Here is a 51,233-nt window from a genome sequence, read left to right as displayed (position 1 = left end):
ATCAAGTCGTTACAGTATTTAAAAAGACATCGAAAAGCGATTACCTTATCTTTTACTCAGCCGTACTCCAACGGAAAATTAGAAGGGAAAAACAATTTAATTAAAGTGATTCAACGGATTGCCTTTGGATTTCGAACGTTTAAACATCTCCGAAAACGCATCCTTATCCAACAAGGCGTACTGGATATTCAATAAAAGGCAAGCTGACAAATTTAACTACTTTAAAAAGCCAAAATTAAATAACAAAAAAAGAAGAACCTGAGTCCTTCTTAATTATACGGATATTGCTAAACAACACTATTTGACAAAGAGCCAAAAACAACCACGAACGGTTCGTTTTGTGCCCTTTTCTTTCAGCTACCCTGCCACCGAAATTTCTTTCCATGTTTCAAGGAGTTCGGTTAGTAATTTTTGGACTTCTTGTAAAACTTTAATGTCTTGGTCGATATTCCCAATCACTAGTTGGCTATACATGAAATCATAAAGTTGGATCAATTGTTGCGGGATTTCACTGTCAATTTCAGTATTGATTGAGTAACGTAGCTCTGAAACAATGTCTTGTGCTTTTAATAAGTACTCGCTTGCTTTGACCAATTGCTCTTTTTCTAGGGCTAAAATACCTAAGCGGATATTTTTGATGCCACCTTCTAATAGCATTTCAATTAACTTGTTGGGCGATGCACTCATTACTTGGTTTTTCAAATAGAGATTTGGATTTTTTTGATACATTTTATTCCTCACTTATTTAATAGTAAAATTCATAACCAGACGATTGATTGTATTGGACGTAGTCACGGACTTTTAAATTCATTTTATTTAGTTTACTTGTTTCACGCTGAACTTTCAACTTTTCTTGTTGTAAAAAAGTAACTAATTTTCGATACTCAACAATCAAGGCTTGTAAGGCAGCTTGATCATTGGGTGTAATCGACGTTTTTTGCAACTCTTGAAATAATGGTTGGCTTTGTTCTAATAAATTTTCAGCCCCCTCAAGGTCACCTTGCCAGTTAGCAAATAAAGCTTGCAGTCGTGTTATAATGTTCATTATTGTCCACCGTTAAAAGAATTCACCTGATTAATTAACCAAGACATTTGTTCTTCGGCTTGCATCATCGCTTGATCTAAGCGCGTAAACATATTAACATATCGAGTTTTTTTTCTATCGATTAAGTCATCAAAACGTTCAATTTGTTTATTTAAATCTTTAATCGTTAAGTCAAAACTAGAAAACTTTGAAGCAATTACGCCTTTATCTCCTGTTTTATCGACCAAATATTTATCGGTTAATTCTTTTAGCGCTACCGTATAACCAGTTATCTTTGGGTCACTACCAGCTGATATTTTTTCAGATTTATAAAAGAAATCTTTGATACTTTCTGGATCCTTTTTTAATACTTCATCAAACTTACTCTCATCAAAAGATAGTGTCCCATATCTATCCGATATACTAATTCCCAATTCAGCAGCTTTTAATGTGGTGCCTTCAACTGCTCGAGGGGCAATCAAGTTTCTTAACTCATTTTGTAAACGACTTAATGTACTGTCACCAGATAAAGCACCTGTTTTATTATCTTCTGCACTAGGGTCTCCTACACTAATTGAATCAGATATAAAACTCATTAAACTATTATATTGGTCGACAAATTCTTTAATTGTTTCTTTTGTTTTCGCTGTATCGTTTTCTAAAGTTAAGTCAATACTCTTTTCACTAGTGTTTTTCAATTCAAGTGTAACACCGTCAATAACATCTGAAATAACATTACTACTTCTAGTCATATCAATTCCGTTTAAATTAAATTTGGCATCAACACCCACTGTTTTTGTCGAACCAGTACCTATCCCTAAATCTTCAGCAATTGTTCCAGTGATCTCTAAGTCTCTGCTTCCTGCCTTACTATCAGTTAACACTAAACGATTATCCATAATAATCGCAGAAACACCAGAATTTTTTGATTCAATATTGATTTTCTTCATTACATCTTTTAAGCTATCATCCGATGATACATTTATCTTAAATTCTTTTCGATTGCCATCTTCGTCTAAGTCTGCTGTTTTTATTGTAAGTTCACCATCTGAACCTAACGATGAATTACTATCGGCTATCTTTTCTCCAATGACGCTTGTTTGAGTAGCTAGTCGTTCAACAGTTAATTGATATTTACCTTCCAAAGCTTCCGCATCACCAGAAATAGTTGCGACTTTCTCATCAGAAGTCGTTACTTTCTTACTTTGAAATGTCTCTGGTTTTTGTAAATTTTCAATTTTATTTAATAGGTTGTTTAATCGCGTTTTAACGTCACTCCAAGCAGTTTTTTGCTTGTTAATGAGTTCTATTCGATTTTGAGCTCTAATTTTAGGTACTTTATCGGCCGCTAGTAATTGTTCAATTTGATCGGAGCCAATGCCTGAATATTGTCCTAACATACTACTAATTCCTGATGAACTTGTTATATTTGCCATTTTAATTTTCCTTTCAAGTTTAATTCATTTCTTTTCAACTGTATTTTATACTCACTTATCTTTATCGGCTAATTTTTATTAAACTTAATGTTAATTATAAATAAAAGACCAACTAGTTTTTTCTAGTTGGTCTAACTTAATGTTTCTCTAAATTTTATTATAATTAACCTTGTAATAAACTTAAAACAGATTGTGGCATCGCATTGGCTTGAGCCAACATTGAAGTTGATGCTTGAGATAAGATATTTGACTTCGTAAAGCTCATCATTTCTTCCGCCATATCAACGTCACGGATACGTGAATTTGCTTCAGATAAATTCTCTTGCGTAGTTGTTAAGTTATTAACGGTATGTTCCAAACGGTTTTGAACTGCCCCTAGGTCAGAACGTTGGCTTGAAACTGACTTGATAGCTGCATCTATGCCTGTAATTGCCGCAGCCGCTTTTGTAGCATCTGTTAAATTTCCTAATCCGTTATCTGCTACTTTAGGATCTGCATCAGCTACTTTTGCATGTCCTAGAGCTACAGCATCCATTTTATTAATTGTCACGGTAATTTTTTGTCCAGCATTGGCTCCTACTTGAAAATCAAATACACCACCATTTGTACCACCATTTAAAAGAGTCATCGTGTTAAATTCCGTATCTCCAGAAATACGATCAATTTCCTCAGTTAGAGATTGAAATTCCTTGTTCAATTCAATTCTATCAGACTCTGTCAAAGTTCCGTTAGTTGATTGCACTGCTAAATCACGCATACGTCCTAAAATTGAGTGTGTTTCATTCAACGCGCCTTCTGCAGTTTGAATTAATGAAATCCCATCTTGCGCATTACGCGTCGCTTGTTTTAAACCACCAATTTGAGCTTTCATTTTTTCTGAAATTGCAAGACCAGCTGCATCGTCACCAGCTTTGTTAATGCGTAAGCCTGAAGATAATTTTGCTAAAGAGCCTGATTTTGATGCATTGGCTTGAGTTAAACGCCCATAAGTGTTCATTGCTGATACGTTTGTATTGATTCTCATGTTGTGTTGCCTCCTAATTGTTTTAAATACTATTTTTTATCTATCCACTAATTGATATCGGCTGTTTTTATATTTATTTTAGTTAATTTTAAAAAAAAGCAGAGATAACTCGCTATCTCTGCTTTAAAAAATTAACCTTGTAACAAGCTTAAAACAGATTGTGGCATCGCATTCGCTTGAGCCAACATTGAAGTTGATGCTTGAGATAAGATATTTGATTTCGTAAAGCTCATCATTTCTTCCGCCATATCAACATCACGGATACGTGAATTTGCTTCTGATAAATTCTCTTGGGTAGTCGTTAAGTTATTAACGGTATGTTCCAAACGATTTTGAACTGCCCCTAGGTCAGAACGTTGGCTTGAAACTGATTTGATAGCTTCATCAACAGAAACAATTGCCGTTCCTGCTTTAGCTGCTGTAAGTAAATCTTGACCACCTAGATAAGCATCGGTCCCTGACCCTGTACCAGCAGCGTTCACTCCACCAAGTGTCGTCTTGTCCATTTTATTAATTGTTACTGAAATAGTTTGGTTTGCATTTGCTCCTACTTGGAAATCAAACTTACCAGTACCACCGTTACTACCATCTAATAGTTTCATTGTGTTAAATTCAGTATTTTGAGAAATCCGATCAATTTCCGAAGTCAAAGCAGTAAATTCTTTATTTAACTCTGTACGGTCATCATTTGTTAATGTTCCATTTGTCGACTGCACTGCCAAATCACGCATACGGCCTAAAATTGAGTGTGTTTCATTCAACGCGCCTTCTGCAGTTTGAATTAATGAAATCCCATCTTGCGCATTACGTGTCGCTTGTTTTAAACCACCAATTTGAGCTTTCATTTTTTCTGAAATTGCAAGACCAGCTGCATCGTCACCAGCTTTGTTAATGCGTAGTCCTGAAGATAATTTTGCTAAAGAGCCTGATTTTGATGCATTGGCTTGAGTTAATCGGCCATAAGTGTTCATTGCTGATACGTTTGTATTGATTCTCATGTTGTGTTGCCTCCTAATTGTTTTAAATACTATTTTTTATCTATCCACTAATTGATATCGGCTGTTTTTATATTTATTTTAGTTAATTTTTTAAAAAAAGCAGAGATAACTCGCTATCGCTGCTTTTAAATAATTAGCCTTGTAATAAACTTAAAACAGATTGTGGCATCGCATTCGCTTGAGCCAACATTGAAGTTGATGCTTGAGATAAGATATTTGATTTCGTAAAGCTCATCATTTCTTCCGCCATATCAACGTCACGGATGCGTGAATTTGCTTCTGATAAGTTTTCTTGAGTGGTTGTTAAGTTATTCACGGTATGTTCCAAACGGTTTTGAACTGCCCCTAAGTCAGAACGTTGGCTTGAGACTGTTTTAATAGCTGCGTCAACTAAACCAATTGCCGTTCCTGCACCTGCTGCAGTACTCAAGTCGCCAGTATCCACAGTCAATGCTCCTGCGTCCATATTACCAATCGTTACTGAAATGGTTTGAGATGCGTTAGCTCCAACTTGGAAAGCAAACACTCCCCCATTTGTACCACCATCTAATAAACTCATTGTATTGAATTCTGTGTCACCTGCAATACGATCAATCTCATCTGACAAAGCAGAAAACTCTTTATTTAACTCTGTACGGTCATCATTTGTTAATGTTCCATTTGTCGACTGCACTGCCAGATCACGCATACGACCTAAAATTGAGTGTGTTTCATTCAACGCGCCTTCTGCAGTTTGAATTAATGAAATCCCATCTTGCGCATTACGTGTCGCTTGTTTTAAACCACCAATTTGAGCTTTCATTTTTTCTGAAATTGCAAGACCAGCTGCGTCATCGCCGGCTTTGTTAATGCGTAGTCCTGAAGATAATTTTGCTAAAGAACCTGATTTTGATGCATTGGCTTGAGTTAAACGCCCATAAGTGTTCATTGCTGATACGTTTGTATTGATTCTCATGTTGTGTTGCCTCCTGTAAAGAATAATTGTTATTAAGGTTGTCCTTATACTTTTATTATCGGTATAAATAACACTAGTTTAATAGCTTTACTCTTATTTTTTTTCATTCAATAAATCTTCGACGACTTGGGCATCGGCGTTGGCTTGGCTTAGTAAGATGGCGTTTTGTTCAAAATCAAATTCTTTTTTGGTTTTCTTAAAAAAGTTCTTGGCTTGTTCATTGTGCTTTTGTTCAAAGATTTGTTTTAGTGTATTTAAAGTCGCGGTCACTTGCTGACGGTAGTCGGTTGCTAGTTGTTGGGCTTTGATTTGTTCGTTTTGGATTTCTTGTTGTTGTTGCATTAATTGGGTCCGAACTTCCTCATAACAGCTTTGTAACTGGGCTTGATGGGTTTGGACAAACTCATTGGTGGCTTTTGTTTCGGTTTGGATCGTTCGTTCAATCGTTTCGTATGTTTCTTCGCTCGTTTTTAACTGGGTTTGAAGGGTTTGGGTACTTTCTAGTAACTCGGCGTATTCTGCTTGGGCGGTTTGCGCGTTTAACAGGGCTTGGGCTTCTTCTTCGTGAATGGCTTGTAATTCTTGTTCGATGATTTTATTTCTTAATAAATACGCTTGGTATTCCGATTGTTTCCGTTTTAAAGGATGGATAAATTCCATTTGTCGGATTTTTTCTTGAATGTTTTTTTGTTCGGTTGTTTTCAGTAATAAATTTTTACGCCAGTAGTACCATGTTTTTTGCTTGATGGTTTGCTTTTTCTCAGCCGCCGTTGTCTTTTTCGTTTGGGTTTTTAATAAAGCGGTGGTGTCTTTAAGCTGTTTATTTTCTGCTTGGAGTAAAGCTTGGGTTGTTTTTAACCGTGCCAAATTTTGCGTGAGTTGCTCGTCTAAAGTGGCAGTGTCTGGAAAGCTCACGTTGTTTAGTTGTTCAAGTAATTTGGTTAGTGTTTTTTGTGATGGATACATTTGTTCCGCAGCTTTGACTTGCCAAAAATCAAGGGACTGTTCGAGTAAATGTGGCCCAATTTTATGTAAGAAAGCGAGTTGGTGTTCAATCGGTTCGATTTGAATTGCGGCTTGTTGCAGCAAATGATGGTAAAGACCAGGTAAAGCTTGGCGTGTGGCAATTTCTTCGATGGCTTTTTGGTCTAACTGTGGTAAAAAAGTAGCGACACTTTGTTCCAGTGATTGTAGTCCTTGGCTAAGGAGATGACTAAATAAAAAAACGGTTTGTAAGTCTCTGAGGGCGATAAATTCACTGCGTTGTTTTAACGCTTCCCATTGTTGTTCGGTTATTTCGACGTGGTCTTTTTTGACTTTTTTGAATTCTTGATACAGGACGCTTTCTTGTTTCGTTAGAGCGACTTTGGCTTCTAACGGGGTTTGGGGTGTCTGGGTAATATTGGTTGCAATCGTTGTTATTGGTAATTGAATTGGCGGAATTCTAAAATTATCATTCATCGGATCACCTCATTTTTAAGTAAAAGAAAAAGGCGAAAGGAAAAAGGGCGTTGATTCCTTTTCCTTTCGCCTCGTGTGTTTAGCGAACGTAATCTAATATCGTCGTTTGCATAATTTTTGTGCCCATCGCCATGGTTGTTTGATAAGCTAACATTTGATTTTGGTATTCCATGTATTTTTCAGCAATGTCAACGTCTTGGCGCTCAGAAAGTGATTGCGTCAGTGATAACTTTTCAGATTCGTTGCGCGCTTCGGCTGATTTAAGGCGGTTCGTTACCGCGCCAATATTGGCACGCGTATCGACAATATTGCTACTAAATTTATCAATTTTTTCCATTAAGGCACCAGATAAGGCGTCTTTATCGCCATCATCACCGGTGTTTAACGCGGTCATGACCTCATTTAAGAAGCCACTTAAGCTTTCACCATCGGCTTGAAGGAGTTGGCTGCCATCGGTGACAAGCTCAATCGAGACACCGTCTGAGATTTCTCGTGGCAATTGGTGGGTCGTCCCGTTGTACTGAATCCCGGTTACTTCCCCATTTGTTTCGATGACTTCAAAAGGCGGTTGGTCGGTTGCTTGACCGGCAAAGACGTAACGGCCGTCGAAGTTCGTATTTAACGCATCGACAATTGAACGGATTTCCTGTTGAATTTCACTTTTATTGGCTTGGACTTCTTCTTTCCCAGCCGTTGCGGTTCCTGAAGCTTGGATTAAGTTACGGATGCGGTTCATTGACTCGCCGACACTGCCAAGCGCGCTATCTTGCGTATTACTCCAAGAAACACTATCTTTAATTTCTTGGGCGTAAGTTTTGTTCTTATCTAAAGAAACGTTTAAGTTAATAATTTTTGAAACAAGTAACGGGTTGTCAGAAGATTGGCTGACTTCTTTTAAGCTAGACAATTGATTCATGGTTTTTTGAATTTTCGAAGCGTTCATGCCTAGGTTTTTAATAAAATCATTGTAAGTTACATTACTGGATACGCGCATGAGACTACACTCCTGTTCGGTTAATTAAAGTATCGAGCATTTCTGAAATGGTTTGAATGACACGGGCATTGGCTTGGAAAGCTTGCGAAAAACGCATTACATCTGAGACTTCTTCGTTAATGTTTACGCCCGAGATCGACTCGTTTTTATATTCTAATTGGTTTAAGACGGTTAATTGTGCATTGGCAGTATTGTCGGCTTGTTGCTTTGAGATACCGTTTTTCGTCACAATACTGTTGTAGCGATCGGCAAAGGTCATGTTGTCGGCATCTTTTTTGCCAAACAATTGGCCAATGTCGTGTGCAAGTGAGCCATCGCCTGGTTGGACGACGCCGGTTGCATCTTTTTTACCGGCAACCAGGGTACTTGGGTTGTCGCGTAAGCTTTGGTTGACGGCCATTTTCCCGTTGGCGTCAAAGGTAAAGAAGTCTGCGCCTGATTCGGCTTTGTACGCCGTGTTAATCGTATCGGCCACCACTTGTGCGAATTTGGTAATTTCTTTTAAGCTCGCGTCAATTTCTTTGGCAGCTTCTTTATACCCACCGATTTGACCTTGGTTGACGGTCACGTTTTGGTAGCCGGCTGGGTTGGTGCTCGTGTCGGCAATGACAATCGTCCCTAGTGGTAAAGCGCCTCCGATTGTTACTTTCTCTTGGGCTTTACCACCAAGTGAGATGGTGTTACTTGGGTCTGTTCCACCAGTAACGACACTGATTTCTTTCCGGCTGTCTAAAGTTAAGACTTCCGTTCCTGTTTTGTCGCCAATTTTAAGGGAAGAAACACGACCGTACATGTCAAATTCCGCCGTCACTTCGGCTAAGCCTGAGAGGTCTTTTAATAGGCTGTCTCTCGTATCTAACAAGTCGTTTGGCACGGTGTTTTGACTCGCTAAATCGTAAATTTGGTTGTTTAAGATTTCTAATTCTTTTAATTTTTCGTTAAAATCAAGCGCACTTTTTTCGATGTTATCAATGACTTCATTTTTCAATTGATTGATTTGCGTCGTTGTTTGGTTAATCATATCTGTAAAGCTATTGCTATTTTCAACGACTAACGTTTTTGAAGTGGCTAGTTCTGGGTTACTTGATAATTTTGCCCAAGAGTCGTTCATCACAGATAACGAGTTAATGATGCCTGTTTTTGACGGCTCGTTCATAAATTGTTCTAATTGTCCGAGAGCTTCGGCTTTTTGATTAAAGAATTGGTATTTTGAGTAGGCATCCCGCGTCTGTGTCCGGATGAAATTGTCAACAATGCGGTCCACGCCGGCTGTTTTTACCCCCATCCCGATCATTCCAACGCCGGTCATTTTGTAGGGTTGCTCGGTCTGCATGTGTACTCGTTGGCGTGAATAGCCGTCTGTATTAATGTTTGCGATATTGTGTCCGCTTGTTTGTAATGCATTTTGATTGGCATTCATCCCACGAGTGGCGGTGCCTAATGTTCCAAATAATCCAGTCATAGCGCTCTCCTAAATTTGTGTATTAATCATCGTTGTGGGTGCTTGCTTGGCGGTGCCATACGTCTTGGCATAAGTCGTTTGTGTCGACGTCTTCATTGTGTCTTTCACCGCGTCCATCAACATGCTTTGGTAGCTGATTGCTTGTTTGGTTAACAGCAGATTTTCTTCTTGTTGGCGCTGAATGGCCACAATCAAATCTTTCATTTTATCAGAAATTGAACCTTGATAGTCATCAAACACCGAAACAAACGTCGCTTTTTGGTCCACGAGTTCTTCAAGTTTTTCGGGTTGATTATTTACCAAGGCTTTTCTTTCTTTTCTTAGTATTTGTAAAAATCGGTTAAGTTGGCTTTCAAATTTTGCTTCGTTCATTTTATTTTTCCTTCATTGCTTGCCACATGCTGTCAGTAATTGCCTTCGCTGAAACTTCATACGTGCCTTCTTGAACTGCCTTTTTAATGGCTGCCACTTTTTGTGCATTGGTCGGTTCATCGGCTTTGCTTTGTTGAATTTTTTGCGCAGCTTCAGATAATTTAATCGGACTATTCTCTTTTAAAGCTTGCCCTTCTTTGGCCGTTACGTGGTCCGTGGTTTTTGGTGTTTGGTATTGGTCTTTATTATATTCGCCGTATGTTCTTCCTATTTTCATAACGTTCCCTCCCTTATTCTTTGCTCTACACTCTTAATATCGGTAGAAAAAGCAGATTGTTAAACCCTTTAATCAGACTTTTTTTAATATTAAGGCTAGTATAGCATTTTACCACTCCTAAGTAACCTGTAAATCACTGAAATTAGACCAAAAAAACTCAGCCAAGATAGGTTCTTCGCCGAGTTTTTGCGTTTTAATGTAGATGATGCAAGCGTTGTTTTTGTGACAAGATATTGGTGATGCGTACACCGAAGTTTTCGTTAATGACGACCACTTCACCCGTCGCAATTAATTTACCGTTCACTAAAATTTCTAGTGGTTCTTCGGTTAACTTGTCTAGTTCGACTACGGAACCGGTATTTAGGGCTAAAATTTCTTTAATTGATTTGCGACTTTTTCCTAAAACAACACTTAAATCAAGTGGCACGTCTAAAATTAAGTCGAGGTTATCGCCGTCGGTTGCCCCAGAAGACGTTAGCGGTTGGAAAGCGGCATGGCTAACGCTGACGCTTGGTTTTGGTGATTCGGGCATTTGAGTCGCAATCGGTGTTGGTTGCGGCGTCGCAAAGGTTGGTTGCACAACCACTGGCTCTGGTTGCACGGGTGGCGTCGGTGCGCTTGGTGCCACAGGGGCTGCTTGTGGCGGACGAATGTTTTCAGCGGTATCGCCTAACATCGCACCGGCAATATCGGCAACGACTTCTTCGGTAAAGATTTGCATGATTTCACTTTCAATTACGCCTTCGACACTTAAATTAAATGAGATGGCATAAATATCGTCGCTTTCTTGCAAACCACCGTAGTCCATCTCAACGCCTTGTTCCCATAGACTAACGGATGGCGGTAAGATATCGACCATGCGACTAAACATCGTCGCCATGGCCGTTGACGCCGAACCAATCATTTGGTTCATCGCTTCGGCTACCGCACTTAATTCAAGTTCGGTAAATTGTTGTGTTGCTGATTGTCCGTCGCCACCCATCATTAAGTCGGCGATAATCGTGGCGTCACTTACTTCTAATAACATTAAGTTCGTACCGACTAAACCGGCTTTGTAGCTAACGGTTGCGGCTACTTTTGGTGCGGATAAACCGGCTAAAATAGCACCAAAACGCACCTTGTTCACGCGTGGTGTCGTGATGCTTACACGACGATTTAAGATCGCTGATAACGTCGTTGCCGCTTGGGACATCGAAATGTTACCTACTTCTCCAATGATATCAAATTTGGTTTGTTCGTCTAAGCCATTACTTGTTGAAGGAGCGGCTTGGTCTCCTGTTCCTTTTAACATTGCATCAATTTCTGCTTGCGATAAACTTCCACTCATTCGCCTTCGTCTCCTTCTAATTTATCGATTAACTCAATGGCTAAATATGAATCTTTACGGCCTGGTCGGACCCGGAAGAACGGTTTGCCTTCAATATAGGTTTCCAGTGGTTCCGTAATTTTACGATCAAGTTTCACCACATCGCCTGGCGCTAAATGAAGGAAATCTGCTAGACTCATTTGCGCGTTACCTAATAATACTTCTAACTCTAGCTGAACACTATTAATGCCTTTATGTAATTCTTCGGTGTCTTCGCTGCTAACAGATTTGGTTGTGTCAAACCAGTTTCTAAAGCTGAGTTTGTCAATAATCCCTTCAAAGAAAACATACGGAATACATAAGTTAATAAAAGTGGTCATCTCTAAAATACTAACCGTGAAGGTCGCTAAAATAACGGGTTCGTTGGGAGACATATTTTGCATCAACTGAGGATTGGTATCAAGTCCGTCCACGACCGTATTTAATTCGGTGATTTCTTTCCAAACATGTTGGTACACTTCGGTTAACTTTTGGACAACGACTTCTAACACTGCGAGTTCAACATCGGTAAATGATTTTTTATCCGAGATATCTTCTTCGACTTTTCGAGCTTGTCGGATATCTAAGCCCCCACACAACAGCTCCACTAATAGCATGCACAATTGGGGATTCATCTCGATCATTTGCAGGCCATTTAAAGGTTGCGAATGAAAGAGGCCTAAAAGAGTAAATTTAGGAATCGAGTGGATGAATTCATCGTAACTAATTTGTTCAATGGCTGCTAGTTGCATTTGCACATTGGTTCTTAGTTGGGTCGATAAAACCCCACTTCCCATTTTAGAGAAATCCTCAAAAATCATGTGTAAGGTGTTGATGTATTCTTTTGATAGCTTGGTTGGGCGGCGGAAATCATAATTTTTTACTTTTGCAACTTCGCTTTCCTCAACAGCGACCTCTTCATCTAACTCACCACTGGTCATGGCGTTTAATAAGCGGTCGATTTCTTGTTGCGATAATACTTGATCCACAACTTTACCTCCATTTATTCAAAAATCAGGTGGTTCACATCAATTACATTGGCCACTTTATCTGGGAAGGACACAATGCCAGAGTAATAATCGGCTTCGGTGTCTTCTTTTAGTTGTAAATCTTCTGGTTGAATATTTAAGACTTCAATTACTTCTTCAATCAGTAGCCCTTTTTTTTCTTCTTCTTGTTTCATAATCAAAATATTCCGGTGAAACGCCGGTCTTGGAATTTGGATTAATTCCGCTAAGTTAATAACGGTCATAACTGTTCCTCGTAAGTTAATTAATCCTTCGACCCATCTTGGCGCAAGTGGAACTGGCGTCATATGGATGGTATCAATCACTTCTTCAACCATGTCTGCGGAAATTAAGTAGCATTGTTGATTCATTTTAAATAGAATCATCTGCATTTTAACACGCCCTCTCTAATTAGGCTAATACTTTATCGACCGCTTTGATTACTCGGTCAGTATCAAATGGTTTTACAATAAAGTCTAAAGCGCCGGCACGAATCGCGTCCATGACCATTCCTTGTTGGCCCATCGCACTACACATCACGACTTTGGCATTGGCATCATAGTTTTTAATCATTTTTAAAGCTTCTAAACCATCGACTTCTGGCATGGTAATATCCATGGTCACTAAGTCTGGCATGGTCGCTTGGTATTTTTCGAACGCTTCTTGGCCATTTTGCGCTTCATCAACGACAGTATAACCATTTTTTTCTAAAATATCCTTTAATTTCATTCGCATAAAAACGGCATCATCAACGATTAATATTTTTTTTGACATGTGTGAGTTCCCCCTCTAAATTCCTAAAGCTGTTAGTATTTGTTCAATCACTCCCGGTGCGGGAATGAAAAAGAGTGATGCATCAATGCGTTCTTCATCATAAAAGAATTCATTGCGAATAACGAGTACTTGGTCGTCGTATTGATTGAGCGCCATGTAAATGCTGCTAATAATGGCCCCAAAATAATCAAATTGCATCATTGGTAAAGAAGAAATTAATTGTTTGTCTAATAGTTTGCCAATCGCATTTAAAAATGAATTGGACACAATATTGGTCATTTCTGTTACCGCAGACGTGACGACCTCGGTGCTTGAATTGGCTTGCCCAACCATAAAGTCGGTCATGCGTTGCGCGGTTGCTTGTTCTAAGACAAAAACGAACACGCCGCTGATTTCGCCAATAATATTGCTGACGACCGCATAAACTTCTTGGTCGTCTTCCATGATTTGAGCGTACATTTCTTCGTAAGTTAAGATAGCCACTTCTGGAACGCGCATATCAATGCGGCGATTCACCATCATTGAAATACTCGTCGCTGCATTTCCGCCACCAATATTAATGACTTCTTTTAAACCGTCTCGCTCTAAAGCCGTAAATTCCATTATTTGCTCCTTTGATCGCTACAAATGGCATTGACGTCTAAGATTAAGGCAATGGACCCATCGCCTAAAATTGTAGCTCCTTGATATTTTCTTGTTTGTTGCAAGATACTATCAATTTTTTTAATCACAATTTCTTGTTGACCGATTAAGCTGTCGGTTAAGATATTGTAGTATTTCGAATCAATATTGACCACGATACCGTAATATTTGTCCATGGCGTCGTCGTTGATGGCTAAGATTTTGTTCATCCGAATCACCGGAATCATCGAACCTTGGAATTCGTAAACTTCTTGGTTTAACGTTTGAACGATTTCATCTTCTTTGATGCGAACCACTCGCTCAACCACATCTAGTGGCACGGCAAAAGTATCTTCGCTAACTTTTACCATCAAAGCGTCAATGATGGATAAGGTTAGTGGCAAGCGAATAATAAAGGTCGTGCCGACGTTGACTTCACTGCGCAACTCAATCGTACCGCCTAAAGATGAAATTTTAGCTTGCACTGCGTCCATCCCTACCCCACGTCCAGAAATGTTGGTCACTTCTTTAGCGGTTGAAAAACCTGGGTGGAAGATTAAATGTTGCAAGTCTTCATCGCTCATGTTCGTTGTATCAATGCCTTTTCTTTCCGCACTTTCTTTTAGAAGTTGCGGATTTAACCCTTTGCCATCGTCTTCAATCGTAATAATGACTTGGTTGCCTTCTTGAAAAGCCGTCAAACGAATCGTGCCTTTCGTGTCTTTACCTAAAGCTTTGCGGACATCTGGTTGTTCAATGCCGTGATCGACCGAGTTCCGTAAAATATGAACCAGTGGGTCACTTAATTCTGAAACAACCGTCTTATCTAGTTCGGTTTCTTCGCCGGTAATGACAAGATCAATTTCTTTTTCCAATTCGTTTGATAAATCTCGGACCATCCGTGGGAAACGACTAAAGACAACGTTGACTTGTTGCATCCGAATTTTTAGAACGAGGTCTTGTAGCTCGGAAGTTAAACGAGACACTTGTTCTAACGAATCTTTAATTTCGTTGATATTTTCACGGTTGCTGACGTCTTCTAATTGGTTACGGTAAACAACTAACTCCGACACCAAATTTAAGAACAAATCTAAGCGGGACAAATCGACCCGGATCGATTGGTTGTTTTGGTGAGCGACGTGTTGGGTTGTCCGCGTTGTTGTTTCAGTTTTTTCTTCGGTTGCATCACTGGTTACGTCCGTTGTGGCTTCCACTGTCACTAAATGCGTTTCTTTGTCGAATGGTTCAACGAGGACTGCATCAATTTCGCTATTGCTTTCAATGTTAGCCAAAACTTCTGGCAATTCATTTTTTGATAAATAAACTAAATGGAAATCTGTTTCAAAATTGCCTTCTTCTAATAACTCGGTGGGTGGCTCGGCGTGTAAAATATCGCCGGCTTGTTCTAGTTTCTCCATAATTAAAAAGACGCGTGGGCCTTTTAATAAGGATTCTTTATCTAAACGCACCGACACACTATACGCTTGGTGGTCTTCTTCACGGGCTTGTTCAATGACAAATAAGTCCGCCTCTTCTAGTTGTGTAAATTGAATTTTCAGTTGGCCTTCATCGGTTGCGTCGCTTGTTGCAACGGTCGAACTGGTCTGATGGCCTAATTGATTTTCTACTTTGGCTAACTCCGCTAATACATCCTCGATTTGTTCGTGACGTAATTCTTTGTCTTCTCTTAAGTCTTCAACTAACACGGAAAGTCGATCGAGACAGCTAAAAATTAATGAGATGTAGTCACTACTTACTTGTAAGTTGCCGCTTTTAAATTCTTCAAAAATATTTTCCATCTTATGGGTTAACTCAGTCATCACGTCATAGCCCATCGTTGCCGCCATCCCTTTTAAGGTATGTGCGGAACGGAAAATTTCATTGAGGAGATTTAAGTCACTTGGGTTACTTTCAAGTTCAAGCACGTTATCGTTTAGCTGTTGTAAATGATCGTCGGCTTCTTCAAAAAAGAGGGTACGATAAATTTGATTATCATCCATTCTTTGGAACTCCTTTCACTTTCTACATTTTTTGGTAAATAAATGAATCAATTTTTTTCAAACCGAATTTTTCAGAAAAGTTAATGGTTTCGGTTGCCCCAGTGAATAAAATCCCGCCTGGTTCAAGCACATCGCTAAATTTTTGGTAGACTTCATCGCGGGCTTCGTTTTTAAAATAAATCGTTACGTTCCGACAAACAATCACATGGCACTTGTCTTCATAGCGATCTTTTAGTAAGTCATGTCTTTTAAAGACGATTGGCGTTTTTAAATGCTCTTTGACTTGGTACTCTTTGTTGTCGGTCGTGGTAAAGTGTTGGCTCAAGTCTTTACTTGAGATGTTTTTTATTTCGCTTTCTTTATAAACGCCGGCTTTGGCTCTTTTTAGGCAATGGGTGTCAATATCAGTTGCAACAATCTTGGCTTGTTTCAGTTGATTGTTTTTTAGAATCATTGACAAAGTATACGGCTCTGCACCGATTGAACACGCCGCACTCCAAATCTTTAAGCGTGGATTGGTTTCGTTTAACTTGAGGACTTGTTTTTCAAACGTTTCAAAAAGGTCTTTGTTACGGTAAAATTCCGTCACATTAATCGTAATGTGCGATAAGAATTCTTGGCGCGCCACGCTGTCTTTTTCTAATAATTTGGCATAACCTTCGAGGGTTTTCTCACCGGCTGTGTCCATGATATTGGCAATGCGGCGTTGCATTTGTCGTTCTTTGTAGGCGTTTAGTTCGATACCTAATTTTTGTTCGACCCATTGATTAAAAAACTCAAAATTTAAGGACATTTCATTCACCTCACCATCTGTTTTAATTTCATTTCAATTGCTTCTAAACTTAAAATTTCTTCGACAACACCGGCTTCAATGGCGTGTTTGGGCATCCCAAACACGATACAACTTTCTTTATCTTGGGCAATGTTGTACCCGCCATGGAGTTGGATTTGTTTCATACCGGCTGCCCCGTCTTTGCCCATGCCCGTCATTAAAATTCCAACGAGTTCTTTGCCGTACGCTTTTGCTGCTGATTTGAATAGATAATCAACTGCTGGACGAGTGCCGTGGATTTTTTCTTCTTGGTTGAGCCAAATGCGGCCGTCTTTAACCGTCATATGATAATCCCCTGGGCAAAGATAGACTTGATTGGTTAGTAATTCGCCATCTTCGGCTTCTTTGACAGTTGCTTTTGATTCTTCGTTTAAGCGTTGGGCAAAAGAGGCGGTAAACCCTTTTGGCATATGTTGCACAATTAAGATTGGCATTTTGAGGGTGCTTGGTAAGTCTTGAATCACTTTTAAGAGTGATTTCGGGCCACCGGTTGAAGCACCGATCACGACAGCTTTAATTTTACTTGGAAATTGAATATTTTTTGGTGCAATCGGCATCAGCGGTGTTTCTTTTTTGGTTGCGGCTGTTTGTCTTTTTGGTAGACTTTTAATTTTCCAGTAAAATTCGCGTATCCAATCGTCTTGAATCTCTTTAATGTTCGTTGGTTTTTCGACAAAATCGGCTGCACCTAAGTTTAACGCTTCGATGGTCACTTCTTTGTTCGTTAACGCACTTAACATAATGACGGGAATGTCGTATTTTTCTTTAATGACTTTTAGTGTGTCTAAACCATTTAAAATCGGCATTTCGACATCGAGTAAGACGATATCTGGTTGGTATTCTTCTAATAAGGCGAGAGCTTGCTTGCCATTTCTTGCCACTTTTGAAACTTGTACATTGGGCATTTTTTCTAATAAATCAATGACGATTTTTCGCATAAATGCCGAATCATCGACGACTAAAATGTCCACAACTTTCCCTCCATCCAACAAATTTAAATATAAACGACTTCTTTGTTCACGATTCGAACCATGGTTGAAAAATCATTTAGATCGACGACCATGGTTCGCCCTGAATTGCCACCAACGTGTTTTGAGACGATGGCAATATTTAATTCGTCTAAAATTTTTTCGACCGCTTCGATGTTGCGTTGGCCAATCCCTGGTCCACTGGCTTGATTGCCAAATTCAAACATGCTCGCTCCTCCCACGATTTTCGCTTTTAAGCGCGGGCGAATGACTTGTTTGCGGATTTCTTTTACCATTTCAGGAATCGCTAAGTCGGCAAATTTCGCGACTTTCACTTCTTGGCGGTTTGCAAAAAATTGGCTATCTGGCAACATAATATGGCTAAGCCCACCAATTTTTGACTGTTCATCATAAATAATGGTGCCAATACAAGAGCCAAGTCCGACGGTAATTAATTTGTTCGGCGCCTTGGTCGTCTTGTAATCTGAAATGCCGACACGGACTTCTTCTTGCTTTAAACTCATGTTACGCTTCCTCAGCCAAAGACAGGTCTTCCAATGCAACCATTGCTGGTGTTTCTTGTTGACTATTGAATAGAAAATCCATTGACAGGCGCATCACGATTTTTTCTTCTAGTTTTAAGAATTTTTCAATGTAGCCTTGTTTTAAAGCGGCACGAACAAGTCCTTCTTCATATTGTGTTTCTTCCATAAAGGAAATCCCGTCAATATCTTCGACGTAAAGACCTAATAATTGCTCTTCCCATTGGCACAAGATGACTTTACTTTCTTCGGTTTTTTGCGTGTATTGTTTAAAGAGCTTTTGTCTGACGTCTACGATTGGAATCATTTTTTCTTGGTATTCATAAACACCTAAAATAAAATCAGAGACCTCAGGCAAAAGAATAAATTGATTGGCTTCGATAATTCGATCCACGTTTTGGACTAAGACCGCAAAATACTGTCCATGGCTTTTAAATACAACATATTGTTCCATTATTTCTCCTCTTTCTTCAACTGGTTTTATAACTTAAAGCTATCTACTTGGAATTTCAAAATCATTGCGATTGTTTCCATTTCTTGCGTAGATTTTTCAAATGCGTCAATTAATAAAGTAAAATCTTCTAAATTGGCATTTACCTCTTGGGTACCACCTGAAGTTTCGGCAATGGCTTGTGAAATATTATTGACTGACTGTTGAACTTGTTCTTTTTTAGCGGCAATTTGCGCAATATACGTCTCGATTGATTGCATACTATTGACAAACATTTCAACAACATCAGAAACTTGGTTCGAAGACTCGATGGCTTCATTTAGTGTTTTCGTACGGGCTTGACCGGCGTCAAATGATTTTACGATTTCTTTTGACATGTTTTCAAACTTAAAGCGGATCGAATCAATCATTGCACGAATATTATTGGCGGATTGATTGCTTTGTTCAGCTAAGCTACGGACTTCTTCTGCTACAATGGCAAAACCTTTCCCGGCTTCTCCAGCTCGAGCCGCTTCAATTGAGGCATTGAGCGCTAAAAGATTGGTTTGTTCGGCGATATCATTGATGAGTTGCACGATTTTCCCAATGTCTTGAATGTTATCGTTCATTTGATGTACTTCTTCGACTAGTTGGGCTTGATTGTTGCGTTCTTGCTCCCAGCTTTCATACACTTGAAACATCAATTCAGAATTGCGAATATTGCTTGCTTGTGATTTCTCAGCAAAACCATTCATTTGGATGATTTCTTTATGCAAGCTTTCGATGTTACTTGCTAATTCATTGGTCTCGTGCGCCGTTGTTTCGGCATCTTGGGCTTCCGCAATACTTGCATAAGTGATGGTCTCCATCGAACCTTGGATGTTATTCATCGCATTTTTTGCTTGATGAGAAGTACTCGTTAGTTGAGTAACCATCTCACCCATCCGACCACTTTCTTCTTTCATCCCCACTAAAACGGCTTTAAATGTGTTCATCACCGCATCTAAATCTTCGCCTAGTTGGGCGGCCATTTTATTTGAACTTTGCTTGTCATGATTAAATTTCGTTGTAAAATCACCACTGCGGACTTTATCTAAGTCACTTAAAATTTCTTGCATACCTGGGTTATTTGCCCCAGTTGTTCGAAAACCTAGAACAATCGATAACGCAAGATGCAGCACCACAAATATGGCTGAAAAAAGATAGAAGCGTTGCGTTAACGTCGCATCATTCATTGGTAAAATAACAAAAAAGTATCCTCCGAGTAATCCAACAAAGGTCAAAATCAACGGTAGTAAAGAAGGAAATTTAAAACTTGGTGGCACTTTTTCTTGATTTTCTTGATTTTTCATAAGCAAATCCTTTCTATTTTCCATTTGGACTGTCTAAATAAAAACAGCCTTACTTCCTATATCGGATATGCTTTGTTTTTTTTAATGTTTTTACCAAACATAAACGTCTTTCGGATCAAAAAAGCTCGAATAGCCGCCCAAATGATCATCGCGGATTAAATTGCCTTCTTTTAATTCAATCACTCGTTTTCGAATCGAGTTCACCATCGTACTATCATGCGTTGCTAGTAAAATCGTAGTGCCTTTTTGGTGGATTTTTAAAAAGAGTTTCATAATATCAACGGAAGACTTGTTGTCTAAGTTTGCGGTTGGCTCGTCTGCTAAAATAATCGACGGTTGATTCACTAGTGCTCGTGCAATCGTGATCTTCTTCCGTTGCCCAATCGATAATTCGGCCGGATAGTGCTTTTGATAAGCTAACATGCCGACTTGTTCCAAGGCCGCTCGCGCTCTTTCTTTGATTTCTTTTTGATTGATGCCAAGTGCTCTTAGCGAAAACGCCACATTCTCAAAACAAGTCGTCTGTTCCAATAACAAATCGTCTTGTCCGACAATCCCGATTTCACGCCTTAATTGATAGAGTTTTCTAGCAGGAATTTTCTCAACGCGAAATTGATTCAATTCAACGCTCCCAAAAGAAAACTCAATCTCACGCGATAAAGCTTTAAAAAGCGTACTTTTCCCTGAACCACTTGGGCCGACACAATAGACAAATTCACCTGGTTGAATTTCAAAGGACACATTGGTCAAGGCTTGGTAACCATTTTGATACGTTTTACTTAAATTTTTAACTTTAATCATTTTATTTCCTCAAATTAATCGGTCAAACGATTAATGGTGCTAAACATCTCATCAGTTGACTGCAAGGCTCTCGTGTTTAATGAATACGCGCGTTGAGTGACCATCATCTCAGTCATCGTTTGCGCAACATCGGTAGTTGATTGCTCTAAAACACCTTGATGAATCGTTGCGTTAATCGGGTTTTGAATCAGTTGCCCGGTAGGATTTAATTGGTAAGTGTTGTTGCCGACTGCTTGTAAATCATTTTCGTTTGTCGCTTGATACGTCTGCAAACGTCCGACTTGCAAGTAGTTTGCGCCTTGTTTAATCGTAATATTGCCTGACGGGTCAACGTGTGTTTCGCCTTTTGGCCATTGATTTGTCGGAATGATGGCTACCACTTCAACGGTTTGGCCTGATTGGTTAACCAGCGCGCCGGTTTCATTTTGGTGAAAAGCGCCATCTTTCGTTAACAGCAGTTGCCCATTTTGATCACGAACCCCAAAGAAGCTTTCTTTTGAAATTGCAAAGTCCCAAGTATTGCCAGTTTCACTTAAACTGCCTGATTGAAACAAGTTTTGTTCTTCTTCGGCTTTCGTTCCTCGGTTAATCGCAGCGGGTAAGGCGTTTTGATTCGCCGGTGCTTGCGCATTGATTGGATTATTTAGTAGTTCTTTAAATTGAAGGGTTTTATGTTTGTAGCCTACCGTATTGACATTGGCTAAGTTTTGCGCGGTTACATCTAATTTTTTTTGTAGGCCGTTGATTCCAGAACGACTAATATTTAAAAGATGGTTCATGTTTTCTCTCCTTACGCTCGGCCAATTTCATTCGTGGCTTTTTGTAGTGTCTGATTGATGGTACTTAATGCTTTTTGGTTGGCTTCAAACTCTCTTGCCGTTTGAATTAAGTCAACCATTTCATCGGCTACAATCACATTTGATGTTTCTAAGTAGCCTTTTCGGACAGAGGCATTAGCAACCACGGTACCCGCTGCATCACTTGTATAGTAGCCATTGCCTAAGTTGTTCATGTCTTGCGCTTGTTCAAAGCTCGTTAACTGAAACATTGGATTGTTTTGTGTCGCATCGATGCCTTGATTATTAGCGCCCAGTACTAAATAACCTTCTTGGGTGACCAATTGGTTTTGCGCATTGACCCCAAAATGACCATTTCTTGTGTACGCGTTTTGGCCATCAGGTAAACGCACGGTAAAATAACTATCGGCGGTTGCTGCAAAATCAGTGGCCCGATTCGTCTCTTCAAGTGCCCCTCTTTGCGTATTTAGGCTCGTACCGGCTAGTTCATTGCCAAAGGTGAAATTCCCAATCTCATTGCGACGGTTCACTTCTGGTCCTGCTTGGTAATTGTGAAGGGCTACTTCGTCTAACGTTTTTTGGAATAAACGTTGACTTTTATAACCGGTTGTTTGGCTATTGGCAAGGTTACTACTGGTATTTTCTTGACGTTTTTGTAACAATTGGAAATTTTTAGTGAATGTGTCCATTGAACGAATCATGCCAATTCCTCCTCAATTTTACCTTTTAATTTTCCAATGACTTTTCCGTGGATTTGTGAGACACGGGCAATTGAAACGCCTAAAACTTCGGCAATTTCTTTTAAAGTCAGTTCTTCTTTATAATACAAACTTAAAATAAGTTGTTCACGTTCTGAAAGTTGTTCGACGCTTTTTTGGAGGGCTTGTTTTCTTTCATCTTCGACTAAATTGTCTTCGGCTAAAATCAAAGTGTGGTCTTGTAAAGTATCTTCTAAAACCAGGCCTTCTTCGTCTTGTTTGTAAAGAGTCGCTTCTAGTGAGACACTCGCTAAATAATGGAGACTATCGTAGACGTCATTTAACTGCGCTTGCGTAATTTCTAACACTTTACAAATTTCCGCATCGGTTGCTTCGCGTTTATTTTTTTGTTCAAATGCATCTTTTGCTTCATAATATTGGTTTAATTGATTCATCTTGTAACGTGAAATCTTGCCGTTTTTACGCACTTCATCATAAACCGCCCCACGAATTCGAATCGTGGCATAGCTTTCGAAGGGGACTTTTTTACTTGGATCAAATTTTTTCAACGCGTCCATTAAGCCAATCACACCGATATTAAAAAGATCGCTGCGTTCATATTCAGTTGTTTTGATTTTAATTCGGCTAACAACACGTTCAACTAGTGGCAAATGTTTGACAATTTCATCTTCTATTGATAATTCATACATCGTATTTGTTCCTTTCTCGGCATGTTAGATTTCCACGCTACCAACGGATTCAATCATAATTTCATTTGGGACTTCGTTTAATGACAAGACAGCAATATCAGGGAAATTAAAGGAAATTAGCTTGCGAAAGGCCAAACGGATTTTCGGTGAAGCTAACACAACATGTGGAACACCTTGACTAACTAATTCTTGGTGTACCTGGCCTAAAGCATCTAACAAGCGATTGACGGTATCTGGTTTTAACACCGGATACGAACCGGTCGCTGTTTTTTGGATACTTTGTGTAATCATATCTTCTAGTTTTGGATGAATGACGACAACTTTTAATTGTTGCTGTTCATCCATGTATTTGGTTGCAATCGTACGTTTCAAGGCTTGACGGACATATTCGGTTAACATCTCCGTATCTTTCGTAACTAAGCCGTAGTCGGCAAGTGTTTCTAAGATAGTCGCTAAATCATTGATTGGGATTTGTTCATCAAGTAAGTTTTGTAAGACTTTTTGCACTTCACCTAAACGCATCACTTCGGGAATTAATTCATCAATCACGACATTGTATTGGTCTTTAATTCCTTCAAGGAGTTTTTGCACTTCTTGACGGCCCAGTAACTCCGCTGCGTGTTCGTAAATAATTTCTTTTAAGTGTGTCGCAATCACCGTTAACGGTTCAATCACGGTGAACCCTTGTAAATCAGCCATGTCACGATCTTTTTCATCAATCCACATCGCTTCTAAGTTAAACGCGGGTTCTTTCGTTAAAATCCCTTCAAAAGGAAACGGTTCTTCGTTTGGTGAGATGATCATAAACTTGTTCGGATAAATATCGCCTTTCCCGACTTCATTTCCTCGAATTTTAATCGAATAATCGTTTGGTTCTAAATAGAGATTGTCGCGAATTCGGACTGGGTTTACGAGAATCCCTAGTTCATGGGCACTTTGTTTACGAATCGCGATAATTCGATTCATTAAACTATTGTCCGTTGTGCTATCAATCATTTGAATTAAGCCATAACCGATTTCAATTGAGATTGGTTCCACTTGAAACGAAGCCACCGAATCGTCTTCTTCTTGCTGTTCTTTTTTTCTTTGCAATGCCAGACGTTGTTCTTCTTTGACCCGTTCTTTTTGTGCTTGCTCTTCTTTTTGCGTAATGGCAAAACTCGCTGCAAATAAACCTATCCCCATTAAAGCAAACGGTAAAAATGGAAAACCAGGAACTAAAGCTAGTACAATTAAAATGACACCTAAAATACGAAAGAGTTGCGGATTACGCATAACGTCGGCTGAGATATCTTTCCCAAACGAACTATTATTGTCGGAACGAGTTACCATAATCCCTGAAGCAACAGAAATAAGTAGCGATGGGATTGAACTAACTAGACCATCCCCAATCGATAACTTACCAAACGTCATAAACGCTTCGCCCATGGTCATTTGACCACCCATGGAGAAGATAATGGCGCCTCCGAGTAAGTTAATTAAGGTGATCAGGATGCCGGCAATGGCGTCCCCTTTAACGAACTTACTCGCCCCATCCATTGACCCAAAAAAGTCGGCTTCACGTTGCAAGTCTTTTCGACGTTTACGGGCTTCTTCTTCAGTAATTAAGCCAGAGTTTAAATCCGAATCAATCGCCATTTGTTTGCCAGGCATCGCGTCCAAGGTAAAACGAGCAGAAACTTCTGATACCCGACCGGCACCGTTTGTGACCACGACTAATTGAACAATCGTGATAATTACAAACAAGATAATACCAACAATATAATTACTGCCTGCCACGACATTGGCAAAGGCGTCAATCACCTTTCCCCCATTTCCTTGGGTTAAAATCAAACGGGTGGAAGATAAATTTAAGCCTAAACGAAACATCGTTGTTAGTAGTAAGACCGTTGGGAAAGTAGAAAATTCTAAAACATTTTTAGTAAATAACGTAATTAGTAAGATATTCATCCCAATGGTTAAATTGACAATGATTAATAGGTCTAATAAGGTGGCTGGCAACGGGATTAAAATCAAACCGATGATCCCCACAACTAAGAAAGAAACAATAATATCGGCAAGCCCGACCCCTTTACTTTGTTTCTTGGCAATATTTTCACTCATTGGGAAGCTCCTTTTCTACTTTACAAACGCAATTCTTGTTAAATTTGGTGTTTTTTCTTTTCTTCTAATTGGTACACAAGCGCAATAATTTCAGCAATCGATTCATACATTTCCACCGGGATAAAATCGCCGGCTTCCACTAAAGGATACAACGCACGCGCAACGGGCCGGTTTTCAATCATTGGAACCGCTAAACGACGAGCTTCTTCTTTCATTTTTTGCGCAATCTCATCTTGCCCTTTTGCCAAGACTTTTGGCACTTGATCTTCTGAAGCGTCGTAGCGAATGGCAATGGCGTAGTGCGTCGGGTTGGTAATAACGACGGTTGCCTCTTTGACGTTTGCAACGGCATTGCGCATCATTTGTTGGTGACGTGCTTTTCGTTGCGATTTAACTTGTGGGTCACCTTCCATTTGTTTATGCTCTTCTTTGATTTCTTGTTTGGTCATTCTTAATTTTTTACGATGGCTAAAACGTTGGTACATGTAGTCCACAATCGCAATCACAAATAAGAAAATCGCAATTTGCATCATTAAACCTTTGGCAAAATCTAGAATAAAATGAAAGACTTTGATCGTTGATAATTGATTTAATTTAGCTAAATCAGGTAGGACTTCAAGAAATTTTTGATAACATAAATAAAAAACCAATAAAAACTTGGCAATCGTTTTGCCACTATTAACCAAAGACTGCATCCCAAACAAGTTTTTAAAACCAGATAGGGGGTTTAATTTCCCAAAGTTCGGTTTAATGACTTTCGTTGAAAATAGTAAGCCAACTTGCACCAAGTTCCCAAACATGCCCACAAAAAGACTAACTGCTAAAAATGGGAAAGTTAATAAAAAGAAAAGAACAATGAGTTGCATTCCAAGTTTGGGTAAATCATTAAAAATTTGTTCGTAAGAATCGAGGCGTTGAAAAAAACTTTTCATAAATGGAAGCAGTTGTTTAATTAAATATTCCCATAATGGCAGTAAGACAAGGGAAAAAGCGAGTAGTGATAAGGCAGCGACTAAATCCGGACTTTTGGGGATATCCCCTTTTTCACGTGCGTCCTTGAGTCGCTTGGCCGTGGGTTGTTCTGTTTTTCCATCCTTATCTGACATGCCCTCACCTCACTTATGGGATTGCTTTTATAAATTCATTCATGTATTGAATCGACTTTGGAATTATTTTCGTTAAAAATTCAAGCGTGTTTGGTAAGATGAGTAAAAACATAATAAAACTAATTGACGTTTTCATAGGCATCCCCATCATCAACACGTTAATTTGTGGAATCGAACGCGACAACATCCCCAGTAGTAGATCGATAATAATCGCCGACACGACTAATGGGGCCGACAAGTGCAGCGCCATTTCAAAAACTAAGGCAAACAATTTAATGACTCCTTCAATCGTTGTCCCTGATAACGTAACCGCACCAATTGGGACGATCCGAAAAGAGTCCACTAATCCTTGAATGAGTAAGTGATGCAAATTAGTAATGAAGACGAGCATTAACGTTAACCAGTAATACAGCTTGCCGTATTGCGAAGACATGATTTGAAAAGTTGGATCATAGGCTTGGGCCATTGAAAAACCAACTTGAAAGTCAATCATTTGTCCAGCAATTTCAACACCGGTAAAAACTAATTGGCTCAAAAAGCCCATTGCTAAGCCAAACAGAACTTCTTTCCAAGCCACTAAGGCAAATAAAAATAAGTTATCCAGTGGTGTCATTGTGCCTGCCATCGGGAGCGTAATCACCATTAAGCTTGCTGCCATAACTATTTTGGCAATGTTCGGGACACCTTTTTGCCCAAAAACTGGACAAATAATCATAAAAGCGGTGATCCGTAAAAAGATAAATAAACCGAATTGTACTTCTAGCATTGTGGACGCCTCACATCGTTGCAATCATTTTAAAAATTGATTTTGTAAAATTAATGAGTAAGTTCAACATGAAATTTCCCGTAAGCATTAACGTTAAAAATATAGCAAGCAGTTTCGGTACAAAACTTAAGGTTTGTTCTTGAATTTGCGTCGTTGCTTGAAACACACTAATGACCAAACCAACTGTTAGCGCAACTAGCACCGATGGACCCGCAATTAATAAAATTCGGATAAAGGCGTCACGCATCACTTGGGCAACAAGTTCTATCGACATATTTTTCCCTGCTTTCTTTTAATGGAAACTACGAACGAGTGATTCAACAACGAGGTACCAACCATCGACTAAGACAAATAGTAATAATTTAAAGGGCAATGAAATCATCACCGGTGACAACATAAACATCCCCATCGACATTAAGACACTGGCGACGACCATATCAATAATTAAGAAGGGTAAGAATAACAAAAAGCCGATACTAAAGGCCGTTCTTAATTCACTAATAATAAAAGCCGGAGTAATAATGGTCATTGGCACTTCTTTATAAGAAGGGTACTTGCCTTTTTCGTCGGCTATTTCTAAAAATAGTTCTAAATCCTTTTTACGCGTTTGTTTATACATGAATTCCTTCATCCGGACTTCTGAACGTTCAAAAACTTCTGCTTGCGTAATTTCTTGCGCTTGGTAAGGTTCAATCGCTTGTTCATAAATATCGGTATAAACAGGGCGCATCACAAAGAAAGTTAAAAATAACGCCAAACCAATCAAAACTTGGTTGGGAGGATTTTGTTGGGTGCCAATTGAGTTTCGAACAAAGGACAGCACCATCACTGTCCGAGTAAAAGACGTGGTCATGACTAACAATATAGGAACTAAAGACAAGATCGTAATTAAGATAAAATTATTAACGACGGCATTATTCTCATCCCCATTTGTTAATAAATTCGTAATGGTATTAGCCATTTGATCGGTAGAGGTCGCTTCGACGGACATTGGATGCATGAGTAACACTAGTCCTGCTAACAACATTAAACCAACCCAAAACAACTTATTTTTTGATTTTGTGATTTTCATGTTTGGCTTCCTCTTTCTTTTTTGACAATTGTTTCATGCTTTTGTTCACTAAATCTGAAAATTGATTCGGTACTGGTTTGGTCGTTTGAGCAACGTTTTTCGCTTGATAAGCCGCTACTTCTTCGGGCGTTAAAATCTTAATAATCTGATTTTGTTGTTCTGACAGACTCATCAAGTAATACTGATCCAACATTTTGACTAAAGCGAGCGATGAGGCTTTGCTTACTGATAGGCGTTGCAACACTTGAAAAGCATCCGACGGTTGATTGGTATACCGGTTCAAATATTTAAGTGACCAATTAATGGCATAAATAATCACGACAAGAAAGACAATCATTTTAATCACTGAAAAAAATAGTTCCATGGGTTGTTTTTATCCTCTCATTACTGAATGACGAAATCGGTTATAAAAACCTCGCCGACAATTGTTTTACCATACGATTGATTCAACGTATCACGTAATTCACTTTTTAAATTAGCGACACCTTCTGCACTACCTAAGATGTCTTCACTTTTTTTCTGACGAAGCGTGTTGACAATGCTGTCACGGATGACCGCTACATTTTTAGTAATTTCTGCACTGTCTTTTTCACCGCCGACAAGTAGCGATAAGGTCACGCGGATGTATTGGTCTTTCCCTTTTTCACCTTGTGCTAAGTTCACTAGAAACTCTTCCATCGGTACAATGATTTGATCTTCGGTAATTCTTCCAGAACCGGTATTTTGAGCGGTGTCTGCTCCGACAACAACCGGTGGTAAAATAAACTTGTTCGTTAAAATCGTGCCACCAATACTACCGATAACTGCTAAGATTAAAATTAAAGGTAATATGACGCCCAAGCTCATTTGCTTGTTTTCCACAATCACTTCTTCTCCTTCAAGAGGTGCTTGCTTTTTCTCTTTTTTCTCTTTTTTTGCCAAGGTTAACTCTCCTCTTTGGTTTGTCTTATGACGGCATCCACCATCACTTGATAAATTTCTTTTCGATAAGTAATAATTTTTTCAGCTACTGTTTTTGATGAATCGCGGACAATTAAGACTTTCCCATCCACTAAAGTAATGGTCGTATCCGGTAATTCATCCATGCGATAAATTAAATCCGGGTTTAAATAAAAGTTTTTCCCATTTAATGCCGTAACTTCAATCATTTCACTCACCCTTTTTTAAGCTTTTAGTTTCATTTATTGATTAACGTTTTAAGTTGATTAACTCTTGTAACATCTCATCTGAAGTGGTGATCGTTCGTGAGTTGGCTTGGTAAGCACGGTTAGCGATAATCATTTCCGTAAATTCAGTTGATAAGTCCACATTTGACATTTCTAGCGTACCTGAACGTAATAACCCTGAACCATTTTCACCACTTGCACCGACGATTGGGTCGCCTGTATTCGCAGAAGTTTGGTAGTTATTGCTTCCTGCTTTTTCTAGACCTTCTGGGTTCGTGAAAGTTGCAATCCCTACACGACCAACCACGTAAGTTTTATCACCATAACGAGATAAAACTAAACCGTTTGAGTCAATCGACATTGATTTGTACTCGGCAACATCGCCATTGGCTAACGTGATTTCTTTTGGAACAGCTAACGTGTCTAATTGTGCGCCATCAACAGGAATCGCATTTAAATCAAAACCATCAACGTATTCCATTGGCGGATTAGCAACGGTTCCCATGACTTTCATCCCACCACTATTGGTGATATTTCCTTCTGCATCGCGTACAAATGCGCCATCACGAGTGTAAAAGTTGGTCGCATTGGCATCATTCCCTGGACCACGTAAAATAAAGTAACCTGCACCACTAATGTAAAAGTCTAGTTCACGACCAGTTGTTTGTGGGGCCCCCACTGAATGAACCGTGTCGATTGAGCCGACTTGCACCCCTAAACCAACTTGTTTTGAGTTGGTGCCACCTAAGCCATTCCCAGCTGAACTGCCGCTCGTCGTTGTTTGACTCATAATATCTTGGAATAATACCCGGCTTGATTTAAAACCAACCGTATTTACGTTGGCGATATTATTTGATACAACGTCCATTTTTGTTTGCAAGTTTTTCATTCCACTTACACCTGAATAAAGTGATCTTAACATTTGTCTTTCTTCCTCCTATTATTCGCGCTTTCTTCGGTCATTCCAAAAGCGTCATGGCCTCTTTTTCAAGTCCAGCCTGTTTTATTTAATAAATTTTGCACTATCAATATTCGTAATCGTATGTAATTCTTCCATATCCATTGCGGTAATAATCGTCCGGTTTTGAATATTGGCAATTAAACCAATCTCTTTATAAACAAGCAAAGATTCTTTACTCCCTTTGTCTTTTAGCTCATCAATCGCTTGGTTTAATTGTTGATAATCTTCTTGTTGTAGATGTAAATCTCTTGAAATTAACCGTTTTTGTGCATGATTGGAAACTTTTAATTCTTGTGTTTTCGTAGCCAACGAGTCTTTAAATTCATTCGGCTGGCTTTTTTTTACAAAGTTGGGGCTTGGTTGATTATTTAGTCTATTCGGTTGAATACGCAAATTCATTATTCACGTTCACCGACTTCTTGAATGGCACTCATGTAATACTCTTTACCACTCACAACGATGGTGGCATACCCATTAACGAATTTTACTTTTTCAACTTTACCACTGGCTTGACCTTCTTGATCTTCAACCGTTACGGTGCGACCAATCATATCAAATGCTTGTTGTTGTTGGTTCATTTGTAAAGACGTACTCATTGCATCCCCAATTTCTTTCATTTGTTGCAATGAAGTAAATTGAATGAACTGACCAATATAATCCGTTCCAGCATTGCCACCGCTGCCGCCAGAGTCCCCACCCATTACGGTTGGATTACTCATTGATGCCGATAAAATTTTCAAAAAATCATCCATTGAGATATCTGACGGATCGCTTTTTTGACGTTGAACATCCGCAATTGTTCTTGCGTTATTTAGTGCATTGATTTCACTTGGCATTGTTTTTTTCCTTTCTTTTTAAACTAACAGATCCACTTGGCCATCGCCGACTTCTTTGGTTTCTTCAAGCGGCACGACTTCAAATGTTTTGCCTTTTTGTAATTTTGAAAGCGCTTGGTGCGCGGACTGTTCTCTTTGATTGCCTTGACCAAATGCCGACTGATTAAAGAAAGATAAGTCGTTTGGCGCATCGCCTAAAGCGACGGCTTGTGGGGTACTTGGTTGGGCAATTTTGGGTTGATCAACTTTAAACGCTTCTTGTTGATTCAGCACTTGCTCTAATTTCTGTGTAATACTTTCTAGGGCTTGTTTAGCCTGTGGGTTTTGAACTACGAATTCTAATTTCACTTGATTTTCTGTTACTTTAATTGAAACTTCCATTTTACCTAGACGCTCCGGAAGTAATTCAACGATAATCTTTTGCATTTCAGGACGACTCATCGTTTCAACCTTTTCGATGATTGGTTGACTTAACTTTTCTGTTATTTGTTGCGTATTTAATAGTTCTCCTGTTTCAGAAAAAGTCAGTGGCAGACTTGCAACCGGTGGTAACATGGCTTGTGCTAGTGCCCCTTCTTGTTGGACCGTCATTTCGACGGTTTGGGCGACTGGTGCAGTTAATTCAACGGCCGGACTGGTAGTTTTGGTTGTCGGTTCTTCTAATTGCTCGTTTGGTTTTACTTGAAGGTTGGTTGACTCATTTGCCGTAACGGTCACCCCTTCTGATTGGAAACTGGTCGGAGCGACGGGTTGTTGGTCTTTATTTATCTTCTCAACGACGGTCGGTTCACTAAAAGAAATTGCTTCTTGTGGGAAGATTGCTTGTTGCAAAACTTCTTGGTAAGGATGCGTGACCGCTAGATTCAAGAACGGATCCGTCGCTTGAGGCGTTGCTTGTTCTTTGGTTGGTTCAACTTCATTTTCTTTTTGCGCTGTTGTTTTGTTCTCATTTGAAGGTTCGACAAGTGGTTGCGCTTGAGACGTGTTCGCTTCTTCACTTTCTTCTGTTAGGTTAGCAGTAGCGAGTGGTGGCAACTCCTCGGTTTGAATCATTGCGAAATCTGAGTGGTCTTTTGCGAACATCCCTTGTGCACCTTGAAGAAACTGTTCAAAATCAAGCCCTTTTAATAACGGGTTGGCGCTTTTTGTTGCAGAACCTTGCCCAACGAAAGACGCGATTTGGTTAATTGAATTCATCGGTTCCTCCTTAAAAACGCTTTTTATGAATGAAAGGCTAGTTTTCTTGTACTCATTTCATCGAGCATCTTTTGTTCGATTTGCTTTTCTTTCATGTCGTATTCTTCTTTTTGGCGCTCTTCTAACTTTTCTAAAACTTTTCTTTCTTTTTGTGCCGTGATGTATTCTCCTAGTGCTTGTTCGACGGCTTGTTTAGAATGAAACAACTGCTCTTCTACCAAGCTCGTTTGGCGATCAAGTTCCATTAAATACCAGTGTTGCACTTGCATTCGGTTGATACTTCTTTCAGGCACTTCAAGTAAAGATCTCTTTTCTTGTCTAAGTAAGTACAACATTTCCTCTTGCTCAGACAAGACTTGTTGCGCTGCCGCATAATGGCGCTTTGCCTCTTCTTCAGCGGTCCAACGTACATCTAAGACTTTATCTAAACTAAATTGAAATCGAGTCATTGATTGTCCGCTCCTTTTTATCCATTTCGATTGGTCGATACTTCGCTAAATAACTGGGCCAAATGATCGACGGTTTGAGAAAACTCTGAAAATTCATCGACTCTTTGCTTTAAAAAGTCCGCAATGGGATGATGCAACGTAATGGCATAATCGACTAAAGCATTACTGCCTTGCTTATAAGCACCGATGTCGATTAAGTCTTTCGCATCGGCATAAGTGGCTAAGTTTTCTTTTAAACCACCCGCGTTTTTATGTTGTTCTGGCGTCACTAAGGCTTTCATTAAACGGCTCAAACTATTTTGAATGTCGATGGCTGGGTAATGATTTTGAGCGGCGATTTTTCGTGATAAAATAATATGGCCATCTAAAATCCCTCGTACCGCATCGGCAATCGGTTCGTTCATATCGTCCCCTTCAACTAAAACGGTATAAAAGGCGGTAATTGAACCTTTGTTTGACATACCGCTTCGTTCGAGCAACTTAGGTAAAGAAGTAAATACCGATGGCGTATACCCTTTAGTGGTTGGCGGCTCACCAATTGATAGTCCGATTTCTCTTTGCGCCATTGCAAAACGTGTCACCGAGTCCATCATTAAGACTACTTTTTTCCCTTTGTCGCGATAATATTCGGCAATCGCGGTGGCAACGTGCGCGCCTTTTAAGCGAACAAGCGGTGGGGCATCCGAAGTCGCACAAACGACAATTGATTTGCGATACCCTTCTGGCCCAAGTTCATTTTCGATAAATTCTTTTACTTCACGGCCTCGTTCGCCAATTAAACCAATCACAATAATTTCCGCGTCACAGTATTTCGCTAACATTCCTAGTAATGTTGATTTCCCAACACCACTACCAGCAAAAATACCTAATCTTTGTCCTTCGCCCACGGTTAGTAAGCCATCGATTGCTCGAACACCCGTCCGCATGACCGTCGAAATATTTTCTCTTTCAAATGGATCAGGAGAGTCTTGCATAACTGGGTATTCGGCAAACGTACTCGTGTCTAACGTACCGTCCATGGGGCGCCCTAAACCATCAAGCGTGTGACCAAGCAAGCTGTCATCAACTTTTATCGTCAATGTTTTCCCGGTTGCTTTGACTAGACAACCCGGGCCAATTCCTTCTAACTCGTCCAGCGGCATCAGTAAGACGGTTTTTTTTACGAAACCAACGACTTCCGCTAACGTTTTCTTTGAACGATTGCGCACCGATATTTCACAGATTTCACCGACAAAGACGTTTAGGCCTTCCACTTTCACAATCAAACCGACGACTTCACTGACTTTACCAAAGACAGAATAAAAGGTCGTTTTCTCTGCTTCTTTGACAAACTCATTCGTTAAAAGCTCAAATTTCATCTTGTTTCAATCCTTCTAATTTTGTTAAAAACAATTGAAGTTCCTCTTGTAAATCAAAAGTCATTAGCATTTCATCGGATTCAATTTCAACTTGGCATGGTGAAAACTTGGTTTCTTTTAAAACAGAAAAGCGGAAGTTTGGCATTTCTTTTTTCTTTTCTTCTAACTTGCTTGTTAGCACTTCTGCATGGACTGGGTGTGCACGAACCACTAATAGTTGATCGGGCCGCTCGATTTCTAACCAAATGGGTTCTAAAACATTTAAGATGGTCGTTTGGTCCATTTCAAATTGTTTTTTGATTAGCGCTTCTGCCATTTGAACGCTTGCGCTTGTCCATTCGGCTTTTTTTGCTGCAATAAATGTTTGACTATCAGTTAGTAACGTTTCAACATTTTCTTTTGCCTGTGCAATCATTTGCGTGGCGGCTGCTTGGGCTTCTTGCCACCCGGTTTGATAGCCGTCTTTTTGACCTGCTTGTTGGCCACTTTGGTAAGCTTCTTGATAAGTTGTTTCTTTTAATTGCAGACATTCCGCTGCCGTCGCCTGGCGGAGTTCTTCCGCCGCGGCTTGGGCTTGCGCTAAAATGGTTTCTTTTTCTTGTTGCAACTGCGCTCGTTCTTCAGCGATTAACTGTCTTTCTCTGGTTATTGTTGCCGCAATTTTCGCTTCCGTTTTTGTCGTTTCTTTTGTGCCATTTTCTGCTGAACATTCTTTATTAATCATTATTTTAGGAAAAATTGGTAAAGTTGTTACGATGGAGGTGGCACTTTGTCCTGCATCAATTTGAACATCTTTCAATACACTGTTATTTAACCACTGCATCTTGATCCCCTCTTCCAATATAAATCTCGCCGGCTTCATCTAAGCGGCGAATAACGCCCACCACGTGTTGTTGCGCTTCTTCAATTGCAGACAAACGCGTTGGTCCCATAAATTGAATTTCTTCTTTGATATTTTCCACGGCACGCGTTGATAAGTTGCCAAAAATGAATTGGCGAATGTCTTCGGTGGTGCCTTTTAATGCAAGGACTAACATGCCATTTTCGACGTCGCGTAAGACTTTTTGTACATCCAAACGGTCCAAACCAATGATGTCTTCGAACGTAAAGAGACTGGCTTTGATTTCGTTTGATAAGTCTGGCTGACGTTTTTCCAAATCGTTTAAAATGTTCTTCTCGGTACTGCGGCCTACAGAGTTTAAAATTTCGACTAACGTATTTACGCCGCCAACGTTTTCTGTATCGGATTCAACCGTATTGGAGAATCGATTTTCAATGACTTTTTCGATTTTAGCGATAATGGCTGGGGACGTACTAGAAATCGTCCCAATTCTTTCCGCAATTTCGACTTGTAAATAACTTGGAAATTGCGCTAAAATATTCGCCGCTTTTTCCGGTTGCATATAACATAAAATCAGCGCCACCGCTTGTGGGTGTTCATTAATTAAAACGTTTGTTAATTGTTGCGTATCGGCTTTTCGAGCGACATTAAATGGTTTTTCTCTTAATTGAATTTGGGCTAAAACATCGATGACTTCTTTGGCTCTTTGGGGGCCTAACGCTTGATTTAACAAGTCTTTCGCGTAATCAATCCCGCCATCTAACACGTATCGACGGGCAGTGGAAGTCTCGACAAATTCTTCTAAGACTTGATCTCTTTCTTCTGGGCTAACAAAGTCAATATTGGCAATTTCATAACTAACTTTTTTGATGATACTTTCAGGGAGTAATTTCATAATTTTCGAAGAGGTTTCTGAACCTAATGAAATTAATAATATGGCTGCTTTTTTTACGCCTTCAATTGAATCCACTTTATTTTTTCCTCCCCTTTTTATTTAATATCTTTTAGCCAAGCTTTAATTAATTCAGCGGCCACTTCTGGGTTTTCACCTGCATATTGTTTGGCTTCATCGTCTTTTTTCTTTTGCGTTTGTTCTCTTTCTTTGGCTAACTGACGTTTAATTTGTAATTGCACTTCTTCTTCATTTACTTTTTCTTCGTCGGCTGGCGTCGCGTCATCAATTTTTTCTTGTGCAAAGACAACTTTACTTTCAACAACTGGTTCTTCGACTTCTTCAACCAGGTAATCTTCTTCTTGTTTTTTCTTCTTGAAGAGTAAAATGATGGTAATTCCAATGACTAAGAACAGGGTAACGATACCGGCAACAACAAAGTATATGATGTATTGATCTAGATTTTGTACGATGGTATCTTTTCCTTTCGTTGTTTCTGTTTCTTCTTCTCCAACGTTAAAGTTCATCCCTTGAATCGCGATTGTATCGCCTCGTTCGTTATCAAATCCGACTGCTGAGGCAATTAACGTTTCTAATTCGGTCCGAACATCGGCTGGAATACTAGCACTAATGACAATCGAACTGGTCATACGACGGATGGTTCCTGGCGCACTAACCGTCGTGACAATTTCTGTGTCTAGCTCATTGTTCACGCTCCGGTTATAACTACTTGTACCGGCATTTTCACCACCGGTTACATTTGAGACGTTGTCATTGACTTGCCCTGTCTGTGCTTGTTCAATGTCTTCACCGGTTCCGGTTGCCTGAACATTTTCACTGCGGATTTCAGGATTGGCATAAGTTGTTCTTGTACTTTCTTTTGAATCAAAGTCAAGATCTACGTTGATTGAGACTTTGGCTTTATCTGGTCCGTAAATGGCTTCTAACAAACGTTGAATTTTCTTTTCTAATGAATCTTCATATGCTCGTTTGATTGTCATATATTTGTTATTTACGTTACCTAAAACATCTTCTTCATCCGAGGCATCCGCTAACACGTGCCCGTTACTATCGACCACTTTTACATTTTCTGGCTTGATATTTTCGACTGCTCCAACAGTCAAGGTCACAATCCCTTGAATGGACGCATCGGAAAGTTGTTTTCTGAGAGTCAAAACAATTGACGCGGTTGCTTCTTTTTGGCTATCAGAAAACAAATCATCTTCTGGTGTCACTAAAATTACTTTTACTTTATCGACACCGTCTAGTGAAAGAATCGCTCTTTCTAACTCGCCAGTTAGCGCTCGTTGGTACATAATTTTACGGTCTTCATCGGTCGTCATAATACTTGTACCATCAAATAATTCAAAACCACTTGAACTATCTGGTAATTTATTGTCTACGGCTAAACCGATTCGATATTCATCAATTTGATTTTGGGGAATTAAAATTGTTTTCCCATTATCTTTTAACTGATAAGGGATTTTTTGTTCTTTTAAGTCTTGGCTAATACTGCCCGCATCAGAAGAACTTAAATCCGAAAATAAAACACCGTATTCCACTTTTGTGACTAAATAATAAACAACTCCACCAACAATTAACGAACTTAGAGCAAATAAGATGATTGCTTTTTTTGCTAGGGAGCTAGATTCTTGCCATTTATATTTGAGTTGTTCTAACCCGTCTTTCAATTTGCCAACCATGTTCTTTATTCTCTCCGTTCATTAAAATTGCATACTTTTAATTTCGTTGTATGCTTCCAGGCACTTATTTCTAATTTGTGTGGCCGTTTGTAGGGTTAGTTGTGCTTCAGTCATGTGAATCATTACTTGCGCTAAATCACTTTCTTCACCAGTAATCACATTTTTTGTATCTTGGTTCATGACTTGCATGCTTTGATCTAATTTTTCAATCGCCTTTCCAAAGTAGTCGCTAAAACTATTTCCCACTTCATCAATAGGATTGGCTGTTGGGCGTTGAATCTGACTCATTTGCCCTTGTAAACTTGTTTTATAATTTGTTAACTGTTGAGCATTCATTATTTCGTTCATTTTTCACTTAACCCCTTAGTCTTTAGAAATTTCAAGTGCTTTTTTTAGTATTAATTTATTGGCTTCTAAAGAAGAGGCGTTGGCTTCGTACGTTCGTAACGCTTGGATCATATCAATCATCTCATCCGCCGTATTCACATTTGACATCACCACGTAACCTTCTTCATCCGCTGCTGGGTTGGTTGGATCGTAACTCGTTACCACCGTTTCATCTTGGCGAATCCCATTGACTTTCACACCAAAACTTCTTCGATTGGGTTGGTCAATTGCATTACTTGGTTGAAATTGTTTTAAGCTTTCTGAAAAATCGATTGTTTTACGTTGATAAGCATCACCGTCAACTGTTTGATGGGTATTTACATTGGCGATATTCGTTGAAATGGTATCTAGCTTTAAACGCTCTAAGGCTAAACCACTTGCATTAATATTCAATCCGGTAAAAATACTCACGTTGCTCCCTCCTTTTTTAATTACGAATTAGTGTGTAGTTACAAAGTTCATCATTTTAAGCCGGCCGTTCATTTGAGCGGTTAAAGCTTGATAGTACAAGCCGTTGGTTGCTTGATTGACCATTTCAACGTCTAAGTCAACGTTATTTCCGTTTTCTTTTAAACTGGTTTGATTGTTTTGTGTGACTTGTGGCCGAACACTAGCTGGATTGCCTAAGTGATTGGCATGGGTGGTTGTTAAACCAAATTGGTTTTTGCCGATTGCTTTTTTTAAGTCACTTTCAAATTCAATTTTTTTAGCTTTGTAATTATCGGTATTCACATTGGCAATATTGCTTGAAATTAAATTTGCCCTTGTCGAAGAGACCGTCATTGCTGTTTTTAACAAGTTATATGTATCCACTTTTCTCCTCCTTATCAAAATGATTACAAAAAACAAACAAAGTATTCAAAATTTTTAATTTTTCTTTAGAATGATTACAATCTGTTGACAAATATGAAATCATTGACTAAGTATAATAAAAGATTCTCAAAAATACAATCTGTTTATTTAGCTATTACTATTAAAAAGCGCTATTTTTTATACTCCTTCTCGTTTTTTTATTATCTCTTCTCACTTTATTCCTATTATTTTTTTTGCATAAAAAAGATTGATATATCAGCCTTTTTTATGTTTTTAATAATAAATATACGTATTATATATATTTTATTGTTATTTCTTTTGTTTTTTTTGTCAAAAAATAAATTTTTTCTCATTAACTTTTTAACGTATTTCCATATTTCTCCTTTTTTTTCGAAATACGGCCCTTTGATAAAAAATTATAATTCGAAAAAAAATTCACAGAACCTTGATTTTAAAGCTTTTATCCGTTTTTCAATTCACTTAAAATTATTTTTTGACCTTTTTTAGTTTGCAAACAAAACATGTTTAATTTTATTTAAACATGTTTACGAATCGAATAAATATTTTTATCTGTTAATTTCTTTAAAAAATGTCCGATAAAAACTATAGGTAAAGTAAAAAATGATATGAGGTGGAAAGCTTAATGAATGCGACCGACAACTCCGAAATCAAAAATCTTAACTTAGAAGTAGCAACGAAACTAGATTGGTTACAAGCGATTTATCATTCCACTGGCGAAGCTGTCATTACAATCAATAAAGAAGGTTACGTTACGAGTTTTAATGACTTAGCTACACAAATTACTGGCTTGACGATGGATGAAACGTACTATGTCCCCTACGAATCTTTATTTCCTTGTTTGTGCGAAAGTGGTGCAATCAATCAAATTTTGACGCAAAAAAAAACGTATCATGAAACGTTACGCTCGTTTCAAGGCAAAAATGGGCAGACGATTACCCTTTTCGAAAAAATTCGACCGGTGAAAAATTCTTTTCGCGTCGTTGAAGGAGCCGTTGTTACCTTCACGCGCCAAAGAAGCACGATTCAATCTTGTACCGCGATTGATCCTTTAACGAATTTGCCTTTGAAAGAAGCTTTTTTAAAAGATATCGAAAAGCAATTAAAGCAAGTGACTAATCTCCAATTCGTAGTCGCTTTGATTGACATAAACGGCTTAGCTTCACCTAAAAATACCGAAGCCAAACATCTTTCAGAGGAAAAAATCCTTGCTTTGGCAAACTTTTTTAAACAAGCTCGTACAAATCAAGACATACTTTACCGCTGGGACAGTAGTTCTTTCTTACTTGTTTCCACTGGAAAAAACTTAGCCGACATGAACCTTTGGGCCAATACTCTCCAAACACAATTACTAAAAAACGATATTAAACAAGTAATTGCTGTCAAAACAAGCGAAATGGGATTGACGCTTGAAACGATGGGTTCCGTTTCGCAGCAAATTGAAAATTATCTAAATGAAGCAAGAATTGCCAAAAAGAAAATGATTCAATTGGCTTTTTCAGATTTTTTCATTACGACTTTAGATAGCGAAGAAATGACAAATTCGGCTGATTGTCTTTTTTACTTTTGTGAAAAAATCGCCCACGCTCTAAACCTATCTAGTCGTGAACTGGTCAATTTAGAAGTACTGGCAAAAGTTTATAATATCGGCAAAATCGGGATAACACCGGAACTGCTTAACAAAGACGAAGAACAATTAACACCAGAAGAGCTTTATCAAATTAAGCACCATTCCGTTATTGGTTATCAGTTAACCAAACAATCGACGGCGTTCTCAGATATCGCTGAATACCTTTTGACCGTTAACGAACGATGGGATGGCAAAGGATATCCCCTTGGATTAAAAGAAAAAAACATCCCGCTAATTAGTCGAATTGTTAGCGTCGTTGCTTATTATGTTTCATTGAAAAAACAAAATAAACTTTCTGAAGAAATGATTTTGGCTAAATTGCTTCAGTACAAACATACGCGCTTTGACCCAAATATAATCAATTGCTTTGTCTCTGTTTTAAGAAATGAACAACAAGCATAAAATATTAACTTCTACTCTTTAATCATCATTCAAAATAAAAAAAGGACGCTACCGTTATGAAAATAAATAAAAAACCAAAATCAATTGGGCGCTTTATCGGCCTCGTTTTAACACTTATTGCTTTAATTCCAATCTTATCGATGTTGTTTCGTTCAATTACCGTTTCAAATCAATTAATTACTGAACGAAACCAAATGGCTCAAGTTAGTGCTTCGACAACGATTTTAGAAGTCAAAGAATCCATTTACGATGCCGCAGCAGGCAAGCTTGATGAGCTCATTCACTTACCGATGCTGACCGAAGAGTTTGACCTCAAGGAAATTGAAAAAAGTATTCGCTTAGCCATGGTTGGCAATCCCAATGTTTCTGAAATTGTCTTTAGTACCGAAAATGGACAGTTTGCTACGGTGGGCGAAGTGCCGGTTGACTATGCACCAACAACTCGTCCTTGGTTTAAGTTAGCAATGGAAAAAAAGGCGAAGTGATTCGGACCGACCCTTATCAAAGTGCGCAATCAAAAAAATTCGTAAACACCATTGCAAAAGCCTTTCAAAATAAAAAAGGCGACTGGGGCGTCATTAGTGCGGATATTTCTTATGGTGCGGTTGTCGAGGTCGTTGAAAATCTTTCAGTCGGCCGAACCGGTGAAATTTTCTTATTGGCTAACGATGGAGCTGTGATGAGTTCAACCAATGCTGAAGTGATTGGCCAAAACTTAAAAGAATACCCCCAATTTGCTGAAATTCAAAATAACAAAAAACAAAACGACCGTATTGAAGTAAATAGTGATACTATTGCACGAATGTATTTTAATAAAGGTGCCACGCCAAGTGAATCTTTTGTCTTAATTACTCTTTCGCCTGAAGAGTATCAAGCAGAAAGAAGCTCACTCATCTACTCTTCCTTGTTTATTTTGGCAATTATGGCTGTGCTTGTCGGGATTGTTAACTTGACTATTATCGGACTCGTTCGAGAAATTATTTTTATCTTAATGAATCAGTTTGAGAAAATTAGTTTAGGAAAATTGGAAAAAATTGAACCAAGAAATGCAGCTAAAGCCTACACTTCCCGACTGAAAAATTGGGCTGCTCGCTATGTACACGCAGATGAAGTCGGTTCTGAGATTCACCGCCTCGTTGCTAAATATAACGAAATGATTGAATCCGTTGGTGCACTCATTCGTCGGGTCCAAGGTGAAAGCATCCATGTTGCAACGATGTCTGAGTCGCTGCTTGAATTATCAAAACAAACCAATTCAGCAACGGAAGAAGTCGCCGAAACAATTACTGGAATTGCCGAAGTGACCGGTTCACAAGCACAAGAAACAGAAAATTCGGTGACTCAAGTCCAACAACTTTCACATGTCGTCAATGAATTGATGGGGAATGTTTCTAGCATGAATGACCTCTCCAAAGAGTCGATTAAGATTAATCAAACGAGCATGGATATCATGGATCAAGTGAATTTAAACTGGCAAGGGGAATTGGATCAGATGAGTTCGCTCATGTCTAACATGAATGGGATGAATACAAACATTCAAGATATTAATCAAATTATTAATGTCATTAACGATATTTCTTACCAAACGAATCTCCTGGCTTTAAATGCTTCAATTGAGGCAGCACGTGCAGGTGAATCGGGCAAAGGTTTTGCGGTGGTGGCAACCGAAATTCGTCAACTCGCCGAACAAAGTAAAGCTTCAACACAAGAAATCGAAGGCATTATTAGTAAAATTCAAAGTCAATCAACACAATGGTCCAACAAACTTCGCAATCGTTAAGCGGTGGCGAAAAACAATCTCAATTAATTCAACAGGCCATCTCCTCTTCTTTAGAAGTCTTTCTAAGAAGCAATACGTTAATTGAAGACGTACAAGACATTCAAGAAGCAACTGAAAAAATCGTCAATATTCAAAATGTGGTTTTAGAAAATTTAGAAAATATTTCAGCCTCTACCGAAGAAAATGCTGCTGGTACGCAAGAAGTCGCGGCCAACGCAGAAGAAGTTTTGGCAACGATGGAAAAATTTATCGGTCACGTTTCCGAATTACGCGCTATTTCTGATGGTTTGAAACAATTAACCGAACAATTTGAAGTCATAAGCGACCATCAATAAACGAAAATCCCTAGGAGTTTTTTCCTAGGGATTTTTGTTTATTGTCGTTTCGCTTCATTTTTCTCAGGTTTAAAGAAAATGCGTTATGTTCTAAAATTACATTTATCTGACTTAACTTTTAAACTTTTCGTCCGATTAAACTTATTATAGCCGTCTTTTTAAAGATGTCCGCTGTAAACTTTAAATAAAAAGGATGAATAAAATGAAAAAGAAACAAAAAAGTATTGGTTTGTCCGTTGCCCTTATTCTTATCTTAACAGCTTTTATTCCTATTGTTGCCATGTTAATTAGTTCCATTTCTATTACAAGTGATCTGCTTGTTGATCGAAATAAAGTCATTCAAAAAAGTGGTTCTGAAACGGTCTTAGAAGTAAAAGAATCGGTTTTCTTCGCTGCCGAAAATCGCATCGACGGTTTATTGACGCTCCCGGCATTTACTCCTAATTTTAATTTAGAACAAATCGAAAAAGAAATTACAACGGCTGCTTTAGGTGATACTACTGCTTTAGCTATCACTTTTGGGCTTGATGATGGAACAGCTGTTGGCAATGAAGAATTACCTGAAGGCTATGATCCAACAACCAGACCTTGGTATCAACTAGCAATGGAGCATAAAGGGGAATTTATTCGAACTGCTCCCTATCAGGACGCTTCAACCAATCAATTTGTAAACACGGTTGCTAAAGCGGTCCAAGATGCGAAAGGAAATTGGGGCGTTTTAGCAATTGATATTGACTATGGGAATGTTGATGATGTGATCCAACACTTATCGATTGGACGTACTGGTAGTATTTATCTTATTTCAGATACTGGTTTAATTATTAGTGCTTCTGACGAAAATTTTGTTGGCCAAGATTTTAGTCAACACCCTAATTTCAGCCAAATTCAAGCTGCAAACGATGACACGGGTTTTATTGAAGTCAAAGACAAAGAAACAGAAGGCTTTTATTTTGATAAAGGTGGAAAAGATAGTACGACTTGGGTCTTAGTTAACATTGGAGCCAACGAATACCAAACTGAAATTCGTTCACTGATTCTTTCTTCCGTTTTTGTTGCGCTTGTCATGTTAGTACTCGCTATCCTCATTTCTATCGCCATGGTCATTTTGATTCGCGAGATTATCAATGTCTTAACAAAACAATTTGAAAAAATTAGTCAAGGGACTTTGGAACCTGTTACTCGTTTAGATAAAAATGAAACAAAGCGTTTTTCAATTAAAGGTTGGTCACAGCGCTTTGTCTATGCCGATGAGAATGGTAATGAAATTAACCGCTTAGTAACGGCATACAACGGCATGATTCATGCCATGGGGGCGTTGATTCATCGCGTTCAAGGTGAAAGTAATCATGTAGCCACCATGTCTGACTCGTTGCTTGAATTATCCAAACAAACCAATGCAGCAACAGAAGAAGTCGCTGAAACAATTACTGGAATTGCGGAAGTCACTGGTTCACAAGCACAAGAAACCGAAGCTAGTGTTAACCAAGTGCAACAATTATCAGATGTTGTCAATGAACTATTAGACAATGTTTCGAATATGAGTGAGCAATCAAAAGAATCGCTAGGTATTAATCAACAAAGCATGGAAATTATGGATCAAGTAAGTTCAAACTGGCAAAATGAATTAAACCAAATGGGCGACTTGATGAATAATATGAACGGGATGCATACGAATATTCAAGATATCAATAAAATTATTAACGTGATTAACGATATTTCTTATCAAACCAACTTGCTTGCTTTAAATGCTTCGATTGAGGCAGCTCGTGCAGGTGAATCTGGCAAAGGCTTTGCGGTCGTCGCACAAGAAATTCGTCAACTCGCCGAACAAAGTAAAGCTTCGACACAAGAAATCGAAAATATTATTAGCAAAATTCAAAATCAATCTTCTCAAATGGTCCAACAGACTTCCGATTCTTTATCTGGTGGACAAAAACAATCGGCGTTAATCGATCAAGCCATTTCTTCTTCTAATGAAGTCTTTACGCGCAACAATGAATTGATTCATGGTGTCTCTGATATCCAACAAGCAACGAATCGGATTGTTTCCATCCAAAATGTTGTTTTAGAAAACTTAGAAAACATTTCAGCTTCGACGGAAGAAAATGCTGCCGGAACCCAAGAAGTTTCAGCCAATGCCGAAGAAGTACTGGCTACAATGGAAGAGTTTATTGGTCATGTCTCAGAATTACGAACCATTTCTGATGGCTTAAAAGATTTAACGGATCAATTTAATGTTCAATTATAATTCGATTCCTTTCTAGATTCACCGCTCTCCTGCGAGGAGGAATACATTGAAATATACTATTATATATAAGCGGTTTTTAACTTCGAATTATGTTAAAGCTTCTAAACAAGAAGGGCTTCGGCTCTTCTTGTTTAGAAGCTTCTTTTTATTCTTAATTGGAAGTTAAAAGAAAGCAAAAATGACAGAACATTTGCTTACCGACTTTTAAGTAGGATTGGCAGACACCAACGAAAAGACGTTTTGTACTTTTATTCCGTATCCGCTCTACTACCATTGCTCGTCAATTCAAGTATCAAAAAAAGCGATTTTTTTAGTTTTTAGCAAAAGAAAGGATGCTAAATTCCCTAGTCGCTATCCCTCATATTAGAGCCAAAAAAATTTTTCCTTCTATATAACAGGTTACTTTATCGGGCACTTTTCCTCTATTGAAATTTTTATTTTTAACTATTAATTATTTTTTAATTCTACCGATAGATTGATTTAGATAACAAACATTCTGAATTCATCTAGAAAGGATGCTTTAAATGAAAAAAAGAAAAAAAAGTATCGGTACGCTGATTGTTTCTACACTGATCCTCATTGCACTTGTTCCAATTGTTACAATGTTTTATAGCTCACTCAGAACATCGACCCGCTTACTAGTCGAACGCAATGAAGTGAGTCAAGTTAGCAGTGCCAAAACTGTTTTGGAAACAAAAGAAGCACTTTTTACTTCCACTTATTCAAAAATTGATAAGATGATTAATCTTCCTTTATTTACAGGGAAATTTGATTTAATAGCGATTGAACAAGCCTTAAAATACATCGGATTAGGCGATTCAAATACTTTACAAATTGTCTTTACAACGGCTGAAGGACAACATACTTCGATGAATCCTACTCCGGAGGGCTATGATGCGACTTCACGTCCTTGGTACCAATTAGCGATGGATAACAAAGGGCATTCTGTACGGACGGATCCTTATCAAGCTGCTAATGGTTCTGGTTATGTCAACACCGTTACTCGTGCGTTTCAAAATAACGATGGTGAATGGGGCGTTTTAGCGATTGACCTTTCCTACGCTAACGTCGATAACGTTGTGCGACGCCTTACTGTTGGTCGAACGGGTGATATTCAATTGATTTCAAATACGGGCATTGTAATTAGTGCTTCTGATCAAGCCATCGTTGGCACCGATTTAAGTGAGAATAATGAATTTAAACAAATCAAAGAAAGCCAAAAGACAGCTGACTTGATTCAAGTAAATAATGCAACGACCTCCGCTTTATATTTTGATAAAGGAACCAATGATAGTACCACTTGGGCCATTGTTAATATTGGAGCAAATGAATATGCCAATGAAAGAAATTCTTTTATTCGTGACTCTAGTTATGTGCTTTTATTTGTGATGATTTTAGTTGTTCTTTTAAGTTTAGTCATTACCCGTCTCGTTCGAGCAGCAATTCAAGTATTCTCCAAACAATTTGAGCTAGTTGGTTCTGGTCGGCTAAGCATAATTGAAGAAGCTACTGAGAAAAAGAAAAAACGCCCTTCATTAAAAAATGCCGCACGACAAATTGCGCGACCAAAAGAAAATGGACACGAAATTCATCAACTTGCTTACCAATTTAACCAAATGGTACTCGCGATTCGTCAACTTATCTTGCAAGTAAAAGGAGAAAGTAACCATGTCGCAGCGATGTCTGAGTCCCTTTTAGAACTTTCAAAACAAACAAACTCGGCAACAGAAGAAGTCGCCGAAACGATTGCTGGAATTGCAGAAGTCACAGGATCCCAAGCACAAGAAGCAGAAGGCAGTGTAGTGAAAGTCCAAGCGTTATCTAATGTTATTCATGAGTTAATGACGAATGTTTCTTCTATGAATGAACAGTCGCAAGCTTCTTTAACTGTCAATCAAACAAGTGTTACGACGATGGATCAAGTACAATCCAATTGGGATGTTGAAATGAAACAAATGGATGCACTCGTTTCAGATATGAATCAAATGAATACAAATATTCAAGACATTAATAAAGTCATTCAAGTAATTAATGATATTTCGTATCAAACCAACTTACTTGCGCTAAATGCCTCGATTGAAGCGGCTCGTGCAGGTGAATCTGGTAAAGGTTTTGCGGTCGTCGCAACCGAAATTCGCCAACTCGCCGAACAAAGCAAGACCTCTACTCAAGAAATCGAAAACATTATTGCTTCCGTTCAAAAACAATCACAGCAAATGGTTAGCCAAACTTCGAACTCGCTTGCTGGTGGAGAAAAACAAACAAACTTAATTCAAAATGCGATTGCTTCTTCAAAAGAAGTCTTCAGACATAATCAAACTTTAATTGAAGGTGTCGCAGAAATTCAACAAGCCACCCAACAAATTGTAACTATTCAACAAACGGTACTTGAGAATTTAGAAAATATTTCAGCTTCAACGGAAGAAAATGCCGCTGGAACCCAAGAAGTTTCAGCCAATGCAGAAGAAGTTTTAGCAACGATGACAGAATTTATCGGCCATGTTGATGAACTTCGAACGATTTCTGAAGGTTTGAGAAAATTAACCAATCAATTTGAGATCACGAATTAAATTTCACTAAACTAACTTTTGGACTTTTTTGCTAAAAGTTAGTTTTTTTTGTCCACTTTGACTTAACTTAATTAAATTTAACCCGATATTCAATACCGTGTGCCCATATTTTTGAAATGGAAAGGATGATTTATTTGAAACAAATTTTTAAAAGAACAAAAAATACGAAAACGAGGAAAAATGGCAAACACTCCATCTTCCCTCTTCTCTCGCTTGCTTTATTTCTGCTTGCCCTTATTCCTATTTTGGCAATGCTTTTTTCTTCTCTATCCCTGTCAAAAAATTTATTAAAAGAGCGCAATCAACTCACACAAGAAGCTGCTGCCACAACCGTCGTGAAAGTTCGCAATTCTTTATTTGACTCGATTAACACGCGAATGGATGAAATGGTGGCCTTGCGTTCTTTCAAAGACGATTTTAAAGCTAGTGAAATCAAAAAAGATCTCAAAACCTCGACAATTGGCGATTCCGATATTACCCAACTGGTCTACGCAATGGCATCCGGTGATTTTGTAACTTTACATGAAGTCGATGATAACTATCACCCGAGCGAACAAGCTTGGTATCAAAATGCCGTTAAAAATTACGGAAAAACACAACGGAGTGCCCCCTACTTATCGCCAAAGACCAATGATTTTTCCGTAACAATTTCGAAGGCTTTTCAAAATAATAGTGGTGAAATTTTTGTTTTAGCGATTGATGTTTCTTATACAAGTATCAATAATATTGTCAAAAGTTTAGCGATCGGTCGTACTGGGAGTGCTTTTGTTGTTTCGGATACGGGTATGATTTTAAGTGCTGCTTCAAAAAGTTTTATTGGCAAAGATTTTAGTCAAACGGAGTATTTCCAACGAATTGCGCAAACAAAAGAATTAACGGGCTTTATCGAAACCGTTGATCAACGAGAATATACTGGCTTTTATTTTGATAAAGGAGCAAAAAATTCAGAAGATTGGGTCTTTGTGAGTATTGGTGTTGGAGAATATCAAAAAGAAACACAAGCCTTCACTTTTTCTTCCCTCTTCATTTTAGTTATTATGCTGTTATTTGTTATTGCTTTCACTTTCATTTTAGTTATTTTCATCCGAGAAATTCTTTTTATTTTTACAAAACGCTTTGAACAAATTAGCCATGGTGAACTAAAATCGATTCAACGGCTAACTAAAACAAACCAAGCACGCTACACCATTAAAAGTTGGGCCATTCGCACGGTTTATCCAAAAGAAGATGGCAATGAAATTCAACAACTGGTAAGTAAATATAACAAAATGATTGTCGCTATCGGTCAATTAATTAAAAAAGTTCAAGGCGAGAGTCAACAAGTCGCAAGCATGTCCCACTCTCTTCTCGCTTTATCCAAACAAACGGATCATGCGACCGAAGAAGTCGTTGAAACGATTAATGAAATCGCTGAGGCAACTGGGACGCAAGCACAAGAAACCCAAGTCAGTGTCCAAAAAATTCAAGATCTTTCTGCCGTTATTAACGAACTTACTGAAAATATCCATGAAATGAATTTGCAATCAAAAGAATCACTGACTATTAACCAGGAATGCATGGAAGTGATGGATCAAGTAAATATGAATTGGAACGATGAATTGCAACAAATGGATACACTCGTGGGTGGGATGTCGCAAATGAATCATAATGTCCAAAATATTACAAAAATTATTCATGTAATCAATGATATCTCTTACCAAACGAATTTACTCGCTTTAAATGCCTCCATCGAAGCCGCACGTGCCGGTGAATTCGGCAAAGGCTTTGCAGTCGTCGCAGCTGAAATTCGCCAATTAGCCGAACAAAGTAAACAATCCACCCAAGATATTGAAACAATTATTCACGAAATCCAAAAACAATCTGTAAACATGGTTGAACAAACATCTAAATCCGTTAGCGGTGGTGAAAAACAATCGCTCTTAATTCAAAATTCCATCGTTGCTTCACTTGAAGTATTTAAACGGAGCCAGGCACTCATTGAAAGTGTCGCACAAGTTGAAAACCTTACGCACAAAATCACAACGATTCAAGAAAACGTGCTGGCTCGTTTAGAAAATATTTCTGCTTTTACTGAAGAAAATGCGGCGGGAACAGAAGAGGTTTCAGCCAACGCCGAAGAGGTCTTGGCAACAATGGAAGAATTCGTTGGGCACGTTGCGGAGTTAGAAACGATTTCTGAGCAATTAAAAGACTTGAGCAATCAATTTCATTTAGAATAAAACTAACCCTATATAATGCCTACTGAATAATTGCCAAATATTCATAACGTGCCCAATTTAATTTGTAAGCGCCGCTCACCTACGAGAATTCATTGGCTTAAAGGGCCGTGAGACCGCTTCGAGCCTGTAGTCTCTCAGCTTTCGAGCTTCAAACGGAAAGCTAGTTGCTAAAGCACCAAGCTTCCGTAATTCACATCGAATCTTTTGACACGGCTCCGGCGCCAATGATTCTCTTCGGTTCGCTCGTGTAGATGAACCAACAATCGATGCTTACAAACCTTTATTTAACAAAAAATATGAAACAATTTATTTGAAAAAAGAATGAGTGACAAGTATCAATTAACAAATAGGGTGATTTTGTCAAATGAAGGATTGCAAATGAAAATTTTCTTGAACTCGCATAACGGTTTCTTCAGCACTGAAGCCATGTCCTTTTTGAGTTAGCAAGGCACTCAAAGCCATTTGTAGAAGTTGTGCAACGTTGCCTTTTTTTATTAAAGAATTTTTCAGCATATTCTTTTTTTAACTCTGTCCAGCTACTTTTTTAATCCAGCGATTTTCAGTGTTTATTTTTAAACTAACAAATTGATCAAAATTTGTAAAAATAAGTTGCGGATAAATTTGTAATTTATACATTAGAAGCCACCAATATTGATAAAAGTGTGCGATTTTCCGTATTTTACCGTTAAAAGCCTTGCACTTGTTGTATAAAATATCGAGGTTAAATACCGCTGTTTCACTGTTCTTTGTTTAATCGGTAGACATTGTTTAAGCAATTTTTATTAGAATTTCGTCAATCTGCTGAAAAACTTGAGTCGATTCGCAATTGCTTGGGTATATTTTGCTTTGGCTTGTTCATACTTTTTATGCCAAATATGCGTCATTACTTCTTGGCCTAAGCGGTGAAGCTCTTCGTGATGCGTCTTGATTTCTTGCCAAGCAGATACAATTTGCTCGTCTTTAATCGCAAGTGATTGATAAAAATGGCCAAAACCGCAACGTCCACTATTGACTTGAAGTGGTAAGATTTGTTGTTTTTCAACAATTGTTTTTAGCTTGCCCATCCAAGTTTCATGTTGGTGTTTCGCATTGATTAAAATAGCCGTTAATTCTTATGGGGCTATTTCAATTTCTAAATCACAAAATTTTGCATACATTTTGTGATTATGTGCGATACACTGGCCGTCACTATCATGAATGTTTTTTTTGATTGTTTCTAATTTTTCGGTGGTCGTCGTTAAGCGAGTAACCAAATCGGTTGTTTTTTGCGTTTCTAACGACATGTGATTCATTGCGCTTGATATTTCATCATTTGACGCACTCATTTCTTCAAAAGAATGCATGAAAATTTTCATATCATCGTTAATTGCTTGAATTGCACCAAACGTATGATGAATCAATTGATGAATATTGCCAGATACGATAGGGATTTTTTTCATTGTTTTATTTGATTCGGTTATACTAGCCAAACTGTCTCTTGAAGCTTGTTCAATTTCTGCTT

At 38.6% G+C, this 51,233-nt stretch carries 56 protein-coding genes (1 of these 56 only partly in view); 8 read left to right on the top strand and 48 right to left on the bottom strand.

What is annotated here, in order from left to right; translation table 11 throughout:
• A partial coding sequence (locus JOD14_RS01290; protein ID WP_239576023.1) for a transposase occupies positions 1-195 on the top strand: 195 nt, incomplete at its 5' end.
• 162 nt (positions 196-357) lie between these two features.
• On the opposite strand, the gene fliS is transcribed toward JOD14_RS01290, so the two are convergent.
• The 46 genes from fliS to flgB all read right to left on the bottom strand — a co-directional run bounded on the left by fliS (position 358) and on the right by flgB (position 38,530).
• Entirely contained in the window at positions 358-729 is a 372-nt protein-coding gene (gene fliS, locus JOD14_RS01285) for a flagellar export chaperone FliS (protein ID WP_204652878.1), read from the bottom strand.
• A 16-nt stretch (positions 730-745) separates the two neighbouring features.
• Entirely contained in the window at positions 746-1,045 is a 300-nt protein-coding gene (locus JOD14_RS01280) for a hypothetical protein (protein WP_204652877.1), read from the bottom strand.
• A complete protein-coding gene (gene fliD / locus JOD14_RS01275; protein ID WP_204652876.1) occupies positions 1,045-2,460 on the bottom strand; it encodes a flagellar filament capping protein FliD in 1,416 nt (471 codons plus the stop codon). Before fliD ends, JOD14_RS01280 begins: the two co-directional genes overlap by 1 nt.
• 163 nt (positions 2,461-2,623) lie before the next feature.
• Positions 2,624-3,484, bottom strand: coding sequence for a flagellin N-terminal helical domain-containing protein (locus JOD14_RS01270; protein ID WP_204652875.1), 861 nt, complete (start codon positions 3,482-3,484; stop codon positions 2,624-2,626).
• 131 nt (positions 3,485-3,615) lie between these two features.
• The gene (locus tag JOD14_RS01265) at positions 3,616-4,482 is read right to left on the bottom strand and encodes a flagellin N-terminal helical domain-containing protein (protein WP_204652874.1); all 867 of its coding nucleotides are present in this window, start codon (positions 4,480-4,482) and stop codon (positions 3,616-3,618) included.
• 133 nt (positions 4,483-4,615) lie between these two features.
• Positions 4,616-5,437: a flagellin N-terminal helical domain-containing protein gene (locus tag JOD14_RS01260; RefSeq protein ID WP_204652873.1), complete on the bottom strand. Its 822-nt coding sequence runs from the start codon at positions 5,435-5,437 to the stop codon at positions 4,616-4,618.
• 93 nt (positions 5,438-5,530) lie between these two features.
• The gene (locus tag JOD14_RS01255; RefSeq protein WP_204652872.1) at positions 5,531-6,898 is read right to left on the bottom strand and encodes a coiled-coil domain-containing protein; all 1,368 of its coding nucleotides are present in this window, start codon (positions 6,896-6,898) and stop codon (positions 5,531-5,533) included.
• A 79-nt stretch (positions 6,899-6,977) separates the two neighbouring features.
• Positions 6,978-7,892 (bottom strand): flagellar hook-associated protein FlgL, encoded by a 915-nt coding sequence (gene flgL, locus JOD14_RS01250; RefSeq protein WP_204652871.1) that lies wholly within the window; start codon positions 7,890-7,892, stop codon positions 6,978-6,980.
• A 4-nt stretch (positions 7,893-7,896) separates the two neighbouring features.
• Positions 7,897-9,354, bottom strand: coding sequence for a flagellar hook-associated protein FlgK (gene flgK / locus JOD14_RS01245; protein ID WP_204652870.1), 1,458 nt, complete (start codon positions 9,352-9,354; stop codon positions 7,897-7,899).
• A 9-nt stretch (positions 9,355-9,363) separates the two neighbouring features.
• On the bottom strand, positions 9,364-9,726 hold the full coding sequence (locus tag JOD14_RS01240; protein ID WP_204652869.1) for a flagellar protein FlgN: 363 nt from the start codon (positions 9,724-9,726) through the stop codon (positions 9,364-9,366).
• 1 nt (position 9,727) lies between these two features.
• A complete protein-coding gene (gene flgM, locus JOD14_RS01235; protein WP_204652868.1) occupies positions 9,728-10,003 on the bottom strand; it encodes a flagellar biosynthesis anti-sigma factor FlgM in 276 nt (91 codons plus the stop codon).
• Positions 10,004-10,196: 193 nt separating this feature from the next.
• Positions 10,197-11,330, bottom strand: coding sequence for a flagellar motor switch phosphatase FliY (gene fliY, locus JOD14_RS01230; protein ID WP_204652867.1), 1,134 nt, complete (start codon positions 11,328-11,330; stop codon positions 10,197-10,199).
• Complete coding sequence (gene fliM / locus JOD14_RS01225; RefSeq protein WP_204652866.1) at positions 11,327-12,337, bottom strand: flagellar motor switch protein FliM; 1,011 nt, start codon at positions 12,335-12,337, stop codon at positions 11,327-11,329. Before fliM ends, fliY begins: the two co-directional genes overlap by 4 nt.
• Positions 12,338-12,351: 14 nt before the next feature.
• Positions 12,352-12,747: a chemotaxis protein CheW gene (locus JOD14_RS01220; RefSeq protein WP_204652865.1), complete on the bottom strand. Its 396-nt coding sequence runs from the start codon at positions 12,745-12,747 to the stop codon at positions 12,352-12,354.
• Positions 12,748-12,766: 19 nt separating this feature from the next.
• Positions 12,767-13,129, bottom strand: coding sequence for a response regulator (locus tag JOD14_RS01215; protein WP_204652864.1), 363 nt, complete (start codon positions 13,127-13,129; stop codon positions 12,767-12,769).
• 15 nt (positions 13,130-13,144) lie between these two features.
• On the bottom strand, positions 13,145-13,732 hold the full coding sequence (locus tag JOD14_RS01210; RefSeq protein WP_204652863.1) for a chemotaxis protein CheC: 588 nt from the start codon (positions 13,730-13,732) through the stop codon (positions 13,145-13,147).
• A complete protein-coding gene (locus JOD14_RS01205; protein WP_204652862.1) occupies positions 13,732-15,750 on the bottom strand; it encodes a chemotaxis protein CheA in 2,019 nt (672 codons plus the stop codon). The genes JOD14_RS01210 and JOD14_RS01205 overlap by 1 nt, the downstream gene beginning before the upstream one ends.
• A gap of 22 nt (positions 15,751-15,772) precedes the next feature.
• A complete protein-coding gene (locus JOD14_RS01200; protein WP_204652861.1) occupies positions 15,773-16,543 on the bottom strand; it encodes a CheR family methyltransferase in 771 nt (256 codons plus the stop codon).
• Between the two features lie 5 nt (positions 16,544-16,548).
• The gene (locus tag JOD14_RS01195) at positions 16,549-17,553 is read right to left on the bottom strand and encodes a chemotaxis-specific protein-glutamate methyltransferase CheB (RefSeq protein ID WP_204652860.1); all 1,005 of its coding nucleotides are present in this window, start codon (positions 17,551-17,553) and stop codon (positions 16,549-16,551) included.
• Between the two features lie 23 nt (positions 17,554-17,576).
• Complete coding sequence (locus JOD14_RS01190) at positions 17,577-18,074, bottom strand: chemotaxis protein CheD (protein WP_204652859.1); 498 nt, start codon at positions 18,072-18,074, stop codon at positions 17,577-17,579.
• Position 18,075: 1 nt separating this feature from the next.
• Positions 18,076-18,546, bottom strand: a complete 471-nt coding sequence (locus JOD14_RS01185) for a chemotaxis protein CheW (protein WP_204652858.1) — start codon at positions 18,544-18,546, stop codon at positions 18,076-18,078.
• Between the two features lie 26 nt (positions 18,547-18,572).
• The gene (locus JOD14_RS01180) at positions 18,573-19,874 is read right to left on the bottom strand and encodes a methyl-accepting chemotaxis protein (RefSeq protein WP_204652857.1); all 1,302 of its coding nucleotides are present in this window, start codon (positions 19,872-19,874) and stop codon (positions 18,573-18,575) included.
• Positions 19,875-19,964: 90 nt separating this feature from the next.
• Positions 19,965-20,675, bottom strand: a complete 711-nt coding sequence (locus tag JOD14_RS01175; protein WP_204652856.1) for a cell division ATP-binding protein FtsE — start codon at positions 20,673-20,675, stop codon at positions 19,965-19,967.
• A 14-nt stretch (positions 20,676-20,689) separates the two neighbouring features.
• On the bottom strand, positions 20,690-21,454 hold the full coding sequence (locus JOD14_RS13305) for a flagellar hook-basal body protein (protein ID WP_204652855.1): 765 nt from the start codon (positions 21,452-21,454) through the stop codon (positions 20,690-20,692).
• A gap of 11 nt (positions 21,455-21,465) precedes the next feature.
• Positions 21,466-22,173 (bottom strand): flagellar hook-basal body protein, encoded by a 708-nt coding sequence (locus JOD14_RS01165; RefSeq protein WP_204652854.1) that lies wholly within the window; start codon positions 22,171-22,173, stop codon positions 21,466-21,468.
• On the bottom strand, positions 22,170-22,880 hold the full coding sequence (locus JOD14_RS01160; RefSeq protein ID WP_204652853.1) for a sigma-70 family RNA polymerase sigma factor: 711 nt from the start codon (positions 22,878-22,880) through the stop codon (positions 22,170-22,172). Before JOD14_RS01160 ends, JOD14_RS01165 begins: the two co-directional genes overlap by 4 nt.
• A 24-nt stretch (positions 22,881-22,904) precedes the next feature.
• Positions 22,905-24,983, bottom strand: a complete 2,079-nt coding sequence (gene flhA, locus JOD14_RS01155; RefSeq protein ID WP_204652852.1) for a flagellar biosynthesis protein FlhA — start codon at positions 24,981-24,983, stop codon at positions 22,905-22,907.
• A gap of 38 nt (positions 24,984-25,021) precedes the next feature.
• Positions 25,022-26,089 carry a flagellar biosynthesis protein FlhB gene (gene flhB / locus JOD14_RS01150; RefSeq protein WP_204652851.1) on the bottom strand — a complete coding sequence of 356 codons (1,068 nt, stop codon included), beginning with the start codon at positions 26,087-26,089 and terminating at the stop codon, positions 25,022-25,024.
• A 13-nt stretch (positions 26,090-26,102) separates the two neighbouring features.
• Entirely contained in the window at positions 26,103-26,855 is a 753-nt protein-coding gene (fliR, locus tag JOD14_RS01145; RefSeq protein WP_204652850.1) for a flagellar biosynthetic protein FliR, read from the bottom strand.
• A gap of 10 nt (positions 26,856-26,865) precedes the next feature.
• Entirely contained in the window at positions 26,866-27,129 is a 264-nt protein-coding gene (fliQ, locus tag JOD14_RS01140; RefSeq protein ID WP_204652849.1) for a flagellar biosynthesis protein FliQ, read from the bottom strand.
• Positions 27,130-27,147: 18 nt separating this feature from the next.
• Entirely contained in the window at positions 27,148-27,882 is a 735-nt protein-coding gene (gene fliP / locus JOD14_RS01135) for a flagellar type III secretion system pore protein FliP (RefSeq protein ID WP_204652882.1), read from the bottom strand.
• 19 nt (positions 27,883-27,901) lie between these two features.
• The gene (locus JOD14_RS01130) at positions 27,902-28,291 is read right to left on the bottom strand and encodes a flagellar biosynthetic protein FliO (RefSeq protein WP_204652848.1); all 390 of its coding nucleotides are present in this window, start codon (positions 28,289-28,291) and stop codon (positions 27,902-27,904) included.
• 20 nt (positions 28,292-28,311) lie between these two features.
• Positions 28,312-28,848: a flagellar basal body-associated FliL family protein gene (locus tag JOD14_RS01125; RefSeq protein WP_239576022.1), complete on the bottom strand. Its 537-nt coding sequence runs from the start codon at positions 28,846-28,848 to the stop codon at positions 28,312-28,314.
• A gap of 2 nt (positions 28,849-28,850) precedes the next feature.
• Positions 28,851-29,075 (bottom strand): flagellar FlbD family protein, encoded by a 225-nt coding sequence (locus tag JOD14_RS01120; RefSeq protein ID WP_204652847.1) that lies wholly within the window; start codon positions 29,073-29,075, stop codon positions 28,851-28,853.
• Positions 29,076-29,115: 40 nt separating this feature from the next.
• The gene (locus JOD14_RS01115; RefSeq protein ID WP_204652846.1) at positions 29,116-30,015 is read right to left on the bottom strand and encodes a flagellar hook-basal body complex protein; all 900 of its coding nucleotides are present in this window, start codon (positions 30,013-30,015) and stop codon (positions 29,116-29,118) included.
• 81 nt (positions 30,016-30,096) lie between these two features.
• Positions 30,097-30,453 (bottom strand): TIGR02530 family flagellar biosynthesis protein, encoded by a 357-nt coding sequence (locus JOD14_RS01110; RefSeq protein ID WP_204652845.1) that lies wholly within the window; start codon positions 30,451-30,453, stop codon positions 30,097-30,099.
• Entirely contained in the window at positions 30,453-30,890 is a 438-nt protein-coding gene (locus JOD14_RS01105) for a flagellar basal body rod modification protein (RefSeq protein WP_204652844.1), read from the bottom strand. The genes JOD14_RS01110 and JOD14_RS01105 overlap by 1 nt, the downstream gene beginning before the upstream one ends.
• 18 nt (positions 30,891-30,908) lie before the next feature.
• Positions 30,909-32,087 carry a flagellar hook-length control protein FliK gene (locus JOD14_RS01100; RefSeq protein WP_204652843.1) on the bottom strand — a complete coding sequence of 393 codons (1,179 nt, stop codon included), beginning with the start codon at positions 32,085-32,087 and terminating at the stop codon, positions 30,909-30,911.
• A 23-nt stretch (positions 32,088-32,110) separates the two neighbouring features.
• Complete coding sequence (gene fliJ / locus JOD14_RS01095; RefSeq protein WP_204652842.1) at positions 32,111-32,536, bottom strand: flagellar export protein FliJ; 426 nt, start codon at positions 32,534-32,536, stop codon at positions 32,111-32,113.
• Between the two features lie 17 nt (positions 32,537-32,553).
• A complete protein-coding gene (gene fliI, locus JOD14_RS01090; RefSeq protein ID WP_204652841.1) occupies positions 32,554-33,894 on the bottom strand; it encodes a flagellar protein export ATPase FliI in 1,341 nt (446 codons plus the stop codon).
• The gene (locus JOD14_RS01085) at positions 33,884-34,717 is read right to left on the bottom strand and encodes a FliH/SctL family protein (protein ID WP_204652840.1); all 834 of its coding nucleotides are present in this window, start codon (positions 34,715-34,717) and stop codon (positions 33,884-33,886) included. The genes fliI and JOD14_RS01085 overlap by 11 nt, the downstream gene beginning before the upstream one ends.
• Positions 34,701-35,705: a flagellar motor switch protein FliG gene (gene fliG / locus JOD14_RS01080; RefSeq protein ID WP_204652839.1), complete on the bottom strand. Its 1,005-nt coding sequence runs from the start codon at positions 35,703-35,705 to the stop codon at positions 34,701-34,703. Before fliG ends, JOD14_RS01085 begins: the two co-directional genes overlap by 17 nt.
• A 20-nt stretch (positions 35,706-35,725) precedes the next feature.
• Entirely contained in the window at positions 35,726-37,330 is a 1,605-nt protein-coding gene (gene fliF / locus JOD14_RS01075) for a flagellar basal-body MS-ring/collar protein FliF (protein ID WP_204652838.1), read from the bottom strand.
• 21 nt (positions 37,331-37,351) lie between these two features.
• Positions 37,352-37,678, bottom strand: coding sequence for a flagellar hook-basal body complex protein FliE (gene fliE, locus JOD14_RS01070; RefSeq protein ID WP_239576021.1), 327 nt, complete (start codon positions 37,676-37,678; stop codon positions 37,352-37,354).
• A gap of 15 nt (positions 37,679-37,693) precedes the next feature.
• Complete coding sequence (gene flgC / locus JOD14_RS01065; protein ID WP_204652837.1) at positions 37,694-38,128, bottom strand: flagellar basal body rod protein FlgC; 435 nt, start codon at positions 38,126-38,128, stop codon at positions 37,694-37,696.
• A 27-nt stretch (positions 38,129-38,155) separates the two neighbouring features.
• On the bottom strand, positions 38,156-38,530 hold the full coding sequence (gene flgB / locus JOD14_RS01060; RefSeq protein WP_204652836.1) for a flagellar basal body rod protein FlgB: 375 nt from the start codon (positions 38,528-38,530) through the stop codon (positions 38,156-38,158).
• Between the two features lie 643 nt (positions 38,531-39,173).
• Here flgB and JOD14_RS01055 point away from each other — a divergent pair.
• The 7 genes from JOD14_RS01055 (at position 39,174) to JOD14_RS01030 (ending at position 49,732) form a co-directional block, all read left to right on the top strand.
• Entirely contained in the window at positions 39,174-40,580 is a 1,407-nt protein-coding gene (locus JOD14_RS01055; RefSeq protein ID WP_204652835.1) for an HD domain-containing phosphohydrolase, read from the top strand.
• A gap of 56 nt (positions 40,581-40,636) precedes the next feature.
• Positions 40,637-41,065 (top strand): hypothetical protein, encoded by a 429-nt coding sequence (locus tag JOD14_RS01050; RefSeq protein WP_204652834.1) that lies wholly within the window; start codon positions 40,637-40,639, stop codon positions 41,063-41,065.
• Positions 41,062-42,360 carry a methyl-accepting chemotaxis protein gene (locus JOD14_RS13475; protein WP_338031660.1) on the top strand — a complete coding sequence of 433 codons (1,299 nt, stop codon included), beginning with the start codon at positions 41,062-41,064 and terminating at the stop codon, positions 42,358-42,360. The genes JOD14_RS01050 and JOD14_RS13475 overlap by 4 nt, the downstream gene beginning before the upstream one ends.
• The gene (locus JOD14_RS13050; protein ID WP_239576020.1) at positions 42,333-42,695 is read left to right on the top strand and encodes a hypothetical protein; all 363 of its coding nucleotides are present in this window, start codon (positions 42,333-42,335) and stop codon (positions 42,693-42,695) included. The genes JOD14_RS13475 and JOD14_RS13050 overlap by 28 nt, the downstream gene beginning before the upstream one ends.
• Positions 42,696-42,897: 202 nt before the next feature.
• Positions 42,898-44,943 carry a methyl-accepting chemotaxis protein gene (locus JOD14_RS01040; protein ID WP_204652833.1) on the top strand — a complete coding sequence of 682 codons (2,046 nt, stop codon included), beginning with the start codon at positions 42,898-42,900 and terminating at the stop codon, positions 44,941-44,943.
• A gap of 524 nt (positions 44,944-45,467) precedes the next feature.
• A complete protein-coding gene (locus JOD14_RS01035) occupies positions 45,468-47,513 on the top strand; it encodes a methyl-accepting chemotaxis protein (RefSeq protein ID WP_204652832.1) in 2,046 nt (681 codons plus the stop codon).
• A 134-nt stretch (positions 47,514-47,647) separates the two neighbouring features.
• Positions 47,648-49,732 carry a methyl-accepting chemotaxis protein gene (locus JOD14_RS01030; protein ID WP_239576019.1) on the top strand — a complete coding sequence of 695 codons (2,085 nt, stop codon included), beginning with the start codon at positions 47,648-47,650 and terminating at the stop codon, positions 49,730-49,732.
• Positions 49,733-50,514: 782 nt separating this feature from the next.
• Here JOD14_RS01030 and JOD14_RS01025 read toward each other — a convergent pair.
• Positions 50,515-50,796: a CZB domain-containing protein gene (locus JOD14_RS01025; protein WP_204652830.1), complete on the bottom strand. Its 282-nt coding sequence runs from the start codon at positions 50,794-50,796 to the stop codon at positions 50,515-50,517.
• A gap of 48 nt (positions 50,797-50,844) precedes the next feature.
• Positions 50,845-51,233, bottom strand: partial view of a methyl-accepting chemotaxis protein gene (locus JOD14_RS01020; RefSeq protein ID WP_204652829.1) — the 3' end only. It continues 664 nt past the right edge of the window; 389 of the gene's 1,053 nt are visible here — the last part of the coding sequence; the start codon falls outside the window, past its right edge; the stop codon is at positions 50,845-50,847.

It is taken from the genome of Enterococcus lemanii (genome assembly GCF_016909125.1).
Classification (GTDB): domain Bacteria; phylum Bacillota; class Bacilli; order Lactobacillales; family Enterococcaceae; genus Enterococcus_I; species Enterococcus_I lemanii.
The sequence above is the reverse complement of the archived record's forward strand: the minus strand, read 5'-3'. Positions and strand labels throughout refer to the sequence as shown.

What these genes read in the sequence shown, in the direction of transcription:
- fliS (WP_204652878.1), bottom strand. Translation starts at nt 729, where the DNA reads ATGTATCAAAAAAATCCAAATCTCTATTTGAAAAACCAAGTAATGAGT.
- JOD14_RS01280 (WP_204652877.1), bottom strand. Translation starts at nt 1,045, where the DNA reads ATGAACATTATAACACGACTGCAAGCTTTATTTGCTAACTGGCAAGGT.
- fliD (WP_204652876.1), bottom strand. Translation starts at nt 2,460, where the DNA reads ATGGCAAATATAACAAGTTCATCAGGAATTAGTAGTATGTTAGGACAA.
- JOD14_RS01270 (WP_204652875.1), bottom strand. Translation starts at nt 3,484, where the DNA reads ATGAGAATCAATACAAACGTATCAGCAATGAACACTTATGGGCGTTTA.
- JOD14_RS01265 (WP_204652874.1), bottom strand. Translation starts at nt 4,482, where the DNA reads ATGAGAATCAATACAAACGTATCAGCAATGAACACTTATGGCCGATTA.
- JOD14_RS01260 (WP_204652873.1), bottom strand. Translation starts at nt 5,437, where the DNA reads ATGAGAATCAATACAAACGTATCAGCAATGAACACTTATGGGCGTTTA.
- JOD14_RS01255 (WP_204652872.1), bottom strand. Translation starts at nt 6,898, where the DNA reads ATGAATGATAATTTTAGAATTCCGCCAATTCAATTACCAATAACAACG.
- flgL (WP_204652871.1), bottom strand. Translation starts at nt 7,892, where the DNA reads ATGCGCGTATCCAGTAATGTAACTTACAATGATTTTATTAAAAACCTA.
- flgK (WP_204652870.1), bottom strand. Translation starts at nt 9,354, where the DNA reads ATGACTGGATTATTTGGAACATTAGGCACCGCCACTCGTGGGATGAAT.
- JOD14_RS01240 (WP_204652869.1), bottom strand. Translation starts at nt 9,726, where the DNA reads ATGAACGAAGCAAAATTTGAAAGCCAACTTAACCGATTTTTACAAATA.
- flgM (WP_204652868.1), bottom strand. Translation starts at nt 10,003, where the DNA reads ATGAAAATAGGAAGAACATACGGCGAATATAATAAAGACCAATACCAA.
- fliY (WP_204652867.1), bottom strand. Translation starts at nt 11,330, where the DNA reads ATGAGTGGAAGTTTATCGCAAGCAGAAATTGATGCAATGTTAAAAGGA.
- JOD14_RS01220 (WP_204652865.1), bottom strand. Translation starts at nt 12,747, where the DNA reads ATGCAGATGATTCTATTTAAAATGAATCAACAATGCTACTTAATTTCC.
- JOD14_RS01215 (WP_204652864.1), bottom strand. Translation starts at nt 13,129, where the DNA reads ATGTCAAAAAAAATATTAATCGTTGATGATGCCGTTTTTATGCGAATG.
- JOD14_RS01210 (WP_204652863.1), bottom strand. Translation starts at nt 13,732, where the DNA reads ATGGAATTTACGGCTTTAGAGCGAGACGGTTTAAAAGAAGTCATTAAT.
- JOD14_RS01205 (WP_204652862.1), bottom strand. Translation starts at nt 15,750, where the DNA reads ATGGATGATAATCAAATTTATCGTACCCTCTTTTTTGAAGAAGCCGAC.
- JOD14_RS01200 (WP_204652861.1), bottom strand. Translation starts at nt 16,543, where the DNA reads ATGTCCTTAAATTTTGAGTTTTTTAATCAATGGGTCGAACAAAAATTA.
- JOD14_RS01190 (WP_204652859.1), bottom strand. Translation starts at nt 18,074, where the DNA reads ATGAGTTTAAAGCAAGAAGAAGTCCGTGTCGGCATTTCAGATTACAAG.
- JOD14_RS01185 (WP_204652858.1), bottom strand. Translation starts at nt 18,546, where the DNA reads ATGGAACAATATGTTGTATTTAAAAGCCATGGACAGTATTTTGCGGTC.
- JOD14_RS01180 (WP_204652857.1), bottom strand. Translation starts at nt 19,874, where the DNA reads ATGAAAAATCAAGAAAATCAAGAAAAAGTGCCACCAAGTTTTAAATTT.
- JOD14_RS01175 (WP_204652856.1), bottom strand. Translation starts at nt 20,675, where the DNA reads ATGATTAAAGTTAAAAATTTAAGTAAAACGTATCAAAATGGTTACCAA.
- JOD14_RS13305 (WP_204652855.1), bottom strand. Translation starts at nt 21,454, where the DNA reads ATGAACCATCTTTTAAATATTAGTCGTTCTGGAATCAACGGCCTACAA.
- JOD14_RS01165 (WP_204652854.1), bottom strand. Translation starts at nt 22,173, where the DNA reads ATGATTCGTTCAATGGACACATTCACTAAAAATTTCCAATTGTTACAA.
- JOD14_RS01160 (WP_204652853.1), bottom strand. Translation starts at nt 22,880, where the DNA reads ATGTATGAATTATCAATAGAAGATGAAATTGTCAAACATTTGCCACTA.
- flhA (WP_204652852.1), bottom strand. Translation starts at nt 24,983, where the DNA reads ATGAGTGAAAATATTGCCAAGAAACAAAGTAAAGGGGTCGGGCTTGCC.
- flhB (WP_204652851.1), bottom strand. Translation starts at nt 26,089, where the DNA reads ATGTCAGATAAGGATGGAAAAACAGAACAACCCACGGCCAAGCGACTC.
- fliR (WP_204652850.1), bottom strand. Translation starts at nt 26,855, where the DNA reads ATGCTAGAAGTACAATTCGGTTTATTTATCTTTTTACGGATCACCGCT.
- fliQ (WP_204652849.1), bottom strand. Translation starts at nt 27,129, where the DNA reads ATGTCGATAGAACTTGTTGCCCAAGTGATGCGTGACGCCTTTATCCGA.
- fliP (WP_204652882.1), bottom strand. Translation starts at nt 27,882, where the DNA reads ATGTTGTTAGCAGGACTAGTGTTACTCATGCATCCAATGTCCGTCGAA.
- JOD14_RS01130 (WP_204652848.1), bottom strand. Translation starts at nt 28,291, where the DNA reads ATGGAACTATTTTTTTCAGTGATTAAAATGATTGTCTTTCTTGTCGTG.
- JOD14_RS01120 (WP_204652847.1), bottom strand. Translation starts at nt 29,075, where the DNA reads ATGATTGAAGTTACGGCATTAAATGGGAAAAACTTTTATTTAAACCCG.
- JOD14_RS01115 (WP_204652846.1), bottom strand. Translation starts at nt 30,015, where the DNA reads ATGTTAAGATCACTTTATTCAGGTGTAAGTGGAATGAAAAACTTGCAA.
- JOD14_RS01110 (WP_204652845.1), bottom strand. Translation starts at nt 30,453, where the DNA reads ATGAATTTGCGTATTCAACCGAATAGACTAAATAATCAACCAAGCCCC.
- JOD14_RS01105 (WP_204652844.1), bottom strand. Translation starts at nt 30,890, where the DNA reads ATGCCAAGTGAAATCAATGCACTAAATAACGCAAGAACAATTGCGGAT.
- JOD14_RS01100 (WP_204652843.1), bottom strand. Translation starts at nt 32,087, where the DNA reads ATGAATTCAATTAACCAAATCGCGTCTTTCGTTGGGCAAGGTTCTGCA.
- fliJ (WP_204652842.1), bottom strand. Translation starts at nt 32,536, where the DNA reads ATGACTCGATTTCAATTTAGTTTAGATAAAGTCTTAGATGTACGTTGG.
- fliI (WP_204652841.1), bottom strand. Translation starts at nt 33,894, where the DNA reads ATGAAATTTGAGCTTTTAACGAATGAGTTTGTCAAAGAAGCAGAGAAA.
- JOD14_RS01085 (WP_204652840.1), bottom strand. Translation starts at nt 34,717, where the DNA reads ATGCAGTGGTTAAATAACAGTGTATTGAAAGATGTTCAAATTGATGCA.
- fliF (WP_204652838.1), bottom strand. Translation starts at nt 37,330, where the DNA reads ATGGTTGGCAAATTGAAAGACGGGTTAGAACAACTCAAATATAAATGG.
- fliE (WP_239576021.1), bottom strand. Translation starts at nt 37,678, where the DNA reads ATGAACGAAATAATGAATGCTCAACAGTTAACAAATTATAAAACAAGT.
- JOD14_RS01055 (WP_204652835.1), top strand. Translation starts at nt 39,174, where the DNA reads ATGAATGCGACCGACAACTCCGAAATCAAAAATCTTAACTTAGAAGTA.
- JOD14_RS01050 (WP_204652834.1), top strand. Translation starts at nt 40,637, where the DNA reads ATGAAAATAAATAAAAAACCAAAATCAATTGGGCGCTTTATCGGCCTC.
- JOD14_RS13050 (WP_239576020.1), top strand. Translation starts at nt 42,333, where the DNA reads ATGGTCCAACAAACTTCGCAATCGTTAAGCGGTGGCGAAAAACAATCT.
- JOD14_RS01040 (WP_204652833.1), top strand. Translation starts at nt 42,898, where the DNA reads ATGAAAAAGAAACAAAAAAGTATTGGTTTGTCCGTTGCCCTTATTCTT.
- JOD14_RS01035 (WP_204652832.1), top strand. Translation starts at nt 45,468, where the DNA reads ATGAAAAAAAGAAAAAAAAGTATCGGTACGCTGATTGTTTCTACACTG.
- JOD14_RS01025 (WP_204652830.1), bottom strand. Translation starts at nt 50,796, where the DNA reads ATGGGCAAGCTAAAAACAATTGTTGAAAAACAACAAATCTTACCACTT.